Origin of the sequence: Haloactinopolyspora alba, from assembly GCF_003014555.1 — a bacterium.
Taxonomy (GTDB): Bacteria; Actinomycetota; Actinomycetes; order Jiangellales; family Jiangellaceae; genus Haloactinopolyspora; species Haloactinopolyspora alba.
This window is the reverse complement of the sequence record NZ_PYGE01000002.1, coordinates 346030-403452: the sequence shown is the minus strand read 5'-3', so window position 1 is coordinate 403452 and position 57423 is coordinate 346030. Positions and strand designations below refer to the sequence as shown.

The 57423-nt window shown below is 71.1% G+C and carries 53 protein-coding genes (2 of these 53 cut by a window edge); 19 read left to right on the top strand and 34 right to left on the bottom strand.

The window, feature by feature from the left end; genetic code table 11:
* Positions 1 to 178, bottom strand: partial view of a sugar ABC transporter ATP-binding protein gene (locus tag CLV30_RS04460; RefSeq protein WP_106536082.1) — the start only. The gene continues 1298 nt to the left of window position 1, outside the view; 178 of the gene's 1476 nt are visible here — the first part of the coding sequence; the start codon lies at positions 176 to 178; its stop codon lies off the left edge, out of view.
* A gap of 59 nt (positions 179 to 237) precedes the next feature.
* Positions 238 to 1380, bottom strand: a complete 1143-nt coding sequence (locus tag CLV30_RS04455; RefSeq protein WP_106535956.1) for a Gfo/Idh/MocA family protein — start codon at positions 1378 to 1380, stop codon at positions 238 to 240.
* 111 nt (positions 1381 to 1491) lie between these two features.
* Here CLV30_RS04455 and CLV30_RS04450 point away from each other — a divergent pair, with 111 nt between their 5' ends.
* The gene (locus tag CLV30_RS04450; RefSeq protein WP_205740428.1) at positions 1492 to 2730 is read left to right on the top strand and encodes an ROK family protein; all 1239 of its coding nucleotides are present in this window, start codon (positions 1492 to 1494) and stop codon (positions 2728 to 2730) included.
* 268 nt (positions 2731 to 2998) lie between these two features.
* Here CLV30_RS04450 and CLV30_RS04445 read toward each other — a convergent pair whose 3' ends face one another.
* The 7 genes from CLV30_RS04445 to CLV30_RS04420 form a co-directional block, all read right to left on the bottom strand.
* Entirely contained in the window at positions 2999 to 3628 is a 630-nt protein-coding gene (locus tag CLV30_RS04445; RefSeq protein ID WP_106536078.1) for an FMN reductase, read from the bottom strand.
* Positions 3628 to 4767 (bottom strand): LLM class flavin-dependent oxidoreductase, encoded by a 1140-nt coding sequence (locus tag CLV30_RS04440; RefSeq protein ID WP_106536079.1) that lies wholly within the window; start codon positions 4765 to 4767, stop codon positions 3628 to 3630. Before CLV30_RS04440 ends, CLV30_RS04445 begins: the two co-directional genes overlap by 1 nt.
* Positions 4768 to 5006: 239 nt before the next feature.
* The gene (gene xylB, locus CLV30_RS04435) at positions 5007 to 6413 is read right to left on the bottom strand and encodes a xylulokinase (protein ID WP_106536077.1); all 1407 of its coding nucleotides are present in this window, start codon (positions 6411 to 6413) and stop codon (positions 5007 to 5009) included.
* A 50-nt stretch (positions 6414 to 6463) separates the two neighbouring features.
* Positions 6464 to 7111 carry a DsbA family oxidoreductase gene (locus tag CLV30_RS04430; RefSeq protein ID WP_106535955.1) on the bottom strand — a complete coding sequence of 216 codons (648 nt, stop codon included), beginning with the start codon at positions 7109 to 7111 and terminating at the stop codon, positions 6464 to 6466.
* A gap of 1 nt (position 7112) precedes the next feature.
* Positions 7113 to 7280 carry a hypothetical protein gene (locus CLV30_RS26250; protein WP_165358430.1) on the bottom strand — a complete coding sequence of 56 codons (168 nt, stop codon included), beginning with the start codon at positions 7278 to 7280 and terminating at the stop codon, positions 7113 to 7115.
* A 105-nt stretch (positions 7281 to 7385) separates the two neighbouring features.
* On the bottom strand, positions 7386 to 10313 hold the full coding sequence (locus CLV30_RS04425) for a glycoside hydrolase family 2 TIM barrel-domain containing protein (protein ID WP_205740430.1): 2928 nt from the start codon (positions 10311 to 10313) through the stop codon (positions 7386 to 7388).
* A 746-nt stretch (positions 10314 to 11059) separates the two neighbouring features.
* On the bottom strand, positions 11060 to 11713 hold the full coding sequence (locus CLV30_RS04420; protein WP_205740431.1) for a ThuA domain-containing protein: 654 nt from the start codon (positions 11711 to 11713) through the stop codon (positions 11060 to 11062).
* Between the two features lie 94 nt (positions 11714 to 11807).
* Between CLV30_RS04420 and CLV30_RS04415 the strand changes: the two genes are divergently transcribed.
* The gene (locus tag CLV30_RS04415; RefSeq protein WP_106535953.1) at positions 11808 to 12386 is read left to right on the top strand and encodes a Uma2 family endonuclease; all 579 of its coding nucleotides are present in this window, start codon (positions 11808 to 11810) and stop codon (positions 12384 to 12386) included.
* Positions 12387 to 12393: 7 nt separating this feature from the next.
* Here the strand turns inward: CLV30_RS04415 and dnaG are convergent, their stop codons facing one another.
* Positions 12394 to 14289: a DNA primase gene (dnaG, locus tag CLV30_RS04410; RefSeq protein ID WP_106535952.1), complete on the bottom strand. Its 1896-nt coding sequence runs from the start codon at positions 14287 to 14289 to the stop codon at positions 12394 to 12396.
* 82 nt (positions 14290 to 14371) lie between these two features.
* Between dnaG and CLV30_RS04405 the strand changes: the two genes are divergently transcribed.
* On the top strand, positions 14372 to 15184 hold the full coding sequence (locus CLV30_RS04405) for an Fpg/Nei family DNA glycosylase (protein WP_106535951.1): 813 nt from the start codon (positions 14372 to 14374) through the stop codon (positions 15182 to 15184).
* An 11-nt stretch (positions 15185 to 15195) separates the two neighbouring features.
* Here the strand turns inward: CLV30_RS04405 and CLV30_RS04400 are convergent, their stop codons facing one another.
* Entirely contained in the window at positions 15196 to 16422 is a 1227-nt protein-coding gene (locus tag CLV30_RS04400) for a deoxyguanosinetriphosphate triphosphohydrolase (RefSeq protein ID WP_106535950.1), read from the bottom strand.
* A 70-nt stretch (positions 16423 to 16492) separates the two neighbouring features.
* Between CLV30_RS04400 and lhgO the strand changes: the two genes are divergently transcribed.
* Entirely contained in the window at positions 16493 to 17698 is a 1206-nt protein-coding gene (lhgO, locus tag CLV30_RS04395; protein WP_106535949.1) for an L-2-hydroxyglutarate oxidase, read from the top strand.
* A 407-nt stretch (positions 17699 to 18105) separates the two neighbouring features.
* On the opposite strand, the gene CLV30_RS04390 is transcribed toward lhgO, so the two are convergent.
* The 4 genes from CLV30_RS04390 to dusB all read right to left on the bottom strand — a co-directional run bounded on the left by CLV30_RS04390 (position 18106) and on the right by dusB (position 23651).
* Entirely contained in the window at positions 18106 to 18912 is an 807-nt protein-coding gene (locus tag CLV30_RS04390; protein WP_146154784.1) for an LPXTG cell wall anchor domain-containing protein, read from the bottom strand.
* Positions 18913 to 19041: 129 nt separating this feature from the next.
* Complete coding sequence (ppdK, locus tag CLV30_RS04385; protein WP_106535947.1) at positions 19042 to 21780, bottom strand: pyruvate, phosphate dikinase; 2739 nt, start codon at positions 21778 to 21780, stop codon at positions 19042 to 19044.
* 220 nt (positions 21781 to 22000) lie between these two features.
* On the bottom strand, positions 22001 to 22330 hold the full coding sequence (locus CLV30_RS04380; protein ID WP_106535946.1) for a hypothetical protein: 330 nt from the start codon (positions 22328 to 22330) through the stop codon (positions 22001 to 22003).
* A 139-nt stretch (positions 22331 to 22469) separates the two neighbouring features.
* Positions 22470 to 23651, bottom strand: coding sequence for a tRNA dihydrouridine synthase DusB (gene dusB / locus CLV30_RS04375; protein WP_106535945.1), 1182 nt, complete (start codon positions 23649 to 23651; stop codon positions 22470 to 22472).
* A 184-nt stretch (positions 23652 to 23835) separates the two neighbouring features.
* Here dusB and CLV30_RS04370 point away from each other — a divergent pair, with 184 nt between their 5' ends.
* Together CLV30_RS04370 and CLV30_RS04365 are read left to right on the top strand one after the other, a co-directional pair.
* Positions 23836 to 24756, top strand: a complete 921-nt coding sequence (locus tag CLV30_RS04370) for an ABC transporter ATP-binding protein (protein WP_205740432.1) — start codon at positions 23836 to 23838, stop codon at positions 24754 to 24756.
* Positions 24753 to 25595 (top strand): ABC transporter permease subunit, encoded by an 843-nt coding sequence (locus CLV30_RS04365; protein WP_106535944.1) that lies wholly within the window; start codon positions 24753 to 24755, stop codon positions 25593 to 25595. Before CLV30_RS04370 ends, CLV30_RS04365 begins: the two co-directional genes overlap by 4 nt.
* A gap of 21 nt (positions 25596 to 25616) precedes the next feature.
* On the opposite strand, the gene CLV30_RS04360 is transcribed toward CLV30_RS04365, so the two are convergent.
* The 3 genes from CLV30_RS04360 to CLV30_RS26885 form a co-directional block, all read right to left on the bottom strand.
* A complete protein-coding gene (locus CLV30_RS04360) occupies positions 25617 to 27002 on the bottom strand; it encodes a glycine--tRNA ligase (RefSeq protein WP_106536074.1) in 1386 nt (461 codons plus the stop codon).
* A gap of 139 nt (positions 27003 to 27141) precedes the next feature.
* Positions 27142 to 28413: a YibE/F family protein gene (locus CLV30_RS04355; protein ID WP_106535943.1), complete on the bottom strand. Its 1272-nt coding sequence runs from the start codon at positions 28411 to 28413 to the stop codon at positions 27142 to 27144.
* On the bottom strand, positions 28410 to 28961 hold the full coding sequence (locus CLV30_RS26885; RefSeq protein ID WP_211300009.1) for an antibiotic biosynthesis monooxygenase family protein: 552 nt from the start codon (positions 28959 to 28961) through the stop codon (positions 28410 to 28412). Before CLV30_RS26885 ends, CLV30_RS04355 begins: the two co-directional genes overlap by 4 nt.
* Positions 28962 to 29028: 67 nt before the next feature.
* Here CLV30_RS26885 and CLV30_RS25870 point away from each other — a divergent pair, with 67 nt between their 5' ends.
* Complete coding sequence (locus CLV30_RS25870) at positions 29029 to 29442, top strand: DUF6703 family protein (RefSeq protein WP_129710838.1); 414 nt, start codon at positions 29029 to 29031, stop codon at positions 29440 to 29442.
* A 61-nt stretch (positions 29443 to 29503) separates the two neighbouring features.
* On the opposite strand, the gene CLV30_RS04340 is transcribed toward CLV30_RS25870, so the two are convergent.
* Positions 29504 to 29926 (bottom strand): Fur family transcriptional regulator, encoded by a 423-nt coding sequence (locus tag CLV30_RS04340; RefSeq protein WP_106535941.1) that lies wholly within the window; start codon positions 29924 to 29926, stop codon positions 29504 to 29506.
* 179 nt (positions 29927 to 30105) lie between these two features.
* Between CLV30_RS04340 and CLV30_RS04335 the strand changes: the two genes are divergently transcribed.
* From CLV30_RS04335 to CLV30_RS04320, 4 genes are all read left to right on the top strand, one after another.
* Entirely contained in the window at positions 30106 to 31122 is a 1017-nt protein-coding gene (locus CLV30_RS04335; protein ID WP_106535940.1) for a metal ABC transporter substrate-binding protein, read from the top strand.
* A 28-nt stretch (positions 31123 to 31150) separates the two neighbouring features.
* The gene (locus CLV30_RS04330) at positions 31151 to 31900 is read left to right on the top strand and encodes a metal ABC transporter ATP-binding protein (RefSeq protein WP_106535939.1); all 750 of its coding nucleotides are present in this window, start codon (positions 31151 to 31153) and stop codon (positions 31898 to 31900) included.
* On the top strand, positions 31897 to 32892 hold the full coding sequence (locus CLV30_RS04325) for a metal ABC transporter permease (RefSeq protein ID WP_106535938.1): 996 nt from the start codon (positions 31897 to 31899) through the stop codon (positions 32890 to 32892). The genes CLV30_RS04330 and CLV30_RS04325 overlap by 4 nt, the downstream gene beginning before the upstream one ends.
* Before the next feature lie 114 nt (positions 32893 to 33006).
* Positions 33007 to 34266 (top strand): RNA polymerase sigma factor, encoded by a 1260-nt coding sequence (locus CLV30_RS04320; RefSeq protein ID WP_106535937.1) that lies wholly within the window; start codon positions 33007 to 33009, stop codon positions 34264 to 34266.
* Here CLV30_RS04320 and CLV30_RS04315 read toward each other — a convergent pair.
* Positions 34212 to 34739: a MarR family winged helix-turn-helix transcriptional regulator gene (locus CLV30_RS04315; RefSeq protein ID WP_205740433.1), complete on the bottom strand. Its 528-nt coding sequence runs from the start codon at positions 34737 to 34739 to the stop codon at positions 34212 to 34214. The two genes, CLV30_RS04320 and CLV30_RS04315, sit on opposite strands and share 55 nt — an antisense overlap.
* A gap of 118 nt (positions 34740 to 34857) precedes the next feature.
* Here CLV30_RS04315 and CLV30_RS04310 point away from each other — a divergent pair, with 118 nt between their 5' ends.
* Positions 34858 to 35316 (top strand): MarR family winged helix-turn-helix transcriptional regulator, encoded by a 459-nt coding sequence (locus CLV30_RS04310; RefSeq protein ID WP_106535935.1) that lies wholly within the window; start codon positions 34858 to 34860, stop codon positions 35314 to 35316.
* A gap of 7 nt (positions 35317 to 35323) precedes the next feature.
* Here CLV30_RS04310 and CLV30_RS04305 read toward each other — a convergent pair whose 3' ends face one another.
* The 5 genes from CLV30_RS04305 to CLV30_RS26240 all read right to left on the bottom strand — a co-directional run bounded on the left by CLV30_RS04305 (position 35324) and on the right by CLV30_RS26240 (position 40484).
* Positions 35324 to 36112, bottom strand: coding sequence for an isoprenyl transferase (locus tag CLV30_RS04305; protein ID WP_106535934.1), 789 nt, complete (start codon positions 36110 to 36112; stop codon positions 35324 to 35326).
* 78 nt (positions 36113 to 36190) lie between these two features.
* Positions 36191 to 36919: a DNA repair protein RecO gene (gene recO / locus CLV30_RS04300; protein WP_106535933.1), complete on the bottom strand. Its 729-nt coding sequence runs from the start codon at positions 36917 to 36919 to the stop codon at positions 36191 to 36193.
* 140 nt (positions 36920 to 37059) lie between these two features.
* Entirely contained in the window at positions 37060 to 38664 is a 1605-nt protein-coding gene (gene dacB / locus CLV30_RS04295) for a D-alanyl-D-alanine carboxypeptidase/D-alanyl-D-alanine endopeptidase (protein ID WP_106535932.1), read from the bottom strand.
* 169 nt (positions 38665 to 38833) lie between these two features.
* On the bottom strand, positions 38834 to 39859 hold the full coding sequence (locus tag CLV30_RS04290) for a fatty acid desaturase family protein (protein ID WP_205740434.1): 1026 nt from the start codon (positions 39857 to 39859) through the stop codon (positions 38834 to 38836).
* Between the two features lie 28 nt (positions 39860 to 39887).
* Positions 39888 to 40484 (bottom strand): DUF5994 family protein, encoded by a 597-nt coding sequence (locus tag CLV30_RS26240; protein ID WP_165358423.1) that lies wholly within the window; start codon positions 40482 to 40484, stop codon positions 39888 to 39890.
* Positions 40485 to 40748: 264 nt separating this feature from the next.
* Here CLV30_RS26240 and CLV30_RS04285 point away from each other — a divergent pair, with 264 nt between their 5' ends.
* Positions 40749 to 41246, top strand: coding sequence for a DUF5994 family protein (locus CLV30_RS04285; RefSeq protein WP_106535930.1), 498 nt, complete (start codon positions 40749 to 40751; stop codon positions 41244 to 41246).
* A 134-nt stretch (positions 41247 to 41380) separates the two neighbouring features.
* On the opposite strand, the gene leuA is transcribed toward CLV30_RS04285, so the two are convergent.
* The gene (gene leuA, locus CLV30_RS04280) at positions 41381 to 43120 is read right to left on the bottom strand and encodes a 2-isopropylmalate synthase (RefSeq protein WP_106535929.1); all 1740 of its coding nucleotides are present in this window, start codon (positions 43118 to 43120) and stop codon (positions 41381 to 41383) included.
* Positions 43121 to 43269: 149 nt separating this feature from the next.
* Positions 43270 to 44211, bottom strand: coding sequence for a GTPase Era (gene era / locus CLV30_RS04275; RefSeq protein WP_240723148.1), 942 nt, complete (start codon positions 44209 to 44211; stop codon positions 43270 to 43272).
* Between the two features lie 106 nt (positions 44212 to 44317).
* Between era and CLV30_RS04270 the strand changes: the two genes are divergently transcribed.
* Together CLV30_RS04270 and CLV30_RS04265 are read left to right on the top strand one after the other, a co-directional pair.
* Positions 44318 to 44644 (top strand): DMT family transporter, encoded by a 327-nt coding sequence (locus CLV30_RS04270; RefSeq protein ID WP_106535927.1) that lies wholly within the window; start codon positions 44318 to 44320, stop codon positions 44642 to 44644.
* Positions 44645 to 44648: 4 nt separating this feature from the next.
* Positions 44649 to 45233 (top strand): TetR/AcrR family transcriptional regulator, encoded by a 585-nt coding sequence (locus tag CLV30_RS04265; protein ID WP_106535926.1) that lies wholly within the window; start codon positions 44649 to 44651, stop codon positions 45231 to 45233.
* Positions 45234 to 45268: 35 nt separating this feature from the next.
* Here CLV30_RS04265 and CLV30_RS04260 read toward each other — a convergent pair whose 3' ends face one another.
* From CLV30_RS04260 to CLV30_RS04240, 5 genes are all read right to left on the bottom strand, one after another.
* Positions 45269 to 47251, bottom strand: a complete 1983-nt coding sequence (locus tag CLV30_RS04260) for a DUF7937 domain-containing protein (protein ID WP_106535925.1) — start codon at positions 47249 to 47251, stop codon at positions 45269 to 45271.
* 157 nt (positions 47252 to 47408) lie between these two features.
* A complete protein-coding gene (locus CLV30_RS04255; RefSeq protein ID WP_106535924.1) occupies positions 47409 to 47756 on the bottom strand; it encodes a cytidine/deoxycytidylate deaminase family protein in 348 nt (115 codons plus the stop codon).
* Complete coding sequence (locus tag CLV30_RS04250; RefSeq protein ID WP_106535923.1) at positions 47753 to 49060, bottom strand: hemolysin family protein; 1308 nt, start codon at positions 49058 to 49060, stop codon at positions 47753 to 47755. The genes CLV30_RS04255 and CLV30_RS04250 overlap by 4 nt, the downstream gene beginning before the upstream one ends.
* Complete coding sequence (gene ybeY / locus CLV30_RS04245; RefSeq protein WP_106535922.1) at positions 49060 to 49524, bottom strand: rRNA maturation RNase YbeY; 465 nt, start codon at positions 49522 to 49524, stop codon at positions 49060 to 49062. Before ybeY ends, CLV30_RS04250 begins: the two co-directional genes overlap by 1 nt.
* Positions 49521 to 50555 carry a PhoH family protein gene (locus CLV30_RS04240; protein ID WP_106535921.1) on the bottom strand — a complete coding sequence of 345 codons (1035 nt, stop codon included), beginning with the start codon at positions 50553 to 50555 and terminating at the stop codon, positions 49521 to 49523. Before CLV30_RS04240 ends, ybeY begins: the two co-directional genes overlap by 4 nt.
* Positions 50556 to 50965: 410 nt before the next feature.
* Here CLV30_RS04240 and CLV30_RS04235 point away from each other — a divergent pair, with 410 nt between their 5' ends.
* Positions 50966 to 52033: a type IV toxin-antitoxin system AbiEi family antitoxin domain-containing protein gene (locus CLV30_RS04235; protein ID WP_106535920.1), complete on the top strand. Its 1068-nt coding sequence runs from the start codon at positions 50966 to 50968 to the stop codon at positions 52031 to 52033.
* 34 nt (positions 52034 to 52067) lie between these two features.
* Here CLV30_RS04235 and CLV30_RS04230 read toward each other — a convergent pair whose 3' ends face one another.
* Entirely contained in the window at positions 52068 to 52415 is a 348-nt protein-coding gene (locus CLV30_RS04230; protein WP_106535919.1) for a histidine triad nucleotide-binding protein, read from the bottom strand.
* A gap of 26 nt (positions 52416 to 52441) precedes the next feature.
* Here CLV30_RS04230 and CLV30_RS04225 point away from each other — a divergent pair, with 26 nt between their 5' ends.
* Complete coding sequence (locus tag CLV30_RS04225) at positions 52442 to 53524, top strand: LCP family protein (RefSeq protein WP_106535918.1); 1083 nt, start codon at positions 52442 to 52444, stop codon at positions 53522 to 53524.
* A 101-nt stretch (positions 53525 to 53625) separates the two neighbouring features.
* Here CLV30_RS04225 and CLV30_RS04220 read toward each other — a convergent pair whose 3' ends face one another.
* On the bottom strand, positions 53626 to 56436 hold the full coding sequence (locus CLV30_RS04220) for a glycoside hydrolase domain-containing protein (RefSeq protein WP_129710839.1): 2811 nt from the start codon (positions 56434 to 56436) through the stop codon (positions 53626 to 53628).
* Between the two features lie 194 nt (positions 56437 to 56630).
* Between CLV30_RS04220 and CLV30_RS04215 the strand changes: the two genes are divergently transcribed.
* Positions 56631 to 57143: a SigE family RNA polymerase sigma factor gene (locus CLV30_RS04215; RefSeq protein WP_106535916.1), complete on the top strand. Its 513-nt coding sequence runs from the start codon at positions 56631 to 56633 to the stop codon at positions 57141 to 57143.
* 9 nt (positions 57144 to 57152) lie between these two features.
* A protein-coding gene (locus tag CLV30_RS04210) for a Gmad2 immunoglobulin-like domain-containing protein (protein ID WP_106535915.1) crosses the window boundary here: on the top strand, positions 57153 to 57423 show its 5' portion. It continues 866 nt past the right edge of the window; 271 of the gene's 1137 nt are visible here — the first part of the coding sequence; the start codon lies at positions 57153 to 57155; its stop codon lies off the right edge, out of view.

Below are 57423 nucleotides of genomic sequence, written 5' to 3'. Positions count from 1 at the left end.
CGCCGTCGAGCTCCACGCGCCCGTTGTCGGCGCGATGCACGCCGGCGAGGATCTTCATCAGCGTCGACTTCCCGGCGCCGTTCTCACCGACCAGCGCGTGCACCTCGCCGGCACGCAGGTCGAGGTCGACGCCGTGCAGCACGCGCACGCCGAGGAACGACTTCTCGACGCCGGTCATCCGCAGCAGCGCTGTACCGACGGCCGTGCCGCCGGAGGGCGCCGCGGACGGGTTGGCGGTCACCGTGCCACCTCCACCCAGCTCTGTTCACGGGCCGAGGCCACGACGGCGTCGGCGAGCCGGGCAGCCCGCAGGCCGTCGTCGAAGGTCGGCAGCCCGTCCGGGGTGTCTCCGCGGACGGCGGCGGCCGTGTCGGCCACGAAGGAGTTGAAGCAGTCCTGGTAGCCCTGCGGGTGTCCCGCGGGGATGTGCGCGTACCGGGCGGCCGCGTCGCTGAGCGTGTCGGGGTCGCGCACGACGAGGCTGCTGCGCTCGCGTCCGCCCCACCACAGCACTTCCGGGTTCTCCTGGTCGAAGCTGAGCGTTCCCTGGGACCCGGACACCTCGAGCAGCAGGCGGTTCTTCCGGCCGGCGGAGACCTGGCTGATCACCACCGAGCCGGGGGCTCCCGACGCGGTGGCGAACTGCATGGTCACGACGTCCTCGGTGGTGACGTCGCGCTGCTGCGACTCGCCGCGCCGCCCGTTCACCGTGGACGTCCGCGCGCTGAGCCCGACGATCCGGTCGCCGGTGACGAACTCGAGCAGGTCGCACCAGTGCGAGCCGATGTCGCCGAATGCCCGGGTCGGCCCGCCGAACTCCGGGTCGACGCGCCAGTTGTCGTCGCTGGGGTGCAGCATCCAGTCCTGCAGATAGCTGCCGTGCACCAGCGATATCGTTCCGATCTCGCCGCGCCGCACCCGCTCGCGCGCTTCGCGCACCACCGGGTGGAAGCGGTAGACGAACGGCACCGTCGCGATCCGGTCCGCGGAACGCGCGGCGTCGGCCAGGCGCTCGGCGGTCGCGCCGTCGACGGCGAGCGGTTTCTCGCAGACGACGTGCTTGCCGGCGGCGAGTGCGGCGTGGACGACCGGTTCGTGCAGGTGGTTCGGCGTACAGACGTGGACGACGTCCACGTCCACCGATTCCACCAGGTCACGGAGGTCACCGAACGCCTGGTCCGCGCCGATCTCCGGGCGCGCCGACTCGGCTCGTTCGAGGCTCGATCCGACGATCCCGACGACTCGGCCACCGCCGGCCCGGACGGCCCGGGCATGTACCCGGCCCATGAATCCGGTGCCGACGATCGCCGCCCGGCGACCGTTTCCGGCGGGGATGTCTGGTTGGTCTGCGGTCTCTTCTGTGACGGGGGCCACTCCCATGGACGCCGAACCTAGCGGTGACTTTTGACGTGTGTCAATCAAAAGTTGCCGGTTCGTTGCAAAACTATGGCACGACGCACCGACGCAAGCCAGATATGTTTCACTTAATAGATGCTGGAAGACTCGGTCGGCGACGGCCACAAGGGGACGCCGCCAGCGGACATGCTGTCCGACCCCGTCACCGGTCCCACGGTGGCCGGAGCGGGCGCGCTGCTGTGGATGATGCGCGACGGCACCCCCCGCACCCGCTCCGAGCTGGCGTCGGTCACCGGGCTGGCGCGCTCGACCATCGCGCAGCGCGTCGACGCGCTGCTGGCCGCGGGGTTCATCGGCCCGGCAGGTGAGGCGACGTCCACGGGCGGGCGCCCGCCGACCCGCTTCGCGTTCAACCCGACGGCGCGAGTGACGCTCGCGGCGGACATCGGCGCCACGCACGCCAGGGTCGCCGTCACCGACCTCGCCGGCGACGTGCTCGCCGAGCTGCGCGAGGAACTGGACGTCGCCCAGGGACCGGACCCGGTACTCGACCGCGTGGTCCGCGCCTCACACGAGCTTCTCGACGAGATCGGCCGCTCACCGTCCGACCTGCTCGGCGTCGGCATCGGCCTGCCGGGCCCGGTGGAACACTCCACCGGCCGGCCGGTGAACCCGCCGATCATGCCCGGCTGGGACGGCTTCGACGTCCAGGGCTACCTGCGCGAACGGCTCGGCGTCGTCGCCCTCGTCGACAACGACGTCAACATCATGGCGCTCGGCGAGCACTTCACCCAGTGGCGCAGCGCGCCGCACATGATGTTCGTCAAGATCGCCACCGGCATCGGCAGCGGCCTGATCAGCGACGGCCGGCTGCACCGCGGCGCGCAGGGCGCCGCCGGCGACATGGGACACCTGCAGTTGCCGCACAGCGACGACGTCGTCTGCCGATGCGGGAACACCGGCTGCCTCGAGGCCGTCGCCAGCGGCGCCGCCATCGCCGCGGCGCTCACGACACGCGGCATCCCCGCCGCGTCCAGCCGCGACGTCGTCAACCTCGCCCGCGGCGGGTCGGTGGAGGCGCTGCAACTGGTGCGGCAGGCCGGGCGCGACATCGGCGAGGTGCTCGCCGCGGCCGTCAGCCTGTTCAACCCGTCGCTGATCGTCATCGGCGGCTCGCTGGCGCAGTCCGGCGAGCACCTGATCGCCGGCGTCCGCGAGATCGTCTACCGGCGCTCGCTGCCACTGGCCACCCAGCACCTGCGCATCGTGCAGTCCCGCACCGGCGACCGGGCCGGCGTCATCGGCGCGGCCGTCATGGTGATCGACCATGCGCTGGCCCCGGCGCAGCTGGACGCACTGCTCGGCACATCGTGACCGCGTCACCTGATCGCCGTGTCACCTGATCACCACTTGTGCACCTGATCATCGCCTCTCGCGTGATCAGGTGACACCCAACCGGCCGACGCCTGCTCCGACGACGGCCGACGTCACCGCCGAGCGGTCCGTTGTCACCTGATCGCCTCCAGGATGTGGACACAGAACGATCAGGTGACTGCCACGCGTCGTACGGCTTCTGTTTGTCACCTGATCATCACGGTTGGTCGGCACCGGCGCCCGGCCACGAGTCCGAGAGATCACGCGATCAGTTGTCGGAGTGATCGACCTCGGCCAGCAGCTGCTCGAACGGTGTCGGCGCGGCGAACGGGTCCGCCGCTTCGCGCGGCTTCCGGGACGCGACGAGCCCGGCCAGTTCGGCACCCGCACGGGTGATCCGGTCGCCGAGTACGCCGGTCGCCGTCCCCGTGCCCCAGTCCGACGTCGCGGCGTACACACCGGTCGGCACGACGACCGAGCGCAGGTAGGTGAACATCGGGCGCATCGCGTGCTCGAGGACCAGCGAGTGCCGCTCCGTCCCGCCGGTCGCGCCGATCAGCACCGGCATGCCGGCCAGCGCGTCCGCGTCGAGCACGTCGAAGAACGACTTGAACAGGCCGCTGTACGACGCCGTGAACACCGGCGTCACCGCGATCAGGCCGTCGGCCGCGACCACGTCGTCGATCGCCGTGCTCAGCGTCCCGGTCGCGAACCCGGTCAGCATGGTGCTGCTCAGCTCCGCCGCGTGGTCGCGGAGCTCGACGACGGTGACCTCCGGCTCGGTGTCCTGCTGCCGCAGCGCCTCGGCGGTGGCTGCGGCCAGGCGGTCGGCCAGCATCCGGGTCGACGACGGCTCACGCAGCCCGGCGGAGACGACGGCCAGCTTCCGCTGCGTCATCACAGCACCTCCGCCGGCGCGTCGGCGCCACGGTCGGTCGTCCGCTCGGCCGTTTCGGCCGCCTGCTCGGCCGCGGCGACGCGCGAGGCGTGCGTCGGCGCGTCCGGGACGTGAGCAGGGCGCCCGGCGTCCAGCTCCTTGCGCAGCACCGGCACCACCTCGCCGCCGAGGATCTCCAACTGCTCCAGCACGGTGGACAGCGGCAGACCCGCGTGGTCCATCAGGAACAGCTGGCGCTGGTAGTCGCCGACGTCCTCGCGCATCGCCGCGTAGCGGTCGATGACCTGCTGCGGACTACCGACCGTCAACGGCGTCTCGGCGCTGAACTCCTCCAGCGACGGGCCGTGGCCGTACACCGGCGCGACGTCGAAGTACGGACGGAACTCCCGTACCGCGTCCTGGGAGTTCGCCCGCATGAAGACCTGGCCGCCGAGCCCGACGATCGCCTGGTCGGCGCGGCCGTGGCCGTAGTGCTCGTAGCGGCGGCGGTAGAGGTCCACCATCTGCTTGGTGTGCGTCATCGGCCAGAAGATGTTGTTGTGGAAGAAGCCGTCGCCGTAGTAGGCCGCCTGCTCGGCGATCTCGGGGCTGCGGATCGAACCGTGCCAGACGAACGGCGGCACGCCGTCCAGCGGGCGGGGTGTCGCGGTGAACGACTGCAGCGGCGTGCGGAACTTGCCCTGCCAGTCGACGACGTCCTCGCGCCACAGCCGGTGCAGCAGCGCGTAGTTCTCGACCGCGAGCGCGATGCCGTTGCGGATGTCCTGCCCGAACCACGGGTAGACCGGGCCGGTGTTGCCGCGGCCCATCATCAGGTCGACCCGGCCGTCGGCCAGATGCTGCAGGTAGGCGTAGTCCTCGGCGAGGCGGACCGGGTCGTTGGTGGTGATGAGGGTCGTCGCCGTGGAGAGGACGATCCGCTCGGTCCGTGCGGCGACGTTGGCCAGCAGCACCGGCGGGTTCGGCGGGGCGGCGAAGGGCGGGTTGTGGTGCTCGCCGACGGCGAAGACGTCCAGGCCGACCTCCTCGGCCTTCAGCGCGATGGCGACCATCGCCTTGATCCGTTCCGCCTCCGACGGCACGCGCCCGTTCGTCGGATCCGGCGTCACGTCGCCCACGCTGAAGATCCCGAACTGCATCGTCATCGTTTACTCACCCGCCCATATTGTTGACGTGTCATCAAAGATACACGGCTGCAACGGTTGGCGTCGATGTCCTATTCCGCGACGGTGCGGGCCATCACCAGGGGAACCGTCGCACCACCAGGCCTACACGGGTGGTACTCCAGGCAAAACCATGCTGAACGTGATCATTCCGCGACGGTTGCGCGTGCCGGATTCTTCTCGAGCGCCGGTCACCGTTCGCGGCCCCAGCGGCGTCAGGGGTGCAGGCGGGACCGCGCCTCGGCGTAGGCCGCACGGACCTGGGTACCGTCGGCGCCGCCGACGGTCTCGATACCGGCGCCCGGATGCACAGTGGTGTCCACCGCCAGTTCCCACTCCGGTGGGGCCGACGTAGCGGCCAGCGCCCAGGCCGCCTGCCGCGCGGCGCCGCGGGCCACGTACTCCCCCGCCGCCGGAACCACCACCGGCACGCCGAACACGTCCGCGGCCACCGCACGCACCGCCGCCGACTGTGCCGCGCCTCCGACCAGGACGATCCGCTCGACCGCGACGCCCTGGGCACGCATCGCGTCCACGCCGTCGGCCAGGCCGCACAGCATCCCCTCGACCGCCGCGCGTGCCATGGTCTGCGGCGTCATGCTCGCGCGGGTGAGCCCGACCAGGCTGCCGGTGGCGCCCGGAAGGTCCGGCGTCCGCTCGCCGTCCAGATACGGCAGCAGCACCAGCCCGTTCGCACCGGCGGGGGCCTCGAGCGCGAGCCTGTCCAGCCCGGCCAGGTCCGTGCCGAGCATCGTGGCGGTCGCAGAAAGGACCCGCGCCGCGTTCAACGTCGCCACCAGCGGCAGATGCCGCCCGGTGGCGTCCGCGAACCCTGCCACGGTGCCGGTCACGTCGGTCACCGGCGACTCGGACACCGCGAACACGGTCCCGCTGGTGCCCAGGGACACGACCACGTCGCCCGGCTCGAGAGTCAGCCCCAGAGCCGCGCCCATGTTGTCGCCGGTGCCGGCAGCGATGGCCGCGCCGGAGGGCGTGCGCCCCACCACCTCTGCCGGAGCGGCCACCCGCGGGACCCCCAGCTCGCGGCCGAAGGCCATGCTCAACAGATCGGGGCGGTACGACTCGTTCGCCGCGGACCAGTACCCGGTGCCGGACGCGTCCCCGCGGTCGGTCGTCGCCTCGTCGGGCCGGCCGGCCAGCTGCCAGGTCAGGTAGTCGTGCGGCAGCATGACCTGCTCGGCGCGTGCGGCGTTCGCGGGCTCGTGCGCGGCCAGCCAGCGCAGCTTCGTCACCGTGAAGCTGGCGACCAGCACCAGCCCGACGGCGTCGGCCCACGCGCCGGCTCCGCCCAGCTCGTCGGTGAGCTCACGCGCCGCGCCCGCCGAGCGGGTGTCGTTCCACAACAGCGCCGGCCGCACCACGGCGCCGTCCGCGTCCAGCACCACCATGCCGTGCTGCTGACCACCGACCGCGACGGCGTCGGCCCGCTCCAGCAGGCCGTCGCCGGCCGCCCGTAACGCGTCCCACCACGCCTCCGGCCCGACCTCGGTGCCGTCCGGATGGTCGGCCCGCCCGGTGTCGACCACCGCACCGGAGTCCGCGTCGACGAGGACGACCTTGCAGGCTTGCGTGGACGAATCGATTCCAGCCACCAGAGTCATGCCGGTCATCATGCCCGGTTTCGTCCGGCCTCTCGCGAGCGGGGCGGGGACTATCGGGCCGCCACGCCGACCCTGCTGTACGCCTCACGCAACGCGCCGAGGAACGTCTCGGTGGGCTGTGCCCCGGCGACGCCGTGGGTGCGGCCCATGACGAAGAACGGAACGCCGCTCGCGCCCAGCCTGCCCGCCTCGCCGATCTCGGAGCGGACCTCGTCGCCGAACGCGTCACCGGCGAGGACACGGCGGATGTCGTCCTCCGGCACACCGGCCTCGGCGGCCAGCCGGACGAGCGTCTCGTGATCGCCGAGGTCCTCGGCGTCCGTCACGTAGGCCCGCATGAACCCTACGTGCACCGCGGCTCCGGCGCCGTGTTCACGAGCGAGATGCGCCACCCGGTGCGCGTCGAACGTGTTCGCCACCCGCGCCCGGTCGAGCCGGTACTCCAGGCCGTCGCCGGCGGCGATCTCCGTCACCCGGTCGGTCATCTCGCGGGCCCGGTCGAGCCCGCCGAACTTGCGGCTCATGTGCTCGTGCAGACTTTCGGCGGTTCCCGCCTCGACGGACGGGTCGAGCTGATAGCTGCGCCAGACGATCTCGACGTCGTCGGCGTGCTCGAACTCGCCGAGCGCGGACTCGAGCCGGCGCTTGCCGATGTAGCACCACGGGCAGACGAAATCGGACCAGACCTCGATCAGCATGTCACGCTCCTGCCGACGGATCGCCGGGCGTCGCCGTCGGCGGGACCGCGCACACGCCGTCGGCGCACGCGCCCGCGTCCGCGTCCGCGTCACCGTCCACCATGACCAGACCGCCGCCGGACGCCGGCTCGTCGGCTCGGGACGGCTCCGCCGCCGTCGCGTCGTTCATCGACACACCTCCACTGGATGACACCGGTACGGCTCTCACCGCGGGTCAGCACCGCCGTTCACCCCGCTATTCCCACCCTGCCGCCGCCCCGCGACGGCGACGACGTCACCGGGTTCCGAGCGCCCGCAGAACCACCGACATCCGGGCCGGCTCCGGACGCAGCACGTGGTCCGGCAGCGGCCCCGGCCCGCAGGAACCGCTGCCGATGCCGTGCTGGGCAGCGTCGAGGGTGACGAACACACGGGTCCGCCGGACCAGGTCGGTCGGATGCGCCGCAGCGTCCAGATCCTCGCTGGTCCAGCGCCGCACGGTGAGCCCGAAGTGCGGATCGCCGTCCACACCGACACCCGCTCCGGTGACGGCGTCGGTCAGCTCGGCGTGCCGGACGTCGATGCGGTGACCGTTCTCCTGGGGACGGACGTACGGCGTCTGCATCCGGTCCACCGTCGTCGTGTACGTGCCCACCCGGGCTGCCTGCCGCGTATCCGGGTATGCCTCGCCCGGCCCGGGGCCGAACCAGCTCACCTGGTCGAACGAGGCCGGCAGCGCCAGCCGTAGGCCCAGCCGCGGCAACGGAAGATCCGGCCAGTCTCCGTCCGGCGTCACGTCCACCTCCAGCCGCACGGCGTCGTCGTCGGCCGCCGTCCACCGGTGGGTGACCAGCAGGCCGAACGCTCGCGCTGCCGGCGCCACGCGCGTGCGCACGAGCACCGCGTCGCCGTCCACCCGCACGTCGTCGGTCCGGTGGCGCATCCGGTGCAGCCCGTGCTCGCGCCATCCGGCGGCCGGGCTGCCCGGCTGGACGCTGTCGTTGTCCGTCGGCGCGCGCCACACGTCCAGTACGGGCCCGTCCAGGCCGATGTCGGCGAGGGCGCTGAGCCGCCCGGTGTCGCGGTCGAAGGTGGCGATGCCGACCCCGGGCGGGTCGGCGCGGACCGTGCCGGCAAGCGGCGCGGCCGCCACCGGCTCGGCGGCGCGCAGCTGCCCCTGTCCCCACGCGATCTCGTGCCCGGCCGGCGCCCAGGACGTGTCGCGCGCGAGAACGGCGCGCACAGTCAGCCAGGTCTCGGCGGTCGTCGCAGCCGCGGCGGGCACCGGCAACCGCGTGGACTCGCCGGCGGCGAGCACCGGAACATCCAGCTCGCCCCGGCCGACGTCGCTGCCCTCCTCCTCGACCGACCACACGAACACGAGGTCGGCGGTGTCGGCGAAGTCGCGCAGGTTGGTCACCGTGACCGCCCCGGCCGCCGCGTCGATCTCGACCCGCACCGGCTCGACGACCTTGGCGTACTCGACCAGGCCCGGCGACGGCGTCCGGTCCGGGAACACCAGGCCGTCGGCGATGAACGCGCCGTCGTGCAGTGCTTCGCCGAAGTCGCCGCCGTAGCCGAAGTACTCGCGGCCCGCCGCGTCGCGGCTGCGGATGCCGTGGTCGATCCACTCCCACACGAACCCGCCCTGGCAGCGTTCGTGCCGCTCGAACAGCCGCTGGTACTCCAGCAACCCGCCGGGGCCGTTGCCCATGGCGTGCGCGTACTCGCACAGGATGAACGGCTTGGCCCGGCGCGCGGCGTCCAGAGCGGGGTCGTCCAGCGCCTTCTCCTCGCGCCGTCCGATGGCGTCCACCTCGGCGTGCTCGGCGTACATCCGGGAGTAGACGTCCGAGCAGACGGTCGTCCGGTCGCCTTCGTAGTGCACCGGACGCGACGGGTCGCGCTCGCGGGCCCACTCGTACATGGCCACCAGGTTCCGTCCGGTGCCCGACTCGTTGCCCAGGGACCACATGATGACGCTCGGATGGTTCTTGTCTCTTTCGACCATCCGGGCGATTCGATCCACACAAGCGTCCCGCCACGCCGGGTCGTCGGACGGGTTGCCCCGCCATTCCGCCAGCTGGAACCCGTGGGTCTCGAGATCACACTCGTCGACGACGTACAGCCCGTACTCGTCGCACAGCTCGAGGAACCGCGGATGCGGCGGATAGTGGCTGGTGCGCACCGCGTTGACGTTGTGCCGCTTCATCAGCAGCACGTCGTCGAGCATGTCCTGACCGGTCAGCGCGCGGCCGCGGTCCGGATGGAACTCGTGCCGGTTCACCCCGCGCAGCAGCACGCGGCGGCCGTTGACCCGCAACACCCCGTCCGCGACCTCGACGGTGCGGAACCCGATCCGCAGCCGTACCCGTTCGGCCGCGGTGACCAGCTCGCCCTCGTACAGCCGCGGTGTCTCGGCCGTCCACGGTTCGACCTCGCCGACGACGATCTCCTCGCCCGCCGGGGTGTCGACACCGAGCTCGGGGACGACGACACGCGCGCCGGCCGCGCCGGCGGCGTCCACCCGCAGCCTGCCGGCGCCGGTGTCGTGGTCGTACCCGGCGTGCACGGCCACGTCGCCGGTCGAACCGGCCGGCCGGGACAGCAGCGTCACGTCCCGGAAGATGCCCGACAGCCACCACATGTCCTGGTCCTCGAGGTAGCTCGCCGCCGACCACTGGTGCACCCGCACGACCACGACGTTGCGCGCCCCCGGACGGACGTGCTCGGTGACGTCGAACTCCGACGGCAGCCGGCTGCCCGTCGAGAAGCCGAGGTCGGCGCCGTTGACCCACACCCGGAAGAACGAGTCGACCCCGTCGAAGCGCAGCACCGTGCGCGCGCCGGCCCACTCGCCGGGGACGGTGAACGTACGGCGGTAGGTGCCGGTCGGGTTCTCGTCCGGCGGTTGCGGCGGATCGACGGGGAACGGGTAGGCGACGTTCGTGTAGGCCGGCGCGCCGTAACCGGTCAGCTGCCAGTGCGACGGCACCGGAAGCTCGTCCCAGCCGGCGTCGTCGAACTCCTCGCCGGCGAACCCGTCGTCGCGCCCGGACGCGGTGGGCTCCCAGCGGAACCGCCACACACCGTTCAGCGAGATCGTCGCCGCGTCCGAGTCGCGGGTCGCACGCGGCGCGAGAGTGCCGGCGCCGGGACGGTGATCGGCCACGGGCGCACGCCAGTCTTGCGGCGGGCGCTCTTCTGCTTCGGGCGTGGTCACGGGGCGTCTCCTCGCAAGCGCAACGGTGTGTGGGGCGGCAGAGTGATCACTCGGTGCCGGGCGGCGCCACGTCGACGATATCGGCCCTCCCGGGCGTCGCCACCGGGAGTCGAGGATCCGCACCACGAGGGCGGCTGCCGGCACTTGATCGGCACCGATCCACCGGCGCTGTGGAGCTTGTTTGTCGTCGTGCATGTTGATCGGGAACCACACGCCGAACAGGGCCGCATCTGTCCGTTTTCTCCAATATGCGCCAGTTTCTCGAGCATCAGCCGCCACCGCCGCCATGCAGCGTCGCAGGGCGTTGGGCACGACGGCCGACACCGGGGTTGTTCGGTCGTCGCCGTCGATCACTCGGGTCGACGGCGCCGAGACGGCCGGGGCCATCGACATACGAATCTGTGCTCGACATACAAATCAGCGACGGATACGCGGCGGAATCCGGTCCGGTGCGCCGCTGATTTGTATGTCGAGCGCCGAGTTGTCTATCGGCACGGACGTGCTCAGCCCAGCCCGCGGTCATGTCACACGAGCTTGAAACGATCAGGTGACATTCGGACGCCTCGCAACACCTCGCGCAGGGAGCACCCTCACCTGATCATTTCGCGTCCACATGCTGGAGACGATCAGGTGACCCGTCCGAGAGACGGCGCCAGCAGCGTCGTCGCTGTGGATCACCTGATCATCTCGATCTACGTGATCAGGTGACCAAGAGACGATCAGGTGACGCAGAAGCGGGGCGGCGCTCAGCCCGGCAGCACCGACGTGATGCCGCCGTGCAGGTGTGCCCGGAACACGGGCTCGTCGAACGCCTCGGCGGTGTGCCCCAGCGCCGTGTAGAAGCACCGGCCGGAACCGACACGATGGCACCAGGCGATCGGGTGCCCGGGCCCCATCCGGCCGCCCTCGTAACTGTCCTCGTCGACCGAGAGCAGCACGCGGACGTGCGGACGCGGGTCGGAGCGGAAGTCGTACCACTCGTCCGTCCACTCCCATCGGGCCGGCAGATGGGCCGTCGCCGGATGGTCGTGGTCCTCGACCGTGATGACGCCCGGTTGCACCGGCGGGTGCCGGTCGAACCGGGCGCCGGCCAGCTCACCGTAGAACGGCCAGTCGTACTCGGTCGTGCTGGCGGCGTGGATGCCGACGTAGCCACCGCCGTCGCGCACGAAGCGCTCGAGCGCGGCGCGCTGCTCGTCGTCGAAGACGGTGCCGGACGAGCTGAGGAACACCACGGCGTCGTAGCCGCGCAGCGACCTCGTCGTGAAGTAGGTGGGGTCCTCGGTGGCGTCGACGTCGAAGCCGGCCTCAGCACCCAGGTCGCGCAGCGCCGCCACCCCGGCCGGTATCGAGTCGTGCCGGTAGCCGTTGGTCGCCGAGAAGACCAGCAGCCCGGTCATGCGCACCTCCCGCGGCCCGACGGACGGACGCCTGTCGGTCCCGTGAGTCATACTGAATCATGTCCGGAGACGTTCCCGACCCGACGGGGATCACATGAGCGCCGAGCCACTACCCGACTGGCTGCGCCCGCCTCCCGGCGGATTCACCGCCGACGACCTCGACCGGCTCCCCGACCTGCCACCGCACACCGAGTTGATCGACGGAAGCCTCGTCTTCGTGAGCCCGCAGTCGCGTTTCCACTCGCTCACCATGTACGTCCTGGAGACGGGTCTGCATGGTTGTGCGCCCGATTCGGTTCGCGTCCGACGAGAGATGACCGTCACGCTCGAACGGCGGCAGCGCCCGGAGCCCGACATCGTGGTCGTCGACGCGGCTGCCGACGCCGGCCCCGACCAGACGACCTACCGCGGCGAGGACGTCGTGCTCGCCGTCGGGGTGGTGTCGGCGGAGTCGGAGGAGCGCGACCGGGGGCGCAAGCCGCAGCTCTACGCGCAGGCCGGCATCCGGCACTTCTGGCGGGTCGAGAACGTCGGCGGCCTGCCGACGGTGTACGTCTACGAGCTCGACCCCGCCACGCACACGTACGCGCTCACCGGCATCCATCACGACCGGCTCGAGCTCTCGGTACCGTTCCCCGTCGACGTCGACCTGACCGCCGTCGATCGCCTCTGAGCAGGCTTCAGCTGACACCCAGGCCGCGGTCGCGCAGGTCACGGCGGTACTTCTCCAGCGCCATCAGCTCGCCGAACAGCCGGTTGTACACCTCGACCTCTGCGGCCGGGTCGGTGCGCTGCAGGCGCGCCTTGAGCGTCACCAGCCGGCGCGACACCCAGACCTCCTGTAGCCGCAGCACCACCGACTCGACGTAGCGGGGCAGCGCCATGTCGTCGGCGGGGACCGTCTCGACGGCCAGCTCGGTGATCACGTGTCTGCTGGCCTCGTCGGGTGCCTGCGCCAGCAGCGCGTCGACCCACTCGCGTCCGCCGGCCTGCGTCGCGCAACCGCCGCACGCGGTGACGGCCTCGTGCACGGCGCGGTAGACCGGCGACAGGAACGCTTCGGGCTCGATCTCGTCGAACGTCGGCCCGGCCAGCGCCGGGCGCTGGACGACCACCCGCAGCACCTCGTGCTCCAGAGCGAGCGTCTGCGGGTCGACGTTGCCGTGCACCGGTACTCCGAGCGCCTGCTGCCCCGCGGGCGGCGCCTCGCGCTGACCGTTGCCGCGCCGGTCCGGTGCACCCGCGGCGCCGCGCACCCGGCGGACCACCGACAGCTCGTCGGGCGCGCCGACCCAGCCCGCGAGCCGGCGCGCGTACTCGTCCCGCAGCGCCCGGTCACGGATCCTGGCCACCATCGGGACCGCCCGCTCCAGCGCGTGCGTGCGGCCCTCCGGATGGTCGAGGTCGTAGTCGTCGACGATCGCGCGGATCGCGAACTCGAACAGCGGCCGGTGCCGCGCGATCAGCTCGCGGACCGCGGCGTCGCCGGAGCGTTGGCGCAGCTCGCACGGGTCCAGCCCGGCGGGCTCGATGGCGACGTAGGTCTGCCCGACGAAGCGCTGGTCGCCCTCGAAGGCGCGCAGGGCCGCCTTGCGCCCCGCCTCGTCGCCGTCGAAGGTGAAGATCACCTGGCCGCGGTACTCGTCCTGATCGCGCAGCAACCGCCGCAGCACCCGCGCGTGGTCCTCGCCGAACGCCGTCCCGCAGGTGGCCACCGCCGTCGTCACCCCCGACAGGTGACACGCCATGACGTCGGTGTAGCCCTCGACCACCACGGCCTGTGAGGTGCGCGCGATGTCCTTCTTCGCCAGGTCGACGCCGTAGAGCACGTGGCTCTTCTTGTAGATCGGGGTCTCAGGGGTGTTGAGGTACTTCGCCTCGATGCGGTCGTCGTCGTAGAGCCGCCGGGCACCGAAACCGACGACGTCGCCCAGCAGGTCGCGGATCGGCCAGAGCAGCCGCCCACGGAACCTGTCGTAGGGAGCGTTGCGCCCCTGGGCCACCAGCCCGGCGGCCAGCAGCTCGTCGTCGCCGAAGCCCTTCGCGCGCAGATGATGCCGGAGCACCTCGCCGCCCTTGGGGGCGTAGCCCACGCCGAACATCTCGGCGGCCTGCTTGTCGAAGCCGCGCTCGTCCAGGAACTGGCGACCGACCTTCGCCTCGGTGGACGACGCCAGCGCGTCGGCGTAGAACTCGGCGGCGGCGCGATGGGCCTCGATCAGGCGGGTGCGCTGCTCGCGGTTCTGCTGCGGCGCCGACCCGGCGCGGGACTCCTCGTAGCGCAGCTGCAGGCCGACCTTGTCCGCGAGCCGCTCGACGGCCTCGGCGAACGAGAGCTGGTCGTACTTCTGCACGAACGTGATGACGTCGCCGCCCTCGCCGCAGCCGAAGCAGTAGTACATGCCGCGCGCCGGCGTGACGTGGAACGACGGGGACTTCTCGTCGTGGAAGGGGCACAACCCCTTCAGTGAGCCACCGCCGGCGTTGCGCAGCGCCACGTACTCGCCGAGGATCGCGTCGACCGTGGCGCGCTCGCGAACCGCCGCGATGTCCTCGTCCCGGATGCGTCCCACCACGGCGGCGAGTCTACGTCCGCCACCATGACCGAGCACGAGCGGACGGCGAATGATCACGGCCGGTTCTGGGTAGCTCCCTGATGTGCCGGAGCTCCCCGATGTCGAAGGTTTCCGCCGGACGCTGAGGAGAGCCACCGGGCGACCGGTCGATCGCGTCGACGTGCTCGACCAGGGTGTTCTGCGCGGGCTGGACGCGGACGAGCTCAGGGACGCGCTCGTCGGAGCGCGGCTGTGCGTCCCGCGGCGGCACGGCAAGTGGCTCATCGCCGCCGTCCGCTCCGGCGAACGCCACGACAGCGGCGAGCCGAGCGTGCTCTTCCATTTCGGCATGACCGGCTCGCTGTCCTGGCACGACGCACACGAGCAACCACCCCCGGCACGGCACCGGCACGACCGGGTCGTCATGGTGACGACGGGCGGTGAGCTGCGGTACCGGGACATGCGCAAGCTGCGCGGGATCCACCTCGCCCGCTCCGACGCCGACGTCGACGAGATGCTCAGCGACATCGGACCGGATGCCGCGCGGATCACTCCCGCCGGGCTCAGCCGGCCGCTGCGGCACACCGACCGCCGGCTCAAACCGGCGCTGCTGGACCAGCATCTGATCGCCGGGCTCGGCAACCTGCTGGTCGACGAGATCCTCTGGCGCGCGCGGCTGCGCCCGGACGCGTCCGCGTCGTCGCTGTCCGACGGCGACTGGCGGCGGCTGCACCGCCGGATGCGCACGGTACTCGCCCGCTCGTGCGCGGTGGGGCGGGTACCGGACCACCGCTCGTGGCTCACCGGCCGCCGCGACGACCCGGACGGGGTGTGCCCCCGGTGCGAGAGCACCCTGGAACACACCCAGCGGGGCGGGCGGACCACCGTGCTGTGCCCGCACTGCCAACCGGCGTGACCGCCCGGGGATCACCGCACCAGCTCGGCGTGCAGGGTGTACGCCGAGCCGTCCGTCAGCGACGCCACCTGGTCGACGACGACACGCAGCCGGGCGGCGTCGTCGGCGGCCGAACGCCACGACTCGCGGAACGTCGGCTCCAGCGACCCCGGCGCCCGCAGCCGCAGCGCCGACACCAGCTCCTCGACCAGTTCGCGCTGGTGCCGGTACACCGGCGCACGGTCGGCCGCGGTCATCACGTACACCCCCGCGAGCCCTTTGAGCACGGCCACCTCCACCAGCGTCGCCCGCGGGACCTCCAGGTCGGCGGCGTAGCGGGTCAGCGCCCCGCCACCGTAGGCGGCATGGGTCGCCTGCTCGGCGGCGTCACAGAACCGGCCGATGAGCTGGCTGGTCATGTCCTTCAGCGCTGCGAGCGCCCGCAGCCCGCCGTCGTACTCGGCGACCCAGTACGGCAGGGCGCGCAGCCGTCCGAGTCCCTGAAGGAGCTCGTCGTCGTCGGCCTCAGGCAGGTACCACTGCCGGGTCAGCGCAGCGACCCGCGCCCGCGCGTCCGGGTCGGACAGTTCGGCGCCCGTCGGCAGCCGTCCCGCGACCACCGCGTCCTCGACGTCGTGCACGCTGTACGCGACGTCGTCGGCGAAGTCCATGACCTGCGCCTCGAGGCAGCGCCGGTGGCCGGCCGCACCCTGGCGCAGCCAGTCGAACACGTCCAGGTCGTCGTCGTAGACACCGAACTTCGCACCGGTCGCGTCGGAGCGCGTCCACGGGTACTTCGTCGCCGCGTCCAGGCTCGCCCGGGTGAGGTTGAGCCCGGCGGAACGGCCGTGCGGGTGCGCCGCCTTCGCCTCCAGCCGGCTGAGCAGGCGCAGCGTCTGCGCGTTCCCCTCGAAGCCGCCGATGCCCGCCGCGATGTCGTTCAGCACCTCCTCGCCGTTGTGCCCGAACGGCGGATGCCCGAGATCGTGCGCCAGGCAGGCCGCATCGACGATGTCCGGGTCGCATCCCAGCGCCTTGCCGAGCTCGCGCCCGACCTGGGCGACCTCCAGCGAGTGGGTCAGCCGGTTGCGCACGAAGTCGTCGCTGCCGGGCGCCACGACCTGGGTCTTGGCGGCCAGCCTGCGCAGCGACGCGGAGTGCAGGACCCGCGCGCGGTCGCGTTCGAACGCCGTACGCACCGCCCGTTTCGGGGGCTCGGTCGCCCACCGTTCCCGGTCAGCGTCATCGTACCCGCTCATCACGGGGTGAGGTTACGCTCTCGTCCTGAACGCCACGACGCCGTACCCGGGCAACGGGCAGGAGCCGACCATGACGCATCCCCCGCGCTACGCGGTCGTCGGCGGCGGCATCATCGGGTCCGCGGTCGCGCGAGCACTCGCCCGGTCCGACGAGCGGGCGACGGTGACCGTCCTCGAGAAGGAGGACGCGCCGGGGACGCACCAGACCGGGCGCAACAGCGGCGTCGTCCACGCCGGGCTCTACTACCCGCCCGGCTCGGCCAAGGCCCGGTTCTCGCGACGCGGCGTGTCGATGCTGCGCGACTACTGCGAGCAGCACGGGCTGACCTACGACGAGTGCGGCAAGCTGCTGGTCGCCCTGGACGAGCGCGAACGCCGCCGCATGTCCGACATCCACGCCCGTGCGCTCGCGAACGGGGTACCGGGGGTCCGGTGGGTGGACGGGGGCGAACTCGGCGACATCGAGCCGTACGTCCGCGGCGTCGCCGGGCTGCACTCGCCCACGACCGCGATCGTCGACTTCACCGAGGTCGCGTCCGCGCTGCTCGCCGACGCCGTCGCCGCCGGCGGCACCGTACGGACCGGTTTCGACGTGACCGGGTTCGACCAGTCGAACCCGCAGGTGCTGGTGCACGGCGCGCACGGCGAGACGCTGGCCTTCGACCGGGTGGTGATCGCGGCCGGGCTGCACTCCGACCGGCTGGCCCGCCTGGCCGGCGACGACGAGTTCCCGCGGATCGTGCCGTTCCGCGGGGAGTTCGGGCTGCTGCGCCCACAGCGGCGGCATCTCGTCCAGGGACTCGTGTATCCGGTGCCGGACCCGCGTTTCCCGTTCCTCGGCGTGCACCTGACCCGCCGGGTGGACGGCGAGGTCATGGTCGGCCCGAACGCCGTCCTGGCGTTCGCGCGCGAGGGCTACCGCCGCCGCGACGTCGACCTGAGCGAGCTGCGTCGGCTGATGCGCTGGCCGGGGTTCCGCCGGTTCGCCTGGCGCAACCGGCGCACCGCCGTCCGCGAGATGTACGGGTCACTGAACCGGCGGGCGTTCGCGGCCGCGGCGGCGCGCTACGTCCCCGGCCTGACCGCCGCCGACGTGATGCCCGGGCCGTCGGGCATCCGCGCACAGGCCATGGACGCCGACGGCACGCTGGTCGACGACTTCCGGGTCACCACCCGGGGCCGCGTCGTGTGCGTGCGCAACGCGCCCTCGCCGGCGGCCACCGCGTGTCTGGCGATCGCGGACGATCTCGTCGCCGGCATGCTCGACCGCGGCTGACTGTCGGCCCGCTGTTGATATGGAGCAACTGGCGTGTTCGTTCGCGGACATCACCAGGGTTCTTGCTGCTTCACCAGTCCTGTAGAGGTGGGGACGCGTCGAATCGCCTCGTGATGTCCGCGAACAACCATGATCAATGCGGGCAGTCGGGCGCCCGGAGCTGAAGGATCCTGCGGTGCCCGCGCGGTACGCCGCCAAGCAGCAACAGGCTGCGGGTCGGTGGAAAGCCGCGCGCCCACTTCCACTGGATCCTGTGATCATCAACGATTTGCCACGTCATGGTGTGGTAGATCGTCGACGATCATGCTGCGCAGCGCCACGCAAAGGCGGCAGCAGACGAGACCGCGGGCCGGGAACCGATGACGGCTCCCGGCCCGCGGCCCGGCTGTGTCAGCTCAGCGGGGCTGTCAGCTCCGCACGAACCGCGCCCGCAGCGCCAGCGCGGCACCGGCGAGCAGGGTCAGGCCGAGCAGCAGCATGGCCGACGGCGATGTTCCGGTGTCGGGAAGCTCGCCCTCGTCGGTCTCGCTCGGCGACGGCGTGGGCGACTCGTCCGGGGTCTCGGTCGGGGACTCGTCCGGGGTCTCCGTCGGAGCCGGCGTCTCCGTGGGCGACTCCGTCGGAGTCTCGGTCGGGGTTTCCGTCGGAGTCTCGGTCGGGGTCTCCGTGGGCGACTCCGTCGGAGTCTCGGTCGGGGTTTCCGTCGGAGTCTCGGTCGGGGTTTCCGTAGGGGGTTCCGTCGGCGTCGGGGTCGACGTCTGCACGCCGCAGACGAACCAGTTGCTGATCGCCGGGTACCTGACCGACTCGCTCGTCCTCGCGGCCGCTTCGGGCACCCAATCGAGGTCCGGCGAGTGCAGGTCGGTCCACGGGTCCTCGAGGTAGACGGCGTAGTTCGGGCCGCCCTTCACGACGACAGCGGTGATCTCGTAGGAGTCGTCCTGCAGCACGACGTCGAGGTACTTCCCGTCGGTGTGGATCGTTCCGCTGATGATCTCGTTGCCGGTGGTTCCGTTCCCGTCGGCGGAGTCCACGTCGAACAGCGTCTCGCCGGGTTCGTCGAGTCCGATGCTCGCGGCGTTGTCGCGGAACTCCGGGTTCTCGCAGTCTTGGGCGTTGCCTTCGAAGTAGTAGTGGGGTTCGTGATCGTGTTCGGGTTCGTCCGTGGCGGCTGCGGGCAGCGCGGCGCCGAGCACGGCGACGGCGGGCAGCACGGCAGCCACATGGGCAAGACGGCGCACGATGGCCCTTTCAGATGTGTCAGAGAAATTCACTGAGACTTACAAACAAGGCGAAACCGTACAGCGCGCCGCACCCTCCGGCAAGATCACCCGGGTCACGATTCAGCGACTGTCACCGCCGTCCGATCCGGCGGTCAACGCCGCCCGCCCGGCCTCCAACCGCGCGACCGGGACGCGGAACGGCGAGCACGAGACGTAGTCCAGCCTGATCGACTCGAAGAAGTGGATGGACGCCGGGTCGCCTCCGTGCTCACCGCAGACGCCGACCTTCAGGTCCGGGCGGGTCTCCTTGCCCTCCCAGGCCGCGATCGACACCAGCCGCCCTACGCCTTCGGCGTCGATCGACTCGAACGGGCTGACGCCGAACACGCCACGTTCGAGATAGGCGGGAAAGAACGTCGCCTCGACGTCGTCCCGGGAGAATCCCCAGGTCGTCTGGGTCAGGTCGTTGGTGCCGAAGGAGAAGAACTCGGCGGCCTCGGCGATCTGGTGCGCGGTCATCGTCGCCCGGGGCAGCTCGATCATGGTGCCGATGGGGATCGTGAGATCGACGCCGTACTCCGTCGCGATGTCGGCGACCGTCGCGTCGGCCATGTCCCGGATGGCCTCCAGCTCCTGCACGGCGGCGACCAGCGGCACCATGATCTCCGGGCGCGGGTCGCGACCGCGCTGCCGCAGCGTGGCGGTCGCCTCCGCGATGGCACGGACCTGCAGGTCGAACAGGCCCGGCACCATCACCCCGAGACGGACCCCGCGCATGCCCAGCATCGGGTTCTGCTCGTGCAGCCGCCGCACCTCGGCCAGCAGCTCGGACGCCTCGGCGTCCTCGGTGCCGGTGGCCTCCGCCACCGCCACCCGCACGGACAGGTCGGTCAGGTCCGGCAGGAACTCGTGCAGCGGCGGGTCGAGCAGGCGGATCGTCACCGGGAGCCCGTCCATCGCCTCGAGGATGTCGGTGAAGTCCTCGCGTTGCAGCGGCCGCAGCTCGTCGAGGCCGGCCTGGCGCTGCTCGTCGGTGCGCGCCAGGATCACCCGTTCCACGCTCTTGCGTCGCGGCCCGAGGAACATGTGCTCGGTGCGGCACAGCCCGATGCCGGCCGCGCCCAGGCTCCTGGCCCGCCGCGCGTCGTCGGCGGTGTCGGCGTTCGCCCGCACCCCCAGCCGCCGGGTCCGGTCCGCGTGGCGCATGATCCACAGGACCGAGGCGACGACGTCGTCGTCCGCCGTGTCGCCACCGGCGGACGCGTCCTCACCGCCGCGGGCATCGTCGACCTCCGGCGCCGTCGGCAGCGCGTCCACGACGGCCGAGTCGACCACCGGCACGGAACCGAGGAACACCTCACCGGTCCCGCCGTCGATCGAGATGACGTCGCCCTCGTCCACCCGGTCGCCGCCGGGCGTGGTGAACGTGTGCGTCTGCGGGTCGACGCGCAGCGCGTCGACACCGACCACGCAGGTCCGCCCCATCCCCCGGGCGACGACGGCCGCGTGGCTGGTCTTGCCGCCCCGCGAGGTCAGCACGCCGCGCGCGGCGACCATGCCCTGCAGGTCGTCCGGGCTGGTCTCGCGCCGCACCAGGATCACGTCCTCGCCCTGCTCCGACCACTGCACGGCGGTGGCCGAGTCGAAGGCCGCCTTGCCGACGGCCGCGCCCGGGCTGGCGCCCATGCCCTTCGCGATCGCGGTGCGCGCCGCGGACGGGTCGAACTGAGGGAACATCAGCTGCGCCAGCTGGGCGCCGGTGACGCGGGACAGCGCCTCGTCGTCGCTGATCAGCCCTTCGTCCACGAGCTGGCCGGCGATCCGGAAGGCCGCGGGCGCCGTGCGCTTGCCCACCCGCGTCTGCAACATCCACAACGTGCCGCGCTCGATGGTGAACTCGATGTCGCACAGGTCGCGGTAGTGCCGCTCGAGCGTGGCCATGATGCCGAGCAGCTGGTCGTACGAGGCCCGATCCAACTCGGCCAGCTCGGTCAGCTGCAACGTGTTCCGGATGCCGGCCACGACGTCCTCGCCCTGCGCGTTCGGCAGGTAGTCGCCGTAGACGCCCTGCTCTCCGGTGGCCGGGTCGCGGGTGAACGCCACACCCGTTCCGGAGTCCTGTCCCAGGTTGCCGAACACCATGGAGACCACGTTCACCGCCGTCCCCAGATCCTCCGGGATGCGTTCCTGGCGCCGGTACAGCCGCGCGCGTTCGGTGTTCCACGAGTCGAAGACGGCGCGGGTGGCCATGGTCAGCTGCCGGTTCGGGTCCTGCGGAAAGTCCTCCCCGGCCTCGCGGCCGACGATCGTCTTGAACTGCTCCACCAGCCCGCGGAGGTCGTCGGTGCCCAGCTCGACCTCAGAGGCGACCGCCCGTTCGGCGACGAGCCCGTCCAGCGCCTCGCTGAAGTGCCGGCCCTCGATGCCCATGACGGTCTCGCCGTACATCTGGATCAGCCGCCGGTAGGAGTCCCACGCGAACCGCTTGTCGCCGGCGCGTTCGGCCAGGCCGGCGACGGACGTGTCCGTCAGGCCCACGTTCAGGACGGTGTCCATCATGCCGGGCATGGAGAACTTCGCCCCGGAGCGCACCGACACCAGCAGCGGGTCGGTCGAGTCACCGAGCCGCTGGCCACGGCGTCGCTCGAGCTCGGCGAGATGGTCGGCGACCTGATCGGCCAGTCCGTCCGGCTCGCTGCCGGTGGCGAGGTAGGCCCGGCACGCCTCGGTGGTGATGGTGAACCCGGGCGGGACCGGTAGCCCCAACGCCGTCATCTCGGCGAGGTTCGCTCCCTTGCCACCCAGCAGGTCTCGATCGTCCTTGCGTCCGTGCGAGAAGTCGTACACGTACTGCGCCACTGGCCGGCCTCCCGTGCTCGGTGTACGGGTCGATTGGCGCGGAGCCTAGTGAGGGCGACCGCGTCCCCGCGTCGACCAATGCCGGACCAATCCCCCGTGCGCGTCCTCCCGTCGACGGCCGCGGTGCCCGTGACCGCCTGCGATTACTCCCACATGGTTGCCCGCACGTGATCCACCGCACACCAACTGGTACGGACCAGACAGGACCGGGCCTACCAGATCAGCCGGCACTCGCGCCGCCACGGGCGTCGTCGACCGCCGGCGAATCGCCGGGCAGGTCCTCGCCGATGGTGTCGCTCAGCGTGTTCACGTTGAACACCACCCAGACGAACACGCCCGCGGCCAGCGCCGACACCACGATGGTGCCGAGCGAGAACTTGGACTGGACCGCCTTGTAGATGACGAACAGGACGGCGACGGTGATGGCCACGGTCTGCAGCACCGGACGCAGATCGACCGCGGTCGCCGAAGCCCAGTCGAGGATCCCGGCACGCACGACGTCGCCGGCACCGCCGGAGACACTCGCGAGGGAATGAGCCGCGTCGGACATGGGCGTTCCGTTTCGGGTCGCACGGACGACACGCTCGTGCCGTTACCGGCAGGATAAGCGCCACGGCCGCACCACACGACCCCGTCGACCACCTGTCAGACACCGCGTCACCTCCGGCGGCGGTGCGGCGCCCGCGTCGTCACCCTCCGGAGATCCCCAGCTCCGCGCCCGCCAGGTCGTCTCCCCCGCCGTCGGTGTCGTCGAGCCACCCCTCCGGGAGGGCGACCTTGCGCGGGCTGCCCTGTCGCCCACGCGGCGTGCCCAGCTCCGACTCGGGGAACGGCTGGTCCGGGTCGAGCTCCGCGAGCAGCCGGTCGAGCTCGTCCATCCCGCCGACCATGCCGAGCGCAGCACGCACCTGCTGCCCGACGACGAACCCCTTGAGGTACCAGGACACGTGCTTGCGCATGTCCCGCAACCCGCGGTCCTCGCCCATCAGCTCGGCCAGCAGTTCTGCGTGCCGCCGCATCATGACCGCCACCTCGCCGAGCGTGGGCAGCGGCGGAACCGGCGTGCCCGCGAACGCCGCCACCAGGTCGCGGAACAGCCAGGGCCGGCCGAGGCAGCCCCGGCCGATGACCACGCCGTCGGCGCCGGTGCTCTCGACCATGCGCCGGGCGTCCGCGGCCTCCCAGATGTCGCCGTTGCCCAGCACCGGGATGTCGACATGGTCCTTGAGCCGCGCGATCGAGCCCCAGTCCGCCGACCCGGAGTAGTGCTGCGCCGCGGTGCGCCCGTGCAGCGCGATGGCCGCACAGCCGGCCTCCTGGGCGATCCGGCCCGCGTCCAGATGCGTGAGCAGATGCTCGTCGATGCCCTTCCGGGTCTTCATCGTCACCGGGACCCCGTACGGCTGCGCGGCACCGACCGCCGCGTGCAGGATGCGCGCCAGCAGGCCGCGCTTGTACGGCAGCGCCGCGCCGCCGCCCTTGCGCGTCACCTTGGGGACGGGGCAGCCGAAGTTCAGATCGATGTGCGCGACGCCGTACTCACCGGCGAGTATCCGCACGGCCTCGCCGACGTGGTAAGGGTCGACACCGTAGAGCTGCACCGACCGGACATCCTCGGCGTCGGCGAACACCAGCATCGACAGCGTCTTCTCGTCTCGCTCCACGATGCCGCGGGAGGTGATCATCTCGCAGACGTAGAGCCCGGCGCCCTGCTCGGCGCACAGCCGGCGGAACGCCGCGTTGGTGATGCCGGCCATCGGCGCCAGCACCACCGGCGGCCGTACGTGCAGATCGCCCAGGCGGAGCCCGGCCACCGGCGCGCCGTCGCCGGCCGGGTCAGGGGCGGAGGGAGGGTGAATCGTCGTCGTCATCGCCCTGCCATTGTCACCCACGCACTCCGCGCGCCGCGCGGCGGCGAGACCCAGCCACGCACCTCGTCACGTTGATCGTGGAGTTCTTGTGCTGAGTTTCGGACAAACTGGACGCGTCACCACCAGATTGACAAGATCAACGTGAGAGGGTGGTGACCGGACGCTGATCGGGTAGGAGATCCGCGTGACAACGACACGACCGGTCGATGACGGCACGCCGCCCATCGACATCCGCAGACTCACGAAACGGTTCGGCCCGCTCACCGCGGTCGACACGCTCGACCTCACCGTCGGCTCCGGCGAGATCTACGGCCTGCTCGGGCCGAACGGCGCCGGCAAGTCCACCACCATCCGCGCGCTGATGGGGTTCGTCAACGCGACCAGCGGCACGGCGGGCCTGCTCGGCGGCACCGCACGCGACCTGCGGCTACGCAGCCGCGTCGGCTACGTCGGCGGTGACGTCGTGCTCGACCGAGGGCTCCGGGCACAGCACCTGCTGAACTGGTACGCCGACCTGCGTGGCGGCGTCGACCCGGACGCCGTCGACGCCCTGTGCCGCCGGCTCTCGCTGGACACCGACCGCAAGATCGGCGAACTGTCCACGGGCAACCGGAAGAAGGTCGCGATCGTCCAGGCGTTCATGCACAGGCCCGACGTGCTCGTGCTCGACGAGCCGACGGTCGGACTCGACCCGCTCCTGCAGCGCGAGGTCCTGAACCTGGTACGCGAGCGCCGTGCCGACGGCTGCGCCGTGCTGTTCTCGTCGCACCTGCTGCCGGAGGTCGAGGACATCGCCGACCGCGTCGGCATCCTGCGCGAGGGCGTGCTGGTGCGCGAGGACACCATCGCCAGCCTGCGCGAGGAGGCCCGGCAGCGCCTCGAGCTGCGCTTCTCCGACGACGTGGCTCCGGACCTGCTGGACGGTGTCGACGGCGTCGCCTCGGCGGAGGTGGACGGGCACACGGTGCACGTCGTCGTGGACGGCAGTGTGGCGCCACTGCTGCGGCGGGTCGCCGACCGCGGCGTGGACCGCATCGTCAGCCACGACGAGGATCTGGAGGACATCTTCTTCGACTACTACCAGGCGGACGGGGGTGCCCGATGACGACGACTGCGACCACGACCGCGCGGAGGGCCCCGGCCGCGCCGGGCGGAGTGCTGCGCCAGATGCTGCGCGAACGCGTCCGCAGCCTGCTGTGGTGGTCGATCGCGGTCGGCGCTCTCGCCGCCATCACCGGCGGCAGCTACCCGACCGTCAAGGAGTTCGGCAGCGGGTTCGACGAGATGATGGAACAGATGCCGGAGGGCGTGAGCGAGATGCTCGGGGCCAGCAGCGGCCTCGTCACCCCGGATGGCTACCTGAACAGCCAGTTCTACTCCAACATCTTCCCGATCCTGCTGCTCGTGTTCGGCATCATGGTCGCCGCCTGGACGGTCGCGGGCGCGGAGCGCGAGGGCACTCTCGAGCCGCTGCTGGCCAACCCGGTGAGCCGGACGCGCGTGGCTCTCGAGCGCTTCGCCGGAGTGGCCGTCCTGCTGGCCGTGCTGACCCTCGTGGGTACCGGCGTGCTGGCCGCACTGCGCGGGCCGTTCGAGCTGGATCCGCTGGGCCTGAACGTGTTCGCCGCCGTCGGCGTGGCCACGTTCCTGCTGGCGCTGCTGTTCGCGAGCCTGACCTTCGCGGTCGGCGCGGCCACCGGGAGCAAGGGCGCCGCCATCGCGGTCGGAGCGGGACTGGCCGCCGCGACCTACGTCGTGTTCGCGCTGTCGGCGTTCGTCGACTTCTTCGACGATCTGCGGTGGACGTCGCCGTGGCACTGGTTCCTGGAGCCGTCACCACTGACCGACGGCTGGACGCCCGCGTCGACGCTGCTGCCCCTGGCCGTCATCGTGCCCGCCGTCGTCATCGGGACTGCTGTGTTCGCCCGCCGCGACCTCCGCTGACACCCTTCCCTGCCGGCCGCCTCAGCAGGTGGGAAGGCGCTCGGCGAGGTACCGCTCGACGTTGTCCAGACCGACCCGTTCTTGGCCCATGGTGTCGCGTTCGCGGACCGTGACCTCACCGTCGTCGAGCGAGGCGAAGTCAACGGTGACGCAGTACGGCGTGCCGATCTCGTCCTGGCGGCGGTACCGGCGGCCGATGGCGCCGGAGTCGTCGAACTCGACGTTCCAGCGCTCGCGCAACTGCCGGCACAGCTCCCTCGCGCGCGGGGACAGCTCGGCGTTGCGCGACAACGGCAGCACCGCGACCTTCACCGGCGCCAGACGCGGGTCCAGGCGCAGCACCGTGCGCGCGTCGGTGCCTCCGCGCGCGTTCGGCGCTTCGTCGACGTCGTACGCGTCGAGCAGGAAGGCCAGCACCGAACGGGACAGACCGGCGGCCGGCTCGATGACGTACGGCACCCACCGTTCGCCCTTCTCCTGGTCGAAGAAGCTCAGATCCTGCCCGGAGCGTTTCGCGTGCCGGCTCAGGTCGAGATCGCCGCGGTTGGCCACACCCTCGAGCTCGGCGAACCCGTCCGGATCGCCGCCGAGGCCGAAGCGGTACTCGATGTCGACGGTGCGGGTGGAGTAGTGCGCCAGCGACTCCTGCGGGTGCTCGTACAGGCGCAGGTCGGCCACGGGGATCCCCAGGTCGACGTACCAGTCCCACCGCGCCTGCAGCCAGTACTCGTGCCAGGACTCCTCCGAGCCGGGCTCGATGAAGAACGCCATCTCCATCTGCTCGAACTCCCGGGTACGGAAGACGAAGTCGCCCGGAGCGATCTCGTTGCGGAACGCCTTGCCGACCTGGGCGATGCCGAACGGCGGCCGCCGCCGAGCGGAGTTCATGACGTTCGAGACGTTCGCGAAGATGCCCTGCGAGGTCTCGGGACGCAGATAGTGCGTCCCGTCCCCGGCGCCGGAGCCGGACTCGCCGGTGCCGACCCGTGTCGCCAGCAGACCGCTGTACAGCCGCGGCTCGGTCCAGGCGTCCTTCGCGCCGCAGTCCGGGCACGGGACCAGCGCCAGCCGGGCCGGGTCGTACGGGCCGGGACCGTCGTCGATCTGGTCCGTCCGGAACCGGTGCCGGCACGCCCGGCACTCGGTCAGCGGGTCGACGAACTCGTCCACATGACCCGACGCCGCCCACACGTCGGGCGGCAGGATGACCGCGGAGTCGAGGCCGACCACGTCGTCACGCTGCTGCACCATGGACCGCCACCACTGCCGCCGGATGTTCTCCTTCAGCTCCACCCCCAGCGGTCCGTAGTCCCACGCGGACGGCGTCGCCCCGTAGATCTCCCCGGACGGGTAGGCGAAGCCGCGCCGTTTGGCCAGCGAGACGATGGCGTCGACGGGTGCGGGCACGAGCACTCACTCCATGTCGGACGTTGACGGCTTGCGGACCGGCCCCACCACTACCAGGAGATACCGGCCGGTATCGAGAGTAGACGAGCACGCCGCCGGGCCGGAGCCTTCCCGTCCACCCAGGGTGCTCCGGGTCGCGTCAGTCGGCCGCCGCCGGGGTACGCGCCGCCGACGGCTGCGCCTGGCGTCCGGCGCGCCGGCCCGCCGGACGATGTCCCTTGCTGCGGACGGCGACGACGGCCAGTCCGGTGGTCACGGGCACGGCGGCGATGATGCCCAGGCCTCCGACGAGGGCCCGGACGATCTCCTGGGCGACCGCCTCGGTGGTGATCGCGTCCGTGACCCCCTGCCCGGCGACGCTGAACATCATCAACAGCGGGAGCGACGCGCCCACGTAGGCCAGCACCAGCGTGTTCACCGTCGCCGCGACGTGCTCGCGCCCGATGCGCAGCCCGGCACCGAACAGCGACCTCCGCGACGCGGCAGGGTCGGCGGCGGCGAGCTCCCACACGGCGGCGCTCTGCGTCATCGTCACGTCGTCCAGCACGCCGAGAGCACCGATGACCAGGCCGGCGAGCAGCAGCCCGCGCAGGTCGATATCGGTGTCGACGGTGCCGAGGTAGCTCGCCGCATGATCGACCAGGCCGGTGAAGTGCGCCAGCGACGTGAACAGCGTGCCCAGGACCCCGGTGAGCGTCAGGCTGACCAGAGTGCCGATGAGCGCGATCGAGGTGCGCACCGACACCCCGTGCGCCAGGTACAGCGTCACGATCATGATCACCGACGCGCCCACGACGGCGACGGGTAACGGATCACCCCCGGTCAGCAGCGCGGGCAGCACGAACACGACCAGCACCCCGAGCGACACCAGCAGCCCGCCCAGCGCCGCCAGGCCCTTCCAACCGGACAGCACCACCACGGCGACCGCGAACAGCGCTCCGAGCCAGATCAGCGACCCGCTGCGCTGGAAGTCCAGCACCTCGTACCGGCTGTCCAGCGGTGCGTCCGGCAGCGCTCCGAGCACCACCTCGTCGCCCACGGAGAACTCCGGAGCGCCGGCGCCGAACGGCAACGGCACGGTCGTCTCCACGCCCTCGTCCGGTCCGGAGTCGACCCGGACCCCGGCCTCGTAGCACTGCTGGCTCCCCTGCTGCCCCTGACCGCCGTGGTCGTGTCCCGCCTGAGGCGCCGTCGCGGCGTCGGGACACGGTTCGATCGACAGGATGGTCGCGTCGGTGCGCACGCCCGCGTCGACACTGGGCTGCTCGCCGGAGGGCCACAGCATGATCAGGCCGGCGACGGTGGCCAGGATCAGCGGGACCAGGACGGCCACGACCAGGTGCCGCACGTGCGGGCTCGCCGGTGGTGGATCGTCGTGCTGCGCACTGCCGTGCAGGTGTGCGCCGGTCACGTCGAGCGGTCCCCGTCGGCGCCGGAACCGTCCGTGCCGGAACCGCCGGGCCGGCCGGACTGCCGGCCGGGCTCCGGCGCATCGGTGTCGGTGCGCACCGTCGGCGCCGCGGCGGAGCCGAGCCCGACCTCGTCGGCGTCGCTGGCGCGGGCGCTGCCGGACACACCCGCGGGCGCCGCGTCGCCGGACGTGCCCGGTCCGCCGGCCGGCACCGCGGCCAGCACCTCGTACGCGGTCGGCTCGTCGATGGCCCGCGACAGCAGCGGAACGGCGCCGACCTTGACGTCGTAGGCCGACAGCGCACGGCGATAGGAGCCGACGTCGCGCCAGACGGTACTGATCACCCAGGCCTCCGGATCGTCGGTGGCGCGCCCCACCTGACCGCCGAGCCAGCCCGGCTGCTGGGACAGCACGACGAGCGCGTCGTGGGCCTGGTCGCGAAACGACGTCGCGTCATCGGGCGGGACCCGGTACCGCGTGACGACGAGCATGGGTGTTCCCTTCGGTGCGGTGCTGGGCTCGAACCCGGACGCCGAGCCGTGCAGCACGACGGTGCCGCACCACCGTACGATGCCGAGTGACCTCCGTCGCCCGCACGCCCAACAAAGGACAACCGTGCCGCAGAACCGCCGCCAGCCCCGCCGTACTCCCAACCGCCGGCCCCAGGCCCCGGGGCAGGGTTCTCGGGCGCCGCGTTCGGGCGGGCCGCGCCGGCCCGGACCCGCCACGCCGCCGCCCCGGTCGGGCGCGCGGGCGCGGCTCGAGAAGGTCAGCTACCCGATCCTGGTGCGGCTGAGCTCGGCGCCCAAGTGGGTGCTCGGCGTCGTCACCGGTGCGATCCTGCTCGGCGGCCTGCTGGCGCCGCCGCCGGTGGGCCCGGCGTTGCTCGGCGTGGTGGTGCTGTTCCTCGCGTGGCTGCTGACGCTGGCCTGGCCGCGGCTGCAGCCGGGCCCGCGGCTGATCCGGCTGGTGGTGGTCCTCGTGATGGCCGGGCTGGTGCTGGCTCAGGCGACCGGCGGCCTGCCGTGACCGGCACTCTCCCCATGATCATCGGCACTTTCCCGCCCATGTGACGGGAAAGTGCCGATGATCATGGGGAACTCTGCGCCGCGCAGCGCGGGCAGGTGCCGAAGATCTCCAGCGTGTGCGAGATGTCGACGTAGCCGTACTTGTCCGCCATCGACTTCGTCCACCGTTCCACGGTGGGACCGGCGATCTCGACGGCAGCGCCGCACGAGCGGCAGACCAGATGGTGGTGGTGCTCCTCGCGCAGGCACCGCCGGTAGACCGCCTCGCCGCCGTCGGCACGCAGCACGTCGACACGGCCGTCGTCGGCCATGGTCTGCAGGGTGCGGTACACGGTAGCCAGGCCGACTCCGGCGCCGCGTGAGCGCAGGATGGCGTGCAGCTCCTGGGCGCTGATGAAGTCGGCGGTCTCGTCGAGCACCTCGTCGACGGCCGCCCGCTGACGCGTGCGGCGCTGCTCCTTGACCGGCTGTCCGCTGACCGACACTGGGCTGGCCCGCCTCCCTGCTCGCCCGACACACCGGCGACACAGCACCGTCACGAGCGAATCGATGATGATTCTGTTGTTCATGGTAGCCGCCACGGGCAACCCGGTGGGCAACCTCGACGCTGTTGACACCAGCGCCGTTTTGACAATGGCTCTCAATACAGATGAGAATGTCTCCCATGAACATCGGACGTACGAGCACTGCCGTCGCGGCCGTTGCCGGTGCCGCCCTGCTCCTCACCGCCTGCGGTTCGTCCAGCGACGCGGCGGACGGCGGCGGCCCCACCGTCGTGGCCTCGTTCTATCCGCTGGCCTTCGCGGCGGAGCGGGTGGGCGGCGAGAACGTCGACGTCCAGAACCTGACCCAGCCAGGGGCGGAGTCGCACGATCTCGAGCTCACCGGGCAGCAGGTCGGTCAGGTCGCCGACGCCGACCTGGTCGTCTACCTGCACGGCTTCCAGCCGTCGGTCGACGCCGCCGTGGAGCAGAACGCGCAGGACGAGGCGCTCGACGTCGGCACCCTGGTCGACTTCGCCGACCACGGCGACGGCGGGCACGAGGACGAGAGTCACGCGGAACACGAGGGTGAGACCCACGAGGACGAGAGTCACGCGGAACACGAGGGTGAGACCCACGAAGGCGAGAGCCACGAGGGGCACGACCACGAGAACCTGGAGGGCGACCCGCACATCTGGCTCGACCCGACGATCATGGTGACCATCACCGAGTCCGTCGCCGACCAGCTCGCCGAGACCGACCCGGACAACGCGCAGACCTACCGGTCCAACGCCGACGCGCTCACCGAGCAGCTGCGCACGCTGGACCAGGACTTCACCACCGGTCTCGCCGACTGCAAGCAGGACATGATCGTCGTCGCGCACGAGGCGTTCGGCTACCTCGCCGACCGCTACGGCCTGCGTCAGGTCGGCATCGGCGGCCTGGATCCCGAGGCCGAACCCTCGCCGGAGCGGCTGGCCGAGGTACACGACGTCGTCCGGGCCGAGGGCGTCACGACGATCTTCTACGAACGGCTGGTCAGCCCGGACGTCGCCGAGACGCTCGCGGACGATCTCGGTGTCGAGGCGGCCGTCCTCGACCCGATCGAGGGCCGCACCGACGACACCGCCGACCAGGACTACCTCGAGCTGATGCGCGCCAACCTCGAGGCGCTGCGCACGGCCAACCAGTGCGCGTGACGGCTGCGGCACGAGTACGGTCGCGGTCATGACCACCGTCGTCGACATCCGCCGGCTGCGCGTCGACCTCGACGAGCGCACCGTCCTGCACGACGTCGACCTGCGCGTCGACGAGGGCGAGGTCGTCTGCCTGCTCGGCGCCAACGGATCGGGCAAGTCCACGCTGGTCCGGGCCGCGGTCGGCCTGGTGCCCGCCGCCGCGGGCGAGATCAGCCTGTTCGGCCGGTCGTTGCGCACGTTCCGCGACTTCTCCCGCCTGGGCTACGTGCCGCAGCGCGCGAACGCCGCGTCCGGTGTCCCGGCCACCGTGCGCGAGGTCGTCACCTCCGGGCGCCTCGCCAGGCGCCGGGTGTTCCGGCCGCTGACGCGTGCCGACCGTGCCGCCGTCGACGACGCGATCGCACTGGTCGGACTCCGCGACCGCGCCGGCGACCCGGTCTCGTCGCTGTCCGGTGGTCAGCAACAGCGCACGCTCATCGCACGCGCCGCGGCCGCCGAGCCCGATATGCTCGTCCTGGACGAGCCGAACGCCGGCGTCGACCAGCGCAGCCAGGAGGCCTTCGCCCGCGCCTTGCGCACGTTCGTGGCGTCCGGGCGCACCCTGCTGCTGGTCCTGCACGACATGGGACCGCTGGCGTCGCTGGTCGATCGCGGTGTGGTGCTCGACAACGGCCGGGTGGTCCACGACGGAGCCCTGGCCACCGCACCGGCGACCGTCGCACCCGGTGGCGTCCCCGACCATCACGACGACGAGCACGAGACGGGCATGTTCGGATGAGTCTGCTCGACTACGACTTCATGCAGCGCGCGCTCATCGCCGCGCTGCTCACCGGGTTGGCGGCCCCGGCCGTGGGCACCTATCTGGTCCAGCGGCGGCTGGCGCTCATGGGCGACGGCATCGGCCACGTCGCCCTGACCGGTGTGGCGGTGGGTCTGCTCACCGGATGGGCGCCGGTGTGGACGTCGGTCGTCGTCGCCGTCGCCGGCGCCCTCGCCATCGAGACGGTGCGCGCACACGGACGGGCCTCGGCCGACGTCGCGCTGGCGATGCTGTTCTACGGCGGCATCGCCGGTGGCGTCCTGCTCACCGGGCTGGCCGGCAGTACCGCCGCGACCCTGAACACGTATCTGTTCGGCTCCATCACCACGGTGTCAGCCGCCGATCTGTGGGTGGTGGCGATCCTGGCGGTGGTGGTCGTCGTGCTGGCGGTCGGGCTGGCACCGCAGCTGTTCGCCGTCTGCCAGGACGAGGAGTTCGCGAAGGTCAACGGCCTGCCGGTGCGGCTGTACAGCGCGCTGATCGCGGTGATGGCCGCCGTGACCGTCACCGTGGCCATGCGCACCGTGGGGCTGCTGCTGGTCAGCGCGCTCATGGTGGTTCCGGTGGCCACCGCGCAGCAGCTGACGCGCGGGTTCAGGACGACGTTCACGCTGGCGCTGATCCTGGGGGTCGTTCCGTCGCTGTCCGGCGTCGTGTTCTCTTACTACGTCAACGTCGCGCCGGGCGCCGGGATCGTCGTGCTGGCCCTCGCCGGCTTCGTCGTGGCCTGGCCGCTGGGCACCGTCGTCCGCCGATGGCGACAGCGCCGCCGTCCGCCGGCGCCCGCCGACGATCCGCGGGTCACCGGCGTGCACGTGCCCACCGAGGTCCATCCGCACCAGCACGACGAGCAGTGCGGCCACCCGGCCGTCGAGCACGACGACCACACCGACTACCTGCACGACGGGCATCTGCACGCCGCGCACGGGCGCCATTACGACGAACATTGACGAAACCGACCGGCCCCGCCCGCTGATCATCGGCACTTTCCCGGCGTATGACCCGGAAAGTGCCGATGATCAGCGGAGGTGTGAGACTGTGACCCTCGTCGCCGGGATGGAGATGTGAGCACGACGACCGACGTGGAAGACCTGCTGCGCGAGCAAGCGCCGCAGGTGCTCGCCGCACTCGTGCGCCGCTACGGGCACTTCGACGCCGCCGAGGACTCCGTCCAGGAGGCCCTGCTCGCCGCGTCCGCACAGTGGCCCGCCGAGGGTGTGCCGTCCAACCCGCGGGCTTGGCTGATCACGGTGGCCGCCCGCCGGATGACCGACCAGCTGCGCAGCGAGTCGGCACGGCGCCGCCGCGAGGAGACGGCGTTCGCGATGGTCCCGCCGGGCGACTACCACGCATCGTCCCCTGCCGACGTGACACCCGCACAGGACGACACGCTCACGCTGCTTTACCTGTGCTGCCACCCCGCGCTGTCGTCGGCCTCCCAGATCGCGCTGACGCTGCGTGCCGTCGGCGGGCTCACGACCGCCGAGATCGCCCGCGCGTTCCTCGTCCCCGAGGCGACGATGGGGCAACGGATCAGCCGGGCCAAGCAGCGGCTCAAGGCCGTCGACGCTCCGTTCCGGATGCCGGCCGACGACGAGCACGCCGACCGGCACAGCGCCGTCCTGCACGTGCTGTACTTGATCTTCAACGAGGGATACACGGCGACGTCCGGCGACGACCTGCACCGCGCCGATCTCACCCGCGAAGCGATCCGGCTCACCCGGCAGGTCCGTCGGCTGCTGCCGGACGACGGAGAGGTCGCCGGGCTGCTGGCGCTGCTGCTGCTCACCGACGCGCGGCGGAACGCGCGGACCACCGACGACGGCGCCCTGGTGCCGTTGGCGGAGCAGGACCGCAGCCGCTGGGACGCCTCCGCCATCGCCGAGGGCGTCGAGCTGGTGACGGAGGCGCTGTCGTCGCGGCCCGTCGGGCCGTACCAGCTACAGGCCGCCATCGCCGCGATTCACGACGAAGCCGGCGCCGCCGAGGACACCGACTGGCCGCAGGTCGTCGCGCTTTACGAACTGCTCACCCGGATCGCGCCGAACCCGATGGTCACGCTCAACCACGCCGTCGCCGTCGCCATGGTCCGCGGACCGGAGGACGGGCTGGCGATGCTCACGCAGCTCGAGGACGACAACCGGGTGGCCGAACACCACCGGCTGCACGCCGTCCGCGCGCACCTGCTGGAAATGGCCGGCGACGACGAAGCCGCCCGCGCCGCGTACCGCCAGGCCGCGCGGCGCACGACCAGCCTGCCGGAACGGCACTACCTCGAGTCGCGGGCAGCGCTGCTGGACGCCGGAAACTCCGGCCCGTCGTGACCGGCACGGCCCACGAGGTGGCCCGCATCGTCCGGCTCCGGCAGCGTCGCGTCACCGTCGTGCTGGCTGTCCCATCGGGCGGCGAACGCGGTCAGCAACCGCCCGAAGTCACGACGCTGCGCGGGTGACCAGCCGGTCATCGCCGCCTCGATGGTGGCTCGACGGCGCCGCCGCGCGTCGGCGAGCACGTCGCCGCCGTGCGCGGTCAACACGAGCACGCTGCGCCGGCCGTCCCGCGGATCCGCCTCGCGCCGCAGCAGGCCGCCGGTCACCGCCTGAGCGACGAGCCGGCTGGCCCTCGGCTGGTCGACGCGCACGAGCGTCGCGACCTCCGTGACCCCGATCGGGTGTTCGGTGCTGGCGCCGTCGTCGACCGCGGCCAGGACGTCGTACATCGGCGGCGGCAGCGTCCCGTGCCGCGACGACGACTCACGCGGAACACGCCGCGTCATCGCCCACTGCAGCGTTATCATGGCGCGTTCAATCGTCGCCATCACATCGTTCTCCGACGCAGCGCCAGACATGACTGCTAATTTACATGCACTTGTATTCGGACATGTAAGTCGTTGCTCGAAGGAGCTGGAGCTCACCATGAACGCGCCCGGGGCGCCTGCGGATCGCCACCCCATCGGGTACTGGCTGAAGCTGGTCGATCGGCTCATCGACCAGAGCTTCGACGCCGTCCTCGGCGGCGCCGCCGTCACGCCACGGCACTGGCAGATCCTGAACCTCCTGCAGGACGGCCCAGCGAGCTACGCACACATCGACGACGAGGCCGCACCGTACCTGGCTCCGCACATGCCGACCGTCCGCCCGATCGTCGACGACCTGTGCAGCCGCGGCTGGGCGGCGCCCATCGGACCGGACCGGGTCGGGTTGACCGAGACCGGCCAGAAGGCGCTCGTCGACATCCAAGGGCAGGTCGCGGCGGACCGTGCCCGCATCACCGAGGGCATCAGCGACGACGACTACCGCACCACCGTGGCCGTGCTCGAACGGATGGCCACCAATCTCGGCTGGTCCGAGGAACGCGACATGGGACCGATCTGACGCCGGATCACACCGCCGGCGCCGCCGGATCGGCGCCGCCGTACCGACGGTCACGGCGGGCGAAGATCTCCACCGCCTCCCACAGCTGCCGCCGGTCGAAGTCCGGCCACAGCGTGTCCAGGAACACGAACTCGGCATAGGCGGCCTGCCAGGGCAGGAAGTTCGACGTCCGCTGCTCACCCGACGGCCGGACGAACATGTCGACGTCGGGCAGGTCGGGGTTGTACAGGTACCGCGCCAGTGTCCGCTCGTTCACCCGCGCCGGATTCACCCGGCCGGCGACCGCGTCCGCCGCCAGCGCCGCGGCAGCGTCACCCAGCTCCGCCCGTCCGCCGTAGTTGACGCAGAACTGCAACGTGATGACGTCGTTCGACCGGGTGCGGCGCTCGGCGTTCTCCAGCTCCGAGATCACGCTCTTCCACAGCCGCGGGCGGCGCCCCGCCCAGCGCACCCGCACGCCCAGGTCGTCCAGCTCGTCGCGGCGCCGCCGGATCACCGCCCGGTTGAACCCCATCAGGAAGCGGACCTCCTCCGGGGTGCGGCGCCAGTTCTCGGTCGAGAACGCGTAGACCGACAGGTGCCGGATGCCGATCTCGATCGCGCCGTGGATGACGTCGAGCAGCACCGACTCGCCCGCCTCGTGCCCCTTCGTGCGCGGCAGCCCTTGCCGGTTCGCCCACCGGCCGTTGCCGTCCATGACGATGGCGACGTGGTCCGGCACGAACTCCGCCGGGATGGGTGGCGGGGTCGCCCCCGACGGGTGCGGTGTCGGCGGCGTGTGGACCTTCTTGCTCACCCTCGCTCCTCCGTCGGGCCGGCCACTCCGGACGCTCGGCGCCTCACCGCTCCACCCACCTGGTCGCGTTCGGACACCTCACCGCTCCACCAGAGTCAGCGAGCGCAGCCCTCGTTCCAGATGCCACTGCAGGAACGCCGCCGTGATGCCGCTGGCCTCGCGCCGGGCCCGGGGTTCGCTCGCGTCGGCGACGTCCCAATCGCCGGTGAGCAGCGCCCCCAGCAGGGCGACGGTGTCCGGCGCCGGCGCCACCGTACCGGACGGTCGGCAGGACCGGCACACGATGCCACCGGCCTGCACCGAGAACAACCGGTGCGGCCCCTCGGCGTCGCACCGGGCGCAGTCGGAGAAACTCGGCGCGAAACCGGCCACCGACAACCCGCGCAGCAGGTACGCGTCCAGCACGAGACCCGGCTCGTGTGCGCCTTCGGCCAGCGTGCGCAGCGCGCCCACCAGCAGCAGGTAGTGCTGCACCGTCGGCTCGCCCTCTTCGGCGGTGAGCCGTTCGGCGGTCTCGAGGATCGCCGTGGCCGCGGTGTAGCGGCCGTAGTCGTCGGTGATGCTCATGCCGTACGGCGCGATGGTCTCGGCCTGGGTGACGACGTCGAGGGTGCGCCCGGTGGCGAGCTGGATGTCGACGTGCATGAACGGCTCGAGGCGAGCTCCGAAGCGGCTGCTCGTGCGGCGTACGCCCTTGGCGACGGCTCGTACACGGCCGTGCCCGCGCGTCAGCAGAGTGACGATCCTGTCCGCCTCACCCAGCTTCTGGGTGCGCAGGACGATCCCTTCGTCACGGTAGAGACTCACCCGCCCATTGTCGCCCGAAGCCGGCACGCCGGCACACCAGGCTCGCCGTCCTCGAACCGTCCTCCCGCTGATCATCGGCACTTTCCCGCCGTATGGCCAAGAAAGTGCCGATGATCATGGGAGACGGTGACGGAGACAGTTCAGCAGGCCTTCACCCACGAGCACTCGACGTTGCCGGGCAGATCCACTGCGGGCACCTCCGCCGCCGGCCGGCGCAGGGTCGCGGCGTCCTGGCTGTACTCGGCGAGCCGCACCGCGATGCGATCCTCCAGGTCACTCGGCTTGTCGCTGAGGTAGTCGTTGAACATGACCGAGAAGATCAGCCGCCGCCCGTCGGCGTCGGTGACGTAGCCGGACAGCGCCGTCGCGCCGGTGAGCGTGCCGGTCTTCGCGTGCACGTTGCCGTCAGCTGCCGTGCCGTCCATACGGGAGCGCAGCGTGCCGCCGACCATCCGCTCCGACTCGCCGGCGATGGGCAGCGATTCGTGCCACTCGTCGAACCAGGGCCGGTCCTGCACCTCCTCGAGGAGCGTGGCGATCTGCTCCGGCGGGATCAGATTGCGCCGCGAGAGTCCCGACCCGTCCCGGTTGGACATCGTGTCGACGTCCAGCCCGTAGCCGGTGGCGAGCTCGTCACGCAGCACGTCCAGCCCGGCGTCCCAGCTGCCCTCCCCCGCCACGACGCGACCCATCTCCTTGATCAGCACCTCGGCGTGGCCGTTGTTGCTCAGCTTCATGAACGGCACCATCAACTCACGCAGCGGCATCGACTCGTGCGCGGCGATCCGGCGCGCGCCGTCCGGGGTGACGCCCTCGGCGGCGCCGCCGAGCACACGCACGCCGTTGCGGCGCAGTTGCCGCACGAACACGTCCGCGGCGTACTCGGTCGGCTCCCACACGCTCACCCAGTCCCGGCTGCCGCCGGCGTCGACGGCGATGCTGCCGGTGACGGTGATGACGTCGGTTCCGTGCTCGCGCCCCACCCGGATGCCGGACCCGTCGCCGGCAGGGGCCGTCGTGGCCTCGTTGACGACGGTGACGCTGTCGGTCTCCGGGACGACGGTGACGTCCGGACGCGCGCCCGGTTCCGCGGCCGGGTCGACGTCGACGATGACGGTGCCTGCGTCGTAGTCGGTGTTCGGCGCGACGGTCAGCGCCGACACCGGAGCGGCGTAGTAGTACGGCTCGTCGTTCCAGTTCCAGTCGTTGCCGAGCCGGACGTCGTCGTAGCGGCTGTCGTCGGCCACGACGTCGCCGACGATCGTGCGCACACCCGCGTCGGCGACCTGTTCGGCCAGCGCGGCGTAGTCCTCGGCCAGCATCGTCGGATCGCCGCCGCCGCGCAGGTGGAGGTCGCCGCGCAGCACCGTGCCGCTCCGGCGCCCCGTGGTGGCGACGGTGGTGGTGAAGGTGTGCTCGGGTCCCAGGACGTCGAGCGCCACCGCGGACGTCAGCAGCTTCGCGTTGGAGGCGGGCATGAACCGCTGGTCCGGCTCGTGCTCGTACACGGTTTCGCCGGTTTCGGCGTCGCGGACGACGACCGCCGCCTGGGCGCCGTCGAGACGGCTGTCGGCCAGGATCTCGTCGATGTCCGCGGCGAGTCCCTCGTGCGCGGTGTCGACCTGCCGCAGCGAGCCGCCCGGCGCCGGCGGGTCCGCGCCGAACAGAGGCGACGAGAGACCGGCTCCGCCGACCAGTGCGCCGACCGCGATCGAGGTGACGATGTGCCGGGTACGTCCGCTCATGGCAGCTCCTCGACGTCGAAGATCACGCTCTCAAGTCGAGAAGACTGGTCTATACCTTTCGCCCTGTCAAGACATCGCCGAACAATCTGTCGCGATCACCATGACTCGACGCAAAATATCGACGCACAAAGGTCGATCCGATCCGCCGGAAACGGGCCACGTCACGGACTCAGGCGCGGTACTCCGCCGCGAGCGGGCAACGGAACGAACTCCTCGCCCTGAGCCCCACAGCGTTGAGGTAGCGCAGCACCGCCCTGTAGGCGCCGAACAGTCCGGCCTCGGTGTAGGTGATCCCGTGCTGTGCGCAGTGAGCCTGCACGAGCGGCCGGGCCCGACGCAGGTTCGGCCGCGGCATGCTGGGGAACAGATGGTGCTCGACCTGGTTGTTGAGCCCGCCCATCGCGAAGTCCATCACCCGGCCGCCCCTGATGTTGCGCGACATCAGCACCTGGCGGCGCAGGAAGTCGAGCTTCTCGGCCGGCGGCACGATCGGCCTGCCGATGTGGTTCGGTGCGAACGAGCCACCGAGCAACAGCCCGAACAGGCCCATCTGGACACCGAAGAACGCGGCGGCCTTGCCCGGGGGCAGGACGAGCAGCAGGACGGTGATGTATCCACCGAGGCGGCCGGTGACGAACGCCGCCTCGGTCCATCGGTGCTTCAACGACCGCTGGCTCACGATCGTGCGGATGCTCGACACGTGCAGGGACAGCCCTTCCAACAGCAGGAGCGGGATGAAGAAGTAGCCCTGTGCGCGGGTCAGCCTGGCAGCCAGGCCACGCCTCGATTCGGAGACGGCGGGTGTGAACGCCACCGCGCCGGGGCCGACGTCGGGATCCTTGCCCTCCTTGTTCGGGTTGGCGTGATGCCGGTTGTGCTTCGGTAGCCACCACCCGTAGCTGAGCCCGGCGAACACCCCCGAGAGCACCCGGGACGTCCACTCGTTCCAGCGGTGCGAGGCGAAAATCTGCCGGTGCGCGCCGTCGTGGCCCAGGAAGCCACACTGGGTGAGTACCACGGCCAGCCCCGCGGCCAGCAGCAGCTGGAACCACGAGTTGCCGAGAAACGCGAACGCCACCCATATTCCGGCGAACGCGCCCACCGTCGCGATGATCACGGACCAGTAGTAGCCGTACCGGCGGCGGAGCAGACCCTGGTCCTGAACCCGACGCGACAGTTCGGTGTACGCGCTCACGTACCGCTCTCGTCGGGATCCTCCGCTGTCACCGGGGCGCGGGGGTTGCCGGTCTACGACGCCATGTCGTTCCGGTGTAGGGGACTCGCTCATGAGGTTGACCTTTCACAACGACACCGCGGCCGGGCATGTCACGGCCGCGAGATCCCCCCTCGGACTCCCATACGTCCACAGCCGCTGACCCACTCGGCCGCCGGGTGTTTCCGCCCGGCGGGCACTGCTGCACCGCTGCCAACATCACGGTCGCCTTCTCATGCTCGTACCCGCCCAGGACCCGCGCAAACGCGCGGTCGGCCACGCCCGGGTCGCTGTCGAACGGCACGACCAGCAGATCGGCTCGATCCCACCGGTCGAGTCCCGTCACGCTCACCAGGTGCGGGTCGATGGTCCGGAACCAACCCAATCGGATCGTCCGCTCCGCCACGGCGACCTTCCGGCCCGCGGCATCCCACGTCTGCGGGTTGTACGCGACCCGAGCAGGTTCGAAACCGTTGCCGGTAAGCGCCGCCACCAACGCGGGCAGTTCAGCCGTCAGATCGCGCGACCGCGGCCACCAGGCGCCGTCGAGAGCACGAACACCGGCCGTACCCGGACGGAACACCGCGCGCGCGGCAGCGGCCTGCACGGATGGATGAGGGGTGGTCTCTGGCATGGTCGCCACCAGTCTCCGGCCACAGCCGGGATCACCGATCCGGCGCCGTCGGGGACGTGAACGAAGCCGTACCAGCGCCGATGGCTCCAGTCTACGCTGCTGAGCGGCTGATACGGACGTGTACAGTGAAGACATCGCGCCGACACCGGACACTCCAGATCCGCTGCAGCGTCGAACGAGAATCTCGGCCCAGTCAGCCGAAGTCAGGCGGCGTACATGCGCCAGTCAATCCTTCCGATGCCCGACGACGACGTCACCGCACGGATCGCTTATCGAGTCGTCCGACCGGGTGACCATCCTCGTCTGCACGGTGTGTGGTGGCCCAGGTCGCACGAACTGACGGCGGAACTGCCGTCACTGATCAACTCACTGGACAGCAGGGGGTTCACCACCGAGTGGATCTCGTTCAGTCACAAGGGCTGGGACACGGTCTCGCAGCAGATGATCGTCGCCGGTCGGCCCGTCCGACTCGCGCTGTTCCAATCGATCGACCCGAACATGGTCAGGCTCAGCGGCAACGACGGCAGTGCCCGCATCGACCTGCTCGTCGTCCCTCCCACGTGCCGGACCACGCTCGCCGCGGAGGCGTTCGCGCGCGTGCTGAACTGGGACAACCGCGCCAGCGCCAGCTCCGCCCTCGCGGCGGCGACCACCACGCACGGCGCCGGCGTGCCCGCGGTCAAGGTACCGCGCGCCCGCGGCGGCAAGAACCGCACACAGCTCACGCCGTCCTGAGCCCGCCGTACCGGGCGCGTGGCGTCCGGGCGATGCCGCGCGCCGGGTGCCGGGTGCCGCGCCCTCCGGCGCAGCACCCGGCGGCATCCGGCCACGGCCCGGTCCTGGGCCTTGCGCTCCTGCGGGTGGTTCGATCAGGCGCAGGCGCGGTTCACCGCGCTGACGACGGCCTTCAGGGATGCGGTGACGATGTTCGCGTCCACGCCGACTCCCCAGTAGACCTCGCCGCCGACGGTGCACTCGAGGTAGGCCGCGGCCTTGGCGTCGGCGCCGGAGCTCAGCGCGTGCTCGGCGTAGTCGAGCACCCGTACCTCATGGCCGACCTCGGCCAGCGCGTCGATGAACGCGTCGATGGGCCCGTCGCCCTCGCCGTGCAGCTTGCGGTGCTCGCCGTCGACGATCACCCCGATGTCGAGCGCGTCCCGCTCGCCCTCGGCCGACGACGTGTGCACCGAGTTCAACGCCAGCGGCGTCTCCCGTCCGAGATACTCGGCGGTGAAGATCTCGCCCATGCGCTGCGGGCCGACTTCACCGCCCTCGCCGTCGGTGACCGTCTGGATCACGCCCGAGAACTCGATCTGCAGCCGCCGCGGCAGGTCCAGCTGGTGCTCGCTCTTCATGACGTACGCGACGCCGCCCTTGCCGGACTGCGAGTTGACCCGGATGACCGCCTCGTAGCTGCGGCCGATGTCCTTCGGGTCGACGGGCAGGTAGGGCACCTCCCACCGGTGCTCGTCGACGTGCACGCCCGCCTCGTCGGCGTCGCGCTCGACGGCTTCCAGCCCCTTCTTGATGGCGTCCTGGTGACTTCCGGAGAACGCCGTGAAGACCAGGTCCCCGCTCCACGGGAACCGCTCAGGCACCGGCAGCTGGTTGCAGTACTCCACCGTGCGCCGGATGGCGTCCATGTCGCCGAAGTCGATGCGCGGGTCGACACCCTGAGTGAACAGGTTCATCCCGAGCGTCACCAGGCAGACGTTGCCGGTGCGCTCGCCGTTGCCGAACAGGCACCCCTCGACGCGGTCGGCGCCGGCCAGCACGCCGAGCTCGGCGGCGGCCACGCCCGTCCCGCGATCGTTGTGCGGGTGCACCGACAGGATCATCGACTCGCGGTGCGGCAGGTTGCGGTGCATCCACTCGATCGAGTCGGCGTAGACGTTCGGCGTCGCCATCTCGACGGTGGCCGGCAGGTTGACGATCATCGGCCGGTCCGGCGTCGGCTCGAGGACGTCGGCGACGGCTCCGCAGATCTCCGCCGCGTACTCCAGCTCGGTTCCGGTGTAGGACTCGGGCGAGTACTCCCAGTAGATCTCGGTGTCCGGCGTGACCGCTTCGGCGTACTTGAGCGCCGTGCGGGCGGCCGAGGTCGCGATGTCCGTGACACCGTCACGGTCGAGCCCGAACACCACTCGCCGCTGCAGCACCGACGTCGAGTTGTACAGATGCACGATGGCCTGTTTCGCGCCGCGCAGCGACTCGAAGGTCCGCGCGATCAGCTCGTCGCGGCACGGGGTCAGGACCTGGATGGCGACGTCGCCGGGGATGTGCTCCCCCTCGATCAGCCGGCGCACGAAGTCGAAGTCGGTCTGGCTGGCCGCCGGGAAACCGACCTCGATCTGCTTGTACCCCATGGACACCAGCAGCTGGAACATCCGCAGCTTGCGTTCGGCGTCCATCGGGTCGATGAGCGCCTGGTTTCCGTCACGCAGGTCGACGGCGCACCACTGTGGCGCGGTCTCGATGCGTTTCGACGGCCAGGTGCGGTCCGGCAGGTCGACGGTGATCTGCTCGTGGAAGGGCCGGTATCGGTGGACGGGCAGGCCCGACGGCTGCTGCTCCGGCGGCCAGGTGGAAACGGATGGGGTGATGCTCATGAGAACTCGGACTCCAGAAAGCGGTCGAACAGGCGCGACCGGCAGCGCGAACCCACCGCGATGAGGGAGCCGGTCTAGCGGACCTCACCGCGGCAGCTAAGAAGGAGGCCGAAGCGCTGCATCGGGACGACTGTAGCACCCCCGCCCGCTCAGAAGCCGAGCCGGCCCAGCTTCTTCGCGTCCCGCTGCCAGTCCTTGGCGACCTTGACGTGCAGGTCCAGATAGATCGGCGTTCCCAGCAGCCGCTCGATGTGCGTCCGCGCCTGCGCGCCGACGCTGCGCAGGCGGGTGCCGCCGCGCCCGATGACGATGCCCTTCTGGCTCTCTCGCTCGACGAACAGGTTCACGTGCACGTCCAGGAGCGGCTGGTCCTCGGGCCGGTCCTCGCGCGGGATCATCTCCTCCACGACGACGGCGATGGAGTGCGGCAGCTCGTCGCGCACGCCCTCCAGTGCGGCCTCCCGCACGAGCTCGGCGACGAGTTTCTCCTCCGGCTCGTCGGTCAGGTCGCCTTCCGGGTACAGCGGCGGCCCTTCCGGGAAGTGTCCCAGCGCCAGCTCGGCCAGCAGGTCGACCCGGGCCCCCGTGGTCGCCGAGACCGGCACCACGTCGGCCCAGTCGAAGCCGTACTCCGTCGCGAGCTCACCCACCGCGGCCAGCTGCTGGGCCAGCCGTCCGTCGTCGACGAGGTCGGTCTTGGTGACCACAGCGATCTTCGGCGTCCGGGCGATCTCGGCGATCTCGCCGGCGATCAACCGGTCGCCAGGTCCGATGTCCTCGTCGGCCGGGATGCACATGCCGATGACGTCCACCTCGGCCCAGGTGGTGCGGACGACGTCGTTCAGCCGCTGGCCGAGCAGGGTGCGGGGGCGGTGCAGTCCGGGGGTGTCGACGACCACCAGCTGGCCGTCGTCGCGGTGCACGATGCCCCGGATGGCGTGCCGCGTGGTCTGCGGCCGGCTGGAGGTGATGGCGACCTTGTCGCCCACCATCGCGTTCATGAGTGTGGACTTGCCCGCGTTCGGGCGCCCCACGAAACAGACGAATCCGGATCGGAACTGCGCTGCGGTCTCGCCGCTCTCGTCACTCACGCATGAAGTCTCCCACCGCGGTCGCACTGGCTGTAAACCTGTACTGCCGTACCATTTTTTGTGTACACTCGTACATGAAATTGTCGTCGTTGTCAGGAGACGGATCATGGCCTGGCTGTTCGTCATCGTCGGCGGACTGTTCGAGACCGCCTTCGCGCTGTGCCTGAAGGCCTCGGACGGTTTCAGCAAGCTCTGGCCGACGCTCGGGTTCGCCGTGTCCGTCGCGATCAGCATGGGCCTGCTCGGCCTGGGCCTGCGGGACCTTCCGGTCGGCACCGCATACGCGGTGTGGGTCGGCATCGGCGCCGTGGGCACCGCCGTCGTGGGCATCCTGTATCTCGGCGATCCGGCCACGGTGCTGCGCACGGCCGCCATCGCGATGATCGTCGGCGGCGTCGTCATGCTCAACCTCGCCGGCGGCTCGGCGCACTGACCTCATGGCCACCAGCAAGGGAGAACGCCGCCGCGCCCTCCTGACCGACGCGGCCAGGTCCGTCCTCGTCTCGGGCGGACTGGACGCGGTCAGTCACCGTGCGGTCGCGGCTGCCGCCGGCGTCCCGCTCGGCGCGACCACCTACTACTTCACCGACCTCGGCGACCTGCGCCGCGCCGCCGTCGACGCATCGGTCGACGCCGACCTCGAACGGATGCGCCGCACCGTCTCCGTGCTCAGCGTCGAGTCACGGGCCGCGGAGCACACCGCGGAGCTCGTCACCGGGCTGCTCACTCCGGCCGCCGACGACGAACTGCTCGCCTGGTACGAACGCTACGTGGGCGCCGCACGCGAGCCGCTGTTCGCGGCAGCGGCCCGACGGACCAACGACGCCGCACGCGAGCACGTCGACGCCGTGCTCACCGCGTCCGGACACGGGGGCGTCCTCCCGGCGGACGTGGTGCTGGCGATCGTCGACGGGGCCGTGGTCGGCGCGCTCGCCACCGGGGGTCGGGCACCAAGACAGGCAGCCGCCGGCGCGCTGGCCACGGTTCTGGAGATGACGAACGGCGGTCCGCCACGCCGTTGACGTGGCGGACCGCCGAGGATCGTCTCAGGACGGCGTCACCGTCCGCGGCGCTGCAGCGCCGCGTCGACCGCCGGGTCACCGAGCTGGCGCAGCCACTCCACCAGCTCCGGGTAGGTCGACGGGTTCGACGCGACGTACGGGCGCAGGGACGGCGCCTGCGCCGCGATGTCGGCCAGGGTCTGCAACGGGGTGTCCGGATCGGCGGCGACTCGCGAGTCGAAGCCGGCCTCGTGCACGACCTCCGGCTCACCGCTGGCGCCGGCCTGCGGAAGGACCGCCGTCTGGTCCGGCGAGGAAGCACTGGTGGAGCCGGCCCCGCCGGTCACCTCCGTCTCGGCGGCCTCGGTCTCGGCGCCGGTCTCGGCGGCCTCCGTCTCGGCCGCCGACTCGGCCTCGCCGGTCTCGCCGGACCGGGCCTCACCGGACTGTGTCTCGCCGGGCCGAGTCGAGGCTTCCGTCCGGTCGGTCCCGTCCTGCGACGGGCCGTCCACGTCGACCTGCTCGTCCATGCCACGTTCGGTACCCGCGGCCGAGCCGGTCCGGCCGGTGTCCGCGTCGCTCGACGCCGCCGTCCCGGCTGCCGCCGCGGCCGCCGCGGTGGAGGCCGGGGCCGCCGACTCACTCGAGCGTTCGGTGGTCGTGGGAGCTGCCGGAGCCGTCGGCGCCTGCGGCGCCGCCGGGGCCGAAGCGATAGCGGTGCCTCCGCCGCCGGCTCCGTTCATGCCGAGCCCGTTCATGTTCATGGCCACCGGGCCGTACTCGTCACGCACCGACGCCGGCGCGGTGAGTGCCAGCAGAACTGCGACGGCCGAGAACCACATGACGCTGACCATCGTCGCATCCACCAACGTGACGGAGGTGAGATCCGAGGCGCCCAGCACAGCGGCGATCACGATTCCGACCACCGCGGAGACCAACCCGGCACCGATGGCGACGGCACGGCCCTGAGCGGGATCGCCGACCAACGCATTCCGCCCCACCAGCGCGCCGACGACGATCAACAAGTGCAGTACCAGTACGGTGATCGCGCTGCCGCGGCCGTCGTCGAACCCGATCAGCCACACCACGTACATCACGGCGCCGAACGTGGACACCAGGGCGACCAGCTGGAACAGCCGGACGGAGAAGGTGACCCACCGTGCCGCACCGACGACGGGACGGACCAACTTCGCCACACCGGCCGCCGACGCCGCGGCGCCGATGGCCGGGTACAACAGCACACCGTGCACGCCCGTCTGCAGGCTCCACGCGTCGACGATCGTGCGCTCGGCACTCAGCTGCCACAGACCGACGAACAACCCGACGCCGCCGAGCAGCAGCAGAACGTCGCCCCAGCCGGCCTGGCCACGAACGAATCCAGCCACCGGCAGTGCGATCAGGGCGAGGAAGAACAGCCCGACGAGGATCTGCATCGTGATCGGCGCCCATTCGAGGGTCTCGTCGGCGTCGACCAGATACCACACCACACTGATGGCCGTGAGCAGGACGAACAAGCCGCCCAAGCCGGCCGTGACGGCACGCCACAACGCACCGTCACCGGGTTCGGGCAGCTGTTCGCTCCGGCGTCCCTGCGCCGCGAGAACAGCCCCGGCCAGCCCGAAGGCAATACCGATGCCGACCCCGTCGCCACCGCCGTCACCGACGTAAGCCAGCACGAAGGTCACCAGTACCACGATGAAGTACGGCGCGTTGGCCGCCAGCCGGGTCAGGCGCAGCTGCGACGCACCCCAGGTCGCCGGGAGGATGCCGCCGCGCTTCAGGTACGGCACGGTGAGCGAGGCCACCGACAGCAGCGTGGCGAGGATGACGTACACCTTGCCGGTCGACGAGTCCGTGAGGTCCCACGGCATGCCGAACGACACGAGCAGCAGAATGAGCGCGACGGCGTCGCGCGCATAGTCGATGATCGGGATGTCGGAGAACGGGTTGGCCACGCCCGAGCGCGCTCCGGTCGCCGCGGGCGCGGCCCGGCGCTGCGTCTCGGCCCCCGGCGACGACGTGGATGCCGCGGCCGTCATCGGTTGTCCACAGTTGCCGCAGTACGCCGTTCCCGAGGCCGGAGCCCCGCAGTTACTGCAGAAGTTCATTCACATCTCCGTCTCGATCGATCGCGATCGTGCCGCCCTCAAGCGCAGGTGGGACGGGCGGCACGCTAGCGCACTCACGTGCAGATCTCTACGTCCTGATCGTGGCGAGCAGTGCCCCGTCGGCGCCGGCCGCGTGGACCGGAACCCCCGGGCCGCCGAGATCGGCCACGACCGCCACGTCGATGTCGTCGACACCGGCGGTCGTGACCACCGCCGCGGCCTCGAGCCCGCGGGCGCCGCTCGACGCCGCCATCGCCACGGCCACCTGTAACGCCGACAACGACAACGAGGTCAGTGCGACGTCCGCGCCCGCGTACGTGCGGCCGTCGGCGTCACGCACGGCCGCCCCCTCGACGCCACTGCCCCGCGCACGGGCCGACCGCGCGAGGGTGATGATCTTGGAATCCTCGGGATCGAGGCCCGGCTGGTCGCTCACGCGTGCTCCTCGTGCGGGTGGGTGTCCTCGATTCTGACGATTCGGCTGGCCCGAATGGTTCCGATCCGGTTGCGCCGACCTTCGGGTTCCTCGGCGATCAGGTGCAACCCGGCGACGTCGACCTCCGCGCCCGGGATCGGGACCCGGCCCAACTGCTTGGCCATCAGCCCGCCGACGGTGTCGACGTCGTCGTCGGACAGCTCGATCCCGAAGAGGTCGCCGAGGTCGTCGATGTGCAGCCGGGAGCTCACCCGCACGGCGCCGTTCTCGAGCTCCTGCACGTCGGCCTCGTCGGTGTCGTACTCGTCGGTGATCTCGCCGACGATCTCCTCGAGGATGTCCTCGATGGTCACCAGCCCCGCCGTCCCGCCGTACTCGTCGACGACGACGGCGACGTGGGTGCGCTGCGCCTGCATCTCGCGCAGCAGGTCGTCCGCGGGCTTGGAGTCCGGGACGAAGAACGCCGGCCGGGTGACCGTGCCCACCCGCTCGACCGACTCGGCGTCGCGGTTGTCGTACAGCCGCCGCGCGACGTCCTTGAGGTAGACGACGCCGACGATGTCGTCGAGCCCACCCGGCCCGACCGCCGGGATGCGGCTGAAGCCGCTGCGCAACGCCAGCGACTGGAACTGGCGCAGGGTCTTGCCGGACTCGATGAACACCACGTCGGTGCGCGGCACCATGACCTCGCGGACGACGGTGTCGCCGAGCTCGAACACCGAGTGGATCATCTCGCGCTCACCGGACTCGATGATCCGCCCGGCCTCGGCGAGGTCGACCATCTCGCGCAGCTCCGCCTCGGTGGCGAACGGCCCCTCGCGGAACCCCTTACCCGGCGTGAGCGCGTTGCCCAGCAGGATCAGCAGCCGTGCGACCGGCCCCAGCACGCGGGTGAGGCTCAGCAGCGGACCGGCGAACGCGAGCGCGACGCCGTCGGCGTGCTGGCGGCCGATGGTCCGCGGAGCGACACCGACCACGACGTAGGACACCACCAGCATCACCCCGGCGGCGACCAGCAGCGTCAGCCACCAGGGCTCGAAGTACTCCTCGCACGCCACGGCCACGAGCACGACCGCGCAGATCTCGGCGGCCATGCGCAGCAGCAGCGCGGTGTTCAGCGCCGGCACCGGGTCGGCGGCCACGCGTTGCAGCGCCGCCGACCCGCGGCGTTCCTCACGGGCCAGCTCCTCCGCCCGTGCCCGGGAGTATGCCGACAGTGCCGCCTCGGCCATCGCGATCAGGCCCGCGAGCACCACCAGCACGGCCGCCGAACCGAGCAGCCAGGCCGTGGCTGACGCGAACATCAGCTTCTGCCCTGCCAGGCGTCTCGCCAGTCGCTGAGCAGTTGCTTCTGCAAGCCGAACATCGTTTTCTCCTCCTCCGGCTCGGCGTGATCGTAGCCGAGCAGGTGAAGAATGCCGTGCGTGGTCAGCAGGTGGAGCTCGTCCTCGGTGCTGTGCCCCGCCGCCCGCGCCTGGGTGGCCGCGACCTGCGGGCACAGCACGACGTCGCCGAGCAGGCCCGGGACCGGGTCCTCGTCGTCGGGGGTCGGGCGAAGCTCGTCCATGGGGAACGACAGCACGTCGGTCGGCCCCGGCTCGTCCATCCACTGCACGTGCAGCTGTTCCATGGCACCCGTGTCGACCAGCATCACCGCCAGCTCCGCGGCCGGATGGATGCGCTGCTGGTCGAGCACGAACCGGGCGAGGTCCGACAGCGCCTTCTCGTCGACCTCGACGTCGGACTCGTTGTTGACCTCGATGGTCACGGACGTCTCCCCGGTACGCGCGGACGGCCGCTGCCGTGTCCTGACTCCTGCTGCTCGGCGTCGTAACGCGAGTAGGCGTCGACGATCTCGCTGACCAGCCGGTGCCGGACCACGTCCTGGCTGGACAACCGGCAGAAGGCGACGTCGTCGATGCCGTCCAGGATGTTCTCGACCACGCGCAGGCCGCTGGCCGTGCCCGAGGGTAGGTCGATCTGCGTCACGTCGCCGGTGACCACCATCTTCGAGCCGAACCCGAGGCGGGTCAGGAACATCTTCATCTGCTCGCCCGAGGTGTTCTGCGCCTCGTCGAGGATGACGAACGCGTCGTTCAGCGTACGCCCGCGCATGTACGCCAGCGGCGCGACCTCGATGGTTCCCTCGGTCATCAGCCGCGGGATGGACGCAGGGTCCATCATGTCGTGCAGCGCGTCGTAGAGCGGCCGCAGATACGGGTCGATCTTCTCGGACAACGTGCCCGGGAGGTACCCGAGCCGCTCCCCCGCCTCGATGGCCGGGCGGGTCAGCAGGATGCGGCTGATCTGCTTGTCCTGCAACGCCCGGACCGCCTTGGCGACCGCCAGGTACGTCTTGCCGGTGCCCGCCGGACCGATGCTGAACACCACGGTGTGCTGGTCGATGGCGTCGACGTACTGCTTCTGGTTCAGCGTCTTGGGACGGATGGTCCGTCCCCGGTTCGACAGGATGTTCGCGGTGAGGACCTCGGCCGGACGCTCCTCCGTGCGTGCGCGCAACATCGCGACGGTGCGTTCCACGGCCTCCGGGCTGAGCCCCTGGCCCGTACGCAGAACCGCGACCATCTCGTCCAGAACCTGCTCCGCCTCGGCGATGTCGTCGGGCGCGCCGGTCATGGTGATCTGATTGCCGCGGACGTGAATATCGACGTCGTCGAAGGACCGTTCGACGACCCGGATCAATTCGTCCCCCGAGCCGAGCAGGGTGACCATGGGGATGCTCGTCGGGACGACGATCGTGTTCTGGGCCTGATCGGTGGCCTGTTCTGTCTTCGCCATGGGACGGCCCACGTAGGGCCTGCTCACGCCGCCTTCCGGTATCGACCGATGATTTGATTTGCCATGTTACCCGCGCGCGCCGGGGCTGGTCGCGTCGATTGTGCGTCGTTGATCGCGGCGCGCCGCCGGTGACGGAACGGGGCGAGCTGGTTCCGGGCTTCCTGCCGCGGGTCGGTTGCTCTTCCAGGTACATCTGAGCGTCGGATAGACAACTGAGCGCCGGATGGACGGGCTTTTCGAGCTCGGTCCGGCGCTCAGTTGTCTATCCGACGCTGTGTTGTATGTCGTGAAGCTCGACGTGCTCGGGCTGGAGCCGCCACGCGTCGCCGCGACGCCACCGAGCGCCGAGTTTTCCACAACCCCAGCATCTGATCTGGTGCCGTGGCACTGCTCGATGCAAGGTGCGACCCATGCCCGCCCGGCCGCGAACCCTCCCCTCGGACGTCACCGAACTGCTCGCCCGCCACCGTGGCGTGCTGACCACCTCGGTGGCCCTCGCCGCCGGCATACACGAAGGTCGGTTGCGACGGCTGCGGGACGCGGGCTTGCTGACCCGAGTCGCGCCCCGGTGCTACGTCTCGACCGTCAACCTCGGCGCCGCATCCCCGTGGGAGCGCCATCGTCTCCACGCAGCGGCATTCGTCCTGTCCCGCGATCAACCGGTGTTCCTCACCGGATGGTCCGCCGTCGTCACCTTCGATCTCCCGACCGTCGGGTCGCCGCCCCGCCTGCCCCAAGCGTTGAGATCAGCCGCCTTCCGAGCGTCCACCCAGGCCACACAGTTCGGGATCATCCGCGCCGTCTGCATTCCCGCCGGCCAGGCACGGCGCCTCGGCGACGTGAGCGTGATGAGCAGGCAGTGGGCCGTAGCCGACGTGGCACGGTCGAGCCCGATCCCGGACGCGCTGGTGGTCGCCGACGCCGCCGCGCAGTCGGGGGCAGACCTGCACGAGGCCGTGCGGCACATGGCCGGCTGGCCCGGTGTGCACCGGGCGCGATGGGTCGCCGAGCATGCCGACGCACTGGCGGAGTCGCCGCTCGAGACCCTCGGCCGGTTCACGTGCATCCAATTCGACCTGCCTATGCCGGTCTCCAACGCCTGGGTCGGCGCCGACCGGCCGGAGTTTCGTGTCGACGGCCTGTGGCCCTACCACTGGGTGGCCAGCGAGGCCGACGGCGCGATCAAGTACGACAACCGGTCGGACGCGTCCCGGATCGTCGCCCGCCAGACCGAACGGGAATGGCGCCTACGCAGGCTCGGACTCGACATCGGCCGCTACGACTGGGACCTCGCCAGCCGCGACCGGCCCGAACTCGCCCGACGGTTCGCTGCCCTGCTGCGGGACAACCCGGCTCGCCAACAGCCCGTGCGCTGGTGGAAACACCACCCGGACGCCGGACCGATCGAACCGCAGCCGCACGACTGGCCCTCCCCGTGGCCCGTTTCCTTCGTGCTTCCCGCCGGATGGAACACCTGACCACTGAACGCGCAGGGCATCGCGCGGCGCCAGGTCAGCCGGGCGGCCAGGTCATCGCGCGGCCGCCGAGGACGTGCCCGTGGACGTGGAACACCGACTGGCCGGCCTCCGCGCCGGTGTTGAACACCAGCCGGAAGGCGTCGATGCCCTCGTCGGCGGCGACCGCGCCGGCCTCGTTGACCAGCTCGGTCAGCGTGTCCGGAGCAACCTCGGCCAGCGTGGGCACGTCGGCGTGATGCTCCTTCGGGATCACCAGCACATGCGTCGGCGCCTGCGGCGACACGTCACGGAAGGCCACCGTCCGCTCGGAGCGGCGGACGACGGTCGCCGGTATCTCGCCGGCAACGATCTTGCAGAAGAGGCAGTCGGGATCTTGGTTCACACCACCACACCGTACCCTCTGGTGCCATGGCGAGACGGAATCGCGAGCCCGATCCCGACGAGGTGGCCGCCTATAACGAGGCGGTCCGTGAGCAGGAGGAGTACGAGGAGACCGTCCGCCGGCGTAAGCGCAACAAGCGCATCGTCATCGGGACCCTGTGCACCCTGCTGGTCCTGGCGCTGGCCGCCGCGGGGGTGACGACCTGGTTCGTCGGCCGGGTCTCGTCGAACATCGAGCGGATCCCGGGAGCGTTCGACATCCCGGACGAGCAGCGCCCTCCGGCTGCCGGTGGCGACGCCGTCACGTTCCTGCTCGGTGGCCTCGACGGACCCGACGAGGTGGACGTGTACGAACCGGGCGCGGCCCGCACCGACACCATCATGCTGGCGCACTTCCCGGACGGCCGCGACCACGGCTATCTGGTGTCGATCCCCCGGGACACGTACGTCGAGGTGCCGGGGCACGGCGAGAACAAGATCAACGCCGCGTACTCGCTGGGCGGGCCCAGCCTGTTCGTCCGGACCGTCGAGCAGCTCACCGACATCCGGGTCGATCATCTGGCGTTGATCGACTGGAACGGCTTCGAGCAGCTGACGGACGAGCTCGGCGGCGTCACGCTGACGTTCGACGAGCCGACGGTGCTGGCCGACGACACCACGCTGCCGCCGGGCCGGCACACCCTCGACGGCGAGCAGGCCCTGCAGTACGTGCGTGAACGCAAGGACCTACCGGCCGGCGACTTCGACCGCGTCAAACGCCAGCAGAACTACCTGCGCGGGCTCATGCACGAGCTGCTCTCTGCCGGCACGTTCACCGACTTCGGCACGATGAACGGGCTGACCGAGGCCGTCGGCCAGGCGGCGCGCGTGGACGAGGACCTCGGCGCGTTCGACATGGCCCGCCTCGGCATGTCGATGCGCAACCTCCGCGCCGAGGACATGACCTTCCTGACCGTGCCCACCGACGGCACCGGCTGGGCGGGCGAGCAGAGCATCGTCGTGTACGACGCCGCGCGCGCCGACGTGCTGTGGCAGGCGCTGAAGGCCGACGACATGGACTCCTACCTCGCCGACAACCCCGACCTCGTCACCGGCCAACAGGTCAACTGACCGCTCCGGAATGATCACGTCCCGCATGGAATTCCATGCGTCACCACCCGTACGGGCCTCGTGACGCGTGCACTCGCCTGGTGACGGCCCTCCCGTCGACGTCACCGGCCGGAGCAGCGCAGCCAGGCGCCGGCCCAGTCGCCGTGATCCTGGGCGATACCGTCACCGCCGTCGTCGACCACGAGCTCCAGGCGATCCACGCCGGTGACGTCGAGGTCCACCCAGCGAGCGTCGTCCGACTGCGTCAGCACCGGCGACGCGAAGATCTCCGCTCCGTCGGCCAGCACCCGGAACCGCACGCTGCCGCCGGCGATCTCGTCGTCGACCCCGATGTCGGTCTGGAACCGGCTGCACCGCCCGGCGAGGTCGAGGCCGATGCGCGACGGGGCGTGCGCACCGACGCCCTTGCCGTACTCGCGGCCGTTGATGGACATCCGCGCGCCGTCGCCGGGCTGGTCCTCACCGTTGCTGGTGTCGCGCTCGGCCGGGCCCCAGCCGTTGGTCTCGTCCGTCCACTCCCAGTCGGAGACGTGCCTGCCGCCGGACACCACGTCGACACGACCGCTGCCGACCGTCGTCCCGCCGTGGCCGACGGTCACGTCGACGGTCGTCCATCCGGTGTCGCCGTCCGGGAACAGCTCCACCGTCGCCTCGGCGCTCTCGCCCGCGGGGACGGTGACCTGCCGGGAAGGTGTATCGGCACGCCAGAAGCCGAGGCCGCTCACCTCGACGTCGACGACCTGCTCGCGGTCCGAGACGTTGGCGACGGGCACGGTGACGGTCACCGGCGCGGACGCGTCCGGGGAGCTGGCCGGCGACGCGGCCGGAGGCGCGGTGAGCTCGACCGGCGGCCGCACCGTCAACGCCGTGGTGAAGCGGCCCTCCACGTCGGCGCCCTCACCGGCGGTCACGGTGCCCGGCAGGTAGAGGAAGGATCCCGCGTCGTCGTGCACGGTGACCTCGACGGTCCATTCGGCCTTCGCGCCGGGGGGCAGTGCTTCACGGTGCGGACGGTCGACGACCTTCGCGTCCCAGCCGGCCTGCTCGGGCAGGTCCAGCCGCGGCGACGGCACCGGCCGCGCCCCCGTGACGGTGGCGGAGACCGTCAGCTCGACCGTGTCACCGGCGGCCACGGACCGGTCCGACACCGACGCGCGCACGTCCAGCCCGTTGCCGCCTTCGAGACGCCGCACGATCCGGTCCCGGCCGAGCAGCATCGACGTCCACGCCTCCGGTGTGTTCTGCGCCCGCGGGTCGACGGCGCCGACGACCGAGCGGAACAGCTCGTCGTCGCGCCCGAACCGTTCGGTGTACATCCGCAGCAGCTCGGCGTCGTCCTGCCCGTCGGTGAAGGACTCCCAGCGGATGGACGAGACCGGCCCGTCCTCGCCCGGGTAGACGATGTACTCGTCGCCCTGCCCGTAGCGGAAGCTCGGGTCGCTGTACACGTCGGCGGGCCAGGAGTTGTACGTCCAGCGCAGGTACCCGTCCAGATTCCGCTGCGCCACGACCCAGCCGAGCACCCGCGCCGACATCGGCGGCGAGGCCGTCACGGTGTTCGGACGGACCGGGTTGAAGTAGGTGTAGAACAGCGTGGGCTTGCCGGCCGCGCGACGCTCGGCGATGTCCTGGTCCGGCACGCTGTCGAGGAACGAGTAGTTGTAGCTGACGTAGTCGGCGTAGTCCTGCACGTCCAGGCTGTTCGCCGCGATCGCGATCTTGCCCATCCACTGCGGCGCCTCGGACTCGACAACGTCGAACACGGTCGCCATCTCGTTCGCCGGACGTTCGTCGAAGCCCAGCGACGCGTCGTCGAACCAGCCCCGCTCGATCAGGTGCGCGGCGAACGCGCGCAGGAACTGCCCCCAGCCTTCGCGGTAGCGGGCGTCGCCGAGATCGACCTCCTCGACGACCTCCTCGCCGGTGCGGGTGTCGGTGTAGACGAAGCGCTCACGGTGGTCGAACTGCAGCATCGCGAACGCGTGGATGCGATCACCGATTCCCGCGGCACGTGACTCGCGCACGTAGCGGTCGAACACCGAGAAGTCGAAGGAGAACCGCTCGCCGTCCCAGCGCCACTCGACCGTGGAGTTGTAGTGGTTGTACGTCTGCGGGCGCCACTCGCCCTGGTGGGTGACCATCCACGGGTCCTGGGTGATGGCGGCGTTGACGACACGCTGGCCGTGGTCGGCGAGGTCACGCAGGTACGGACGCAGCGCCGCCCAGTGCTGCTCGCTCCACAGCTCCACGCCGGTCCGGTCGGCGACGGCGTCCGGGTGCGGCCACAGGTCGAGCATGAACGGACGCTCGTCGACCGGGTCGAACCGGACGTCCGGCACGTCGACGCGCATCGTCCACCTGCCGATCTCGCCGTCGTCACTGCTCACCCGGACCTCGGTGGTGTAGGTGCCCGGAGTGGTGTCCGCCGGGAGGTCGACGGTGATCCACGCCGGCTGGTTGTCGCCCGCCGCGACGTCGACGGCGCCGGTCTCGCGCAGTGGGTCGGCGACGACGCCGCCACCGTCGAACGGGATGTAGCGCGGGTAACGCACCTGCACCGCGTCCTCGCTCAACGGGGTGGCGCCCGGCGCTTGCAGCCGGCCGACCTGGACCGTCAGGTCGCTGAGCTCGGCTTGCGCGTGCACCGCCAGCTGCGCCGATGCGCGTCCGCCGGGCAGCGCCTGCGCCCAGAGCACGTCGTCGCCGCCGAGCGGCGCCCCCGGTCCGGAGTCCCGGTCGACCCGGACCATCGAGGAGCCGGCGAACGACCCGCTGGGCACCCACACGGACGCGGCCGCCTGCTCGCCCTGCACGGGTGATGACGTGGCCGGCGCCGACAACGACAACCCGGCGGCGACGCACGAAGCGGTCACCACCAGGCCCACCACTGAGTTCCAGCCACGTCGCACCATTGCTCACTCCTGACTGATCGATATTTTGATCAGTCAGGTTCATGCACACGCCGGAGCCTGTCAAGATCTTGCCCGCAGCACGGACCCGTTTCGGGCACACGCGTGCACGAAACACTGACTCCCACCCGGCCGATCACCTACGGTGGCTCGGCGCCGGTAAACCCGGCCACCGGGCTGAGCGTCTGTAGGGGTATGTGGTGGAAGAGCAGAGGGAGTCCGGCGCCGACGCGGCGGTCACCGAACTGTACGCGGCGCACTACGTCCACCTGGTCCGACTGTCGGCGTTGCTCCAGGGCGACCACGCCGTCGCCGAGGAGGTCGTCCAGGACGCGTTCGTGGCGCTGCACCGGCGCTGGCGCACGCTGCGCGACACCGACCGCGCCGTCGGCTACCTGCGGCGGTCCGTCGTGCACGGCAGCCGGTCGGTTCAACGCCGCCGTGGTGTCGCGGCCCGGCATCCCGAGGACCCACCGCCGAACGCACCGAGCGCCGAACAGCAGGCAGTCGTCGGCGCCGCCGGCAACGCCGTCGTCGAGGCGCTGCGCGAGTTGCCCGCGCGGCAACGCGAGGCCCTCGTACTGCGCTATTACGGCGGCCTCGTCGAGGCCGAGATCGCAACGGCGATGAAGATCAGTAGGGGCGCCGTCAAGAGCCACATCTCACGCGGTATGGCCGGGTTGCGCGCGGCCCTGGCCGCATGGTCGTAGGGGGAAGACGTGAACACGCCAGATGAACCGAACGAACTCTCCGCCGAGGAACGGCGGTTGCGCGACGCCCTGACCGCCGCGGCGGGCCAGGTCACGCCCGGACCCGACGGCCTCGCCCGGATCCGCCGGCGCACTGCGGCAGGAACGCCGTGGTGGCGCAGCCCGGTCGCGATCGGGCTGTTGGGTGCGAGCGTCCTGGCCGTCGCGGTCATCGGCGGCGGCGTCGCACTGCTCGGTGACGACGACGGCGACGCTCCCGTCGTCACGGCCGACTCGTCGT

Excerpts from the sequence above, each read along its gene's own strand:
- CLV30_RS04455 (WP_106535956.1), bottom strand. The coding sequence starts at position 1,380 with ATGGGAGTGGCCCCCGTCACAGAAGAGACCGCAGACCAACCAGACATC.
- CLV30_RS04450 (WP_205740428.1), top strand. The coding sequence starts at position 1,492 with ATGCTGGAAGACTCGGTCGGCGACGGCCACAAGGGGACGCCGCCAGCG.
- CLV30_RS04445 (WP_106536078.1), bottom strand. The coding sequence starts at position 3,628 with ATGACGCAGCGGAAGCTGGCCGTCGTCTCCGCCGGGCTGCGTGAGCCG.
- CLV30_RS04440 (WP_106536079.1), bottom strand. The coding sequence starts at position 4,767 with ATGCAGTTCGGGATCTTCAGCGTGGGCGACGTGACGCCGGATCCGACG.
- xylB (WP_106536077.1), bottom strand. The coding sequence starts at position 6,413 with ATGACTCTGGTGGCTGGAATCGATTCGTCCACGCAAGCCTGCAAGGTC.
- CLV30_RS04430 (WP_106535955.1), bottom strand. The coding sequence starts at position 7,111 with ATGCTGATCGAGGTCTGGTCCGATTTCGTCTGCCCGTGGTGCTACATC.
- CLV30_RS26250 (WP_165358430.1), bottom strand. The coding sequence starts at position 7,280 with ATGAACGACGCGACGGCGGCGGAGCCGTCCCGAGCCGACGAGCCGGCG.
- CLV30_RS04420 (WP_205740431.1), bottom strand. The coding sequence starts at position 11,713 with ATGACCGGGCTGCTGGTCTTCTCGGCGACCAACGGCTACCGGCACGAC.
- CLV30_RS04415 (WP_106535953.1), top strand. The coding sequence starts at position 11,808 with ATGAGCGCCGAGCCACTACCCGACTGGCTGCGCCCGCCTCCCGGCGGA.
- CLV30_RS04400 (WP_106535950.1), bottom strand. The coding sequence starts at position 16,422 with ATGAGCGGGTACGATGACGCTGACCGGGAACGGTGGGCGACCGAGCCC.
- lhgO (WP_106535949.1), top strand. The coding sequence starts at position 16,493 with ATGACGCATCCCCCGCGCTACGCGGTCGTCGGCGGCGGCATCATCGGG.
- CLV30_RS04380 (WP_106535946.1), bottom strand. The coding sequence starts at position 22,330 with ATGTCCGACGCGGCTCATTCCCTCGCGAGTGTCTCCGGCGGTGCCGGC.
- dusB (WP_106535945.1), bottom strand. The coding sequence starts at position 23,651 with ATGACGACGACGATTCACCCTCCCTCCGCCCCTGACCCGGCCGGCGAC.
- CLV30_RS04365 (WP_106535944.1), top strand. The coding sequence starts at position 24,753 with ATGACGACGACTGCGACCACGACCGCGCGGAGGGCCCCGGCCGCGCCG.
- CLV30_RS04335 (WP_106535940.1), top strand. The coding sequence starts at position 30,106 with ATGAACATCGGACGTACGAGCACTGCCGTCGCGGCCGTTGCCGGTGCC.
- CLV30_RS04330 (WP_106535939.1), top strand. The coding sequence starts at position 31,151 with ATGACCACCGTCGTCGACATCCGCCGGCTGCGCGTCGACCTCGACGAG.
- CLV30_RS04325 (WP_106535938.1), top strand. The coding sequence starts at position 31,897 with ATGAGTCTGCTCGACTACGACTTCATGCAGCGCGCGCTCATCGCCGCG.
- CLV30_RS04315 (WP_205740433.1), bottom strand. The coding sequence starts at position 34,739 with ATGATAACGCTGCAGTGGGCGATGACGCGGCGTGTTCCGCGTGAGTCG.
- CLV30_RS04310 (WP_106535935.1), top strand. The coding sequence starts at position 34,858 with ATGAACGCGCCCGGGGCGCCTGCGGATCGCCACCCCATCGGGTACTGG.
- dacB (WP_106535932.1), bottom strand. The coding sequence starts at position 38,664 with ATGAGCGGACGTACCCGGCACATCGTCACCTCGATCGCGGTCGGCGCA.
- CLV30_RS04285 (WP_106535930.1), top strand. The coding sequence starts at position 40,749 with ATGCCCGACGACGACGTCACCGCACGGATCGCTTATCGAGTCGTCCGA.
- leuA (WP_106535929.1), bottom strand. The coding sequence starts at position 43,120 with ATGAGCATCACCCCATCCGTTTCCACCTGGCCGCCGGAGCAGCAGCCG.
- CLV30_RS04270 (WP_106535927.1), top strand. The coding sequence starts at position 44,318 with ATGGCCTGGCTGTTCGTCATCGTCGGCGGACTGTTCGAGACCGCCTTC.
- CLV30_RS04265 (WP_106535926.1), top strand. The coding sequence starts at position 44,649 with ATGGCCACCAGCAAGGGAGAACGCCGCCGCGCCCTCCTGACCGACGCG.
- CLV30_RS04260 (WP_106535925.1), bottom strand. The coding sequence starts at position 47,251 with ATGACGGCCGCGGCATCCACGTCGTCGCCGGGGGCCGAGACGCAGCGC.
- CLV30_RS04250 (WP_106535923.1), bottom strand. The coding sequence starts at position 49,060 with ATGTTCGCGTCAGCCACGGCCTGGCTGCTCGGTTCGGCGGCCGTGCTG.
- CLV30_RS04240 (WP_106535921.1), bottom strand. The coding sequence starts at position 50,555 with ATGGCGAAGACAGAACAGGCCACCGATCAGGCCCAGAACACGATCGTC.
- CLV30_RS04235 (WP_106535920.1), top strand. The coding sequence starts at position 50,966 with ATGCCCGCCCGGCCGCGAACCCTCCCCTCGGACGTCACCGAACTGCTC.
- CLV30_RS04225 (WP_106535918.1), top strand. The coding sequence starts at position 52,442 with ATGGCGAGACGGAATCGCGAGCCCGATCCCGACGAGGTGGCCGCCTAT.
- CLV30_RS04220 (WP_129710839.1), bottom strand. The coding sequence starts at position 56,436 with ATGGTGCGACGTGGCTGGAACTCAGTGGTGGGCCTGGTGGTGACCGCT.